Source organism: Clostridioides sp. ES-S-0190-01, assembly GCF_020658275.1.
Lineage (GTDB): Bacteria > Bacillota > Clostridia > Peptostreptococcales > Peptostreptococcaceae > Clostridioides.
The window spans coordinates 57,672-115,342 of sequence record NZ_JACVWA010000024.1 but is presented as its reverse complement, the minus strand read 5'-3'; the positions used below and the strand labels follow the sequence as shown (position 1 = coordinate 115,342).

Below are 57,671 nucleotides of genomic sequence, written 5' to 3'. Positions count from 1 at the left end.
TTGGTTTTAATGCTTTTGTCATTCCACCATAAGCGGACATAACGCTAGTTAAATACTTATCGGCAGTTTCTTGGTCTAAATCCATTTATTATTAACCAGTAGCTTTTTATCTACTGCTCTGGAGATTTCTCTCATTTTCATCAGTTGGTCAATTCCAACTCAGTTTAGCATATCTTTTTTACTTATAATTAAATCATAAAGTAAATGGGAACTCTTGGAGATATTATATTCTATTTCTAGTTTCAATCTCTATGCGTTGCGTGTGACTAATCTTTTAAAATTAGCCTTCCACTCGGGTTAGCATTTTAAAGCTTTCCTGTTTTTTTCCCATTAATAATCTTAATTCTTCTATGATTGTTGAATTAAGACGGCAATTTATTCACCAACATTTGCAAAAACTGCTGATTGTTTAGCTATCTTTAAACTGTCTGATACAGATTTTACACCAGTCTGTAGAGCTTTAGATGCTCCTTGAATTATATCTTCTGATGCTCTAGCTGTATCTTTCCCTATCGAGATTGCTTCATTTTTTACATTCTTTAATTGCTCACTTGTACCTTCAAAATTATCAGGTGCTACTTTCATCATATCTCTTAATGCACTATCTAATTCAATAATCGTTGTTTTAATGTTTCTTACACCATTTGTAATAGACATACCTATCATATTACCTAAAGTATAAGTTCTCATTGAATTATATAAATCACTAAAGAAACCATTTGTTGTTTTTACACTAGTTCCTAATCCTGTGAAATTAGATTTCATATTGCTTAATCTATTTTTTATTGCATCTAATTCCTTTACTTTTTGACCTAAAGGCATCCCATTTAATTGCATTAATTCTTTTTCAAGTTTATCAATTCCAGCAGTTGATTGACCTAATTCTAAACATTTTTGTCTAAGTCTATTCAAATCTGAAATTACTCTAGAAAGATTCATATTGAATTTAGCATCTAATTTAGTATTTTTAGTAGTGTTTTCTACTTCTTTAACTTTATTTTTTAATTGTTCTAGCTTTTGTATTTCTGATTGTATTTGGTTAGAAGTTAGATTTTTAAGATTCAAATTTTGAATTGCCTTTAACGAGTTTGATAAACCTTGTAGTTTAGATGTATCTGCATATCCAGATTTACCTAATGACTCTATTTTATTTGCTAATTTACCAGCTTCATTTTGAAGAGTTTTAAATTGAGAAGCCATTTTCGTATTCATATCTGGTATTTTCATATTAGCCAACTTAGACTGAACATTTGATAAATCTGATAAAGCTTTTGAATTTAAACCATCTAATTTAATATTAGATAATCTTTTCAACTCTCCTGATAATTTGTTAATTTCTCCTATTTGCTTATTATCTAAAATGTTTGTCTGAGTAAATTTCTTTAATTGTCTTTGAGTAGATTCTATTTTCTTCTTAAAGTTATCATATTGAGAAGTTAACTTATTTATATTTCCATTCGAGCTACCTTTTCCACCAAATAATCCATTTTGTGTTTCTCTACTAAGTTTATTAATTTGTTTTAATGTGTTCTCTAATTGTTTCAAATTATTTAGAGATGATGTGTTCATTTCTACATTTAATTTTATATTATTTTCTTTTGCAGATGTCTTCAATGATGCTAATTGTTGCCTAGCCTTTTTGTCATCAAGTTCAATACTGGTCTTAATTTTAAACTCTTCTGCCATTTAACCAACTCCTTTTTTAATGCATAAAAAAAGACAGTTAATATACTGTCTTAATATTTTTATTTAATTTTCTCCAATAATAATTTTTTCTTTTCATTAAATTCTTCTTCTGTTAATATTTCTTGCTCTTTCAAACTCTGTAATTCTTTTAATGCATTTGAAATTTTAGATATATCCTCATCATCATCTTTTTTTATATTATTATTGCTTTCTATTTTAGCATTTTTAAATTTAGTTGCTTCATTCTCTACAACTAGTTTAAATCTTTCCATTTCTTTTATTTTTTCTTGAATATCTGCATTATTTATATTTTTGTATTGTGGGATATAAAATATTTCATAACTATTAAGCTCAAATGTTAAAGTTAAATATATTTTTTCTACAAAAGTATATTTATCATAAGTTGGAACTACGGATATTATTCTCATCTTATTCTTCTCACTAACTTGCATATTGAATTTAATACTTATTAAATCTTCTATATTTTTTTTAGATGCTGTTTTAAATCCAACATGAATAATGGATATTTTTCCATTATTACTCAATATAACACTATCACTATTTGAGTTACCAAAAGCCTTACATTTAGCCATTGAAATATTTTTTTGTATCGCCTGTTCTACTTTTGTTTTTTCTCTATTTCTTTCCGCTATTCTTTTTAATCTTGCTTCTTTTTCTTTAGCATTATTTACAAAAGTTGATACAAAAAAATAAATAATCATATATCCCACACCCAACCCTATTAAAATAAAATGACCTAAATATTCTTCCATAATATCTCCCCCTATTCTGATACTTTAATTATATCAAGTCTAAAGGAAAATTTATACTACAAAAGGAAATAGAAGTAAAACTCCTATTTCCACAACATCATTTCAAATATTTAATAATACACCCATCAAATAATTTTAGTTTATTTTTCAGTTTTGTATTTGCTATATTATCCAATCTTATTATATTGTTATTTGATTCTATTCTTTTTTTATATGAACTTTCTGATATATTCAAACAAGCATACAAATCTTTTAAGGAGTTAAATTTCTTTTCTTTATTACTTCTATTAATTAAAATTACAGATTTACTTTTTTTATGTCCTTGTTTTTCTGCATTTTTTAACATTTCTTTTTTGGGATTGTAATCACATTTATTAATCTCTTTACCCCTCTTAAGATAATCAATCACTGTACTTCTATTAACACTTAAGATCTCACTAATTTTTTTAGTACTTCTAGTTCCATAATTCCATAATTCCCATGCTTTAACACACAAACTATTTTGACTTTCTTCCCATGCCTTATTCCAGCCTATCGTACTTAAATCGAATATATTCCCTAGTGACTTAGTAATATTTTCTTTTAACCAAGCTAACTCAGAATTTCTACAATCTATAACTATATAATTTTTTTCTTTTATACCATTTATTAGAGCCAATTCCTTTTTTAATTTATCATTAGCTTGTTCTTCTTTCAAAGTCCTACTCCTTTTTCCTTTCCTTCCATTTTCTTGAAAGTGTTGTCTTCCTTGAACCTCAATAATTATATTAGTGTCTGGTAAATAAAAATCATATATTTTAAATTTATATAAATATTTATCTTCACTTCGAACCTTCATACTCCAGTTAAATAATTTTTGAGTTTCAAAATTTATAGATTTTTGATTTAAAATATTTTGAACAAATTTCTCTGGTAACGAAATTCCATCCGAACAATATCTACATTTATATCCTCTATTGTAAATATTGCTTAGCTTTTTAGGTCTATCACTTATTTTTCCACATTTATCACACTTGAAATAAAAACTTTTACCAGAGCATTTACTAATTTGTTTTGTGTCTACTTTATTTCCAAATTTATCACTAAATATCATATTGGAAATTTTTTTATCATTATACCAAATAGAATCTTCGATTCTTATATTGCCCCTTTTTGACATAGCAGCTGTATTATCAGAACAATTTAAACAGAAAACTCTATTAGAGTGCTTTATATTGCTCCAATTTCTTTGAAATACATTATTACACTTTAAGCATATCCAGCTATGATCATGTGTTGAACCTAGGTAAGTATTGTCTTCAAGAAATAGCCATTTACTTACAAGGTTATTAACCTCATCTTTATCCATCCCCTTTTTTAATTTTACTTCTGAGATATTATTGTAATATTTTTTTATATTTAATCTGCATTTCTCACACTTTACTCTATTTCCAGATTTTATATTGCCCCAAGATCTTTTGAATATATTTCCGCATTCTAGGCACTTCCAATTATGCAAGTAATAATTATTTTTATAAAAATTGTCTTCTAATAATAACCAGTTATTAATTAATTTATTGATTTCTTTTTTTTTCATATTTTTTATCAACACAACTTCATGGATAGAATCATAGCATTCTTTTTTTAAAAATTTACAATTTTCACATTCAATATTTTTCCATCTTCTTATATCAGACCATATTGTCTCGAAGTTCTTGCCGCATTTTATACACTTCCAATTATGTCTATATTTATTTCCTAGATAAATATTATCATTTAACAATATCCATTTACCTATAAAGTTATTAACTATCTCTCTAGTCATACCTTTAACTATATAGACTTCTGATATATTTTCATATTCATCTTTAATACCATTTATGCATTTTAGACATCCTATTGATTCTCTAGCTTTAATTTTACTCCAAGTTCTTATAAATACCTCTCCACACTTACATTTCCAATTGTATTTATAATCTACTCCACCATATATTTCATCAACCAACTCTAAATCAACATCATGTTCCTTCAACAACCTATTAACTTCATCTCTCCACATACCCTTCTTCAACTTAACATCTTTAACCATAATCTCACCTTCTCCAAAAGGAAGGTAACCTAAATTACCTTCCTTTTATCCTAAATCACCTCTATGTAGTCTATCATGTAGATTTAAATGAAAATACCCTAAATTGATTTATAGATTTATAGGTTGAATAACTATTGTTTCTATATTTTTATTTTCATCACATCTAGTATATGTATTAACAAATGCCACTTTATTTTTTATAACTCTATTTTTATCATATATAAAGAAAAATATGTTCCTATAGTTATAGTGAAATCCATCTGAGCCTATTTCTTCTGTTAACTTCTTCTCAGTCATAGATTCTCTAGAACACTTAACTTCTATAACTAAGTCATACTGCTCTATGAATATATCATATCTAATAGATGCATTTCCTGTATCATCACTGACTTCTACCCTTGAGTCTGGAAAAATAGGTTTTATAATTGAATATAAAATCCTTTGAACATCATATTCGTTTCCTATTTTTATATCATTTAATTTATCTTTAGTTATATGTGCCTTCCCATGAGTATTAGCTTCATACATTTCATATATATGCATATAAAAATTACTCAGCACATTTCTTATAATCATTTTGGTGACATCTTCAGTAAATACACCCATATTACTTAAATTAGTTTTATTTGCAATGTTATTTATCAATGACCTTAAGTAAGCTATTAACCTAGACTTAGCAGATAAGATACTTTTTCTAGTAGCCATATTAGAAAAATCATTTTCTTGATACATCAATAATCTATCAATATCAGATTTTTCAGTTTGGCTAAAAGGAATATTTAAACTATCTATATTGTCTATATACTCTTTAATTAGTCTTATATCACTCATTGCTTCTAATTCACTAAGTAAGTTTGAAATTAATTCTACTTTTTGACTCAATTTAATTTACCCCATTCTAATTAATATGTTCCCCATCTCAGATAAAATAAAAATAATGGGTCTAAAATATGAACTACATTATCCTTCCATTCTAGTACTTTATAAATACCATCCTTTTCAGTTATAATATTTTGTATTTTATTAAGTGATTCTCTAATAGTTTTTTTATCTGGTTTTTTTATATCACATATAATTAAATCATCTATTCTTCTTTTAAGTTCATCTAATGTTAATCCAACTAAAGGAGGATTTTTCCTTATAGATTCTACTATTAATCCATATATATCTAGTTCTTTATCTATATTAGTTTTATACAACTTTCTCTTATTTCCTCTTGGATTAGGGCCTTCCTTTAGTATTTTTACAACATCATTATAATTTAGATTTATAGTTGTAAACTTATATGCTATTTCCAAAACATCTTCTGGCACTTCTTTAATATTTCCTGTATCTGAATCTATTAATGTGCATATGCTTAAACATATATACTGCATTAATTGAGGAGAAGTTAAACTTTCTATAGATATCTTTTTGGATATATCATTTTTAATATTTATACCCAGTTCTCGAAATCCTTTTATTGCAATTTGTTCTAGCTCTGATTCCTTCCAAGGTTCTATATTTATTGAGTTAATCCTACCTGTCAAATCTGCATTTTTTCTTATAGCATCATCTGCTCTATGAGGAAGTGATATTACTATTGCTTTAAACTCTTTTCTTATAGCATCTTTCAATTGCTGAGCTATATGTATTTGAACATCTTCTGAAGCATAATGAAAATCATCAAGCACTAATACTAGTCCATTATCTTTAAAATATTCGATTACTCTGTCTTTATTTAATACAAATTTTTCAGATTTATTAATTTCTTTTTTTGATTCCATATTTCCCTTTAGGTTTACCTCTCCAAATTCTCCGCTAACAGATAAACCCACTTTCACTCCTATAATGTTCCAAAAATCTTCGCTATCTTTAAAATCTACTCCCGACATTTCTATAAGATTTTCTAAAGCTATAACTTTTTCACATAAAACAGTCTTACCCATCTTAGATGGGCCAATTATAGAAGTCAAATAACCAGAAACCTTTAAGGCTTGTCTTAGTCTAAGTTCATAGTCTATACCTAAATCAGTTGATTTTCTTGATACATATGTATATTCTGGAAAAGCACCTGGCTTAAAAACTTGTTCTGCCAATAATCTATTCATTTTATCACTTCCATTCATTAAACATTTATTATAATATATAAAAACAATTTATTCTTTATTTTATATATTAACATATTTAAGTTGTCTTATACATATTTAAGTATATTTTAAGTATGTTAAAGTACTAATTTATAGATAAAAGTACTTTAACATATATAATACATACTATTTAACAATATATTTAACTAAATCTAGTTCTATTCTAAATTACCTTCCATATAATTACTTGAAAAATACAGCTACAAAAGAATACACTATACCCACAACTCCATCATCCAATAAATCAATTAATCTTTTCAATTCATCTCTCATATCATTCACCTAACAAACTTCTTCAAGTTCTATAATAGGTAATACTCCAATAGATTTTAATTTCTTATATATCATCAATCTTCCTTTTTGAGTCCACTTAGTATTCATTTTAATGTCAGGAGTTCCATCAGCCTTTACAATATCTATTGTTTCAGAATGAGTATATCCTTTACTTTGATAATCACTATATAATAACCATTGTCCACTCTGTTTGAACTGAATTCCTAGTTCATGTAATTTCTTATTCATAGCTTTACCACTCATGCCATAATCTTTAGCTATCTGAGTTATGGTTACCAATCCTTTATTTCTAAGTATCAAATCTGTATAGTCTGCTTTTGGTTTAAGTTCACCTATGATTTGTTGCTGTTTATTATTTGTTGCCTCTAAAACTTTTCTCTTTTCTCTCTCTTTTTTTAAGTCAGTTGCTAATTTAATGATTGTGTCTGGATTAGATAGTATTTCTTCTATCTTTGTGTCAGTTAGATATGCTCCATGTTTACGAATAGTTGGTATTACATCTGTAGCTAACCATTTTTGAAATTTTAATGCTGCTTCATTTTTAGCTTTCATTCCTAACATGTAGAAAAGTGACTCTGGTATGTAATCATCTTTCGTCCACAAGTGGTCGAAACCAAACTCCTTAGAAAACTCATTCATTCTTTTCCATCTTACTGATTTGTATTCTTTTTCACCTTTTCTCTCTACCTTGCACCATCCAAAACCTATTGCAGTATCTTCAGCATTAATACCTATACTTCCATCTTCGAAGTTTATTGTTCTAACACTTGTACCCAATTGTTCATTTGTAAATACTTCATTTCTTTTTTCATTACTCATACACACATCTCCCTTTTATTTGAATTTTTACTAAGAGACTGATATAATAAAATTATTGTTATTGATTATTATATCAATCTAATTAAAGGTTCTACTGCTCGCCAAAGTCTGTAGAGCCTTTTTATTAAAATCACAATTAAATCATATTTTTTTGTGAATTATTTATATTATAATCCTTTAATTTTTATAATTCAATATTTTTTTGTGATTTTTGTTCTATTTTATTTACTTTTTTGTGATTTTCATATAAAATATAAACAAGAGGTGATAAAATTGGCTATTGGTGAAGATATAAAAAAATTAAGGAAATCAAAAGGATTAACTCAACAAGAATTAGCAGAAAAAGCCAATATATCTAAAAATGCTATATACAATTATGAGAATAACAAAAGCATTCCAAATGCAAAGATATTAAAAAAAATTATGAATGCATTAGAAGTTGTTCCTGATGAAATTACAATAGATATAAAAGGTCTTGAAGAGTTTTTTAACAAGATAAATAATATAAATAGTGAATTAGAAGATTGTGAAAAAATCAGCTCATTCACTATTAACAAAAATAAAATGAGTCACTTTCTGCAAGAGGATAAGTATTCTGATGAATTTTTAAAGGCTGCGAATATTGAAAAATCAATCAAAATATATGGTATTTATAATAAACTATTTAATTTAAAAAGTGAGCAACTCAAAACCATAAATAAACTTGTAGATGTACTAATTGAAGAAAATAAAAAATAACATATTGGAACATATTTTATCAATGTAAAAATATGTTCTTTTTTATTATAATCAAACGTTTTTATACTCTTTGCCAACCTAAAATAATATTATACTAAAATCAAGATAACACATGATAACATTCGTATACTTTTTGTTATCTTAATTTTAGTATAATAGCACTATGTCAAAATGTCAACAAAATATATACATTTGTTGTCATTTATGTTACACTTATGAAAAAGGAGTTGATATTATGGGTATTGGAGAGAATATAAAAACATTTAGACTCGATAGAGGAATGACACAAGAGCAATTAGCTGAAAAAGCTGGAATATCTAGAGTTGCACTAGGTAATTATGAAAGAGGAGAAAGAACACCAAATTTAGATATTATTGAGAAATTGGCTGAAATATTCGATGTATCAGTTGATATAATTATAAATCTTCATAAACTTGATTTAGGAGAACTTTATGATTTAAAGATTAACTTTTCTAAAAATATACCATTAACAAAAACGCAATATAATGACATAACCGAAGAAATTAACTATCATACAACAAATATTTTAAATAACAAAAATAATCTATTCTATGATTTTAGTCAACGAGGTTTTTTGTATGTATTATTAGATAAATATGAGTATGCTATTAATGACTATACTAACGCACTTAAAAGAAATCCTGAAGATAAAGATATTTATTATTCAAGAGCAGTTTTATATCAATTGCTTGGATATAAAGAAAAATCTGATGCGGACTATGATAAGGTTGATGAGCTACTTAAGAAAGAAAATAACATGATATTGATAAATCCTAATAAAATAATTGATTCCTCTCTCCATGACAAAATAAGTCTACTAAATGATGATTGCCTAGACTTAATCTCCAATCTAGTAGATAAGCTAATACAAGATAAAAACAATCTAAGATAAGTATCTCAACAATCAGAGATGCTTATTTTTATTTATAATACACTATCATCATACTTGTCATACCTCTGTCATCATTGAATTATAACAAAAAAAGCCTACTTAAAGTAGACTTTCTATTTTATATCAAAAATATAACTTATCTGTTTTTTAAATATTTATAAATTTTAAACTTAAGGCTAGTTAGGAGCTACTGAATTTAATTCACATGATAAACCATTCCAGTAAATCATTAACTCGCAAGTAATAGCTCCTCAATCCTTCATCACACTCAAACATTAAAATAAGCACTTATGGTAGCTAAACACCAAATAAAATGTTCCTCTCAGGAACACTTGTTGAAATTCCAACACTTTCAGTATAAAAAACCAACCTCTTATATTCAATTCTAAGCAATCAAGGTATAAACACATGTAATCATTTTTACGAAGTCTTAAAAAGGCATATATGAGGTCAATTTCTTCCAATAAAAAAAGATACATTCTCACAGAAAGTATCTTTTAAAATTTCATTATTAATAATTCTAAACCGCCTATCTAGGCTGAAAATCATCTAAACTATCCATCTGGACATTTATATTATAACATGTCTATATTTTATCATCAAAAAACAAATGAAAATTACAAAATCTATTTAAAGAGTTGCAATCTTGTTTAATAAATTCCCAAGAAATCTTATAGTCTCCATCTACAGCAATTTCTTTTGACCTAATGAATTTTAAAAACTCTTCTGGATTATCTTCATATTTATCTGAGAATTTCTCTGCTAAATGCATTTTTTCTTTTCTATTCAAATCTTCTTGTTTATTATGACATACATGTTCTAAATTACTTGAGAAAAAATAAATTGAATAACCTATTGTAGAAATTTTATGTGTAGAAATCAATTTATTTAGCATACCTGCTTTCTCTTTATTACGATTAATGATATAATCTACATCTCTAGTCTCCATCCTATCAGAAAAATACTGTATATGTTCAATATCCTTATACACAATAGTATCATCATCAACAAATGCACCATCAGTATCAACTAAATGTATTATTTTTAATATATCACTTTTTTTAAAGCGACTATTTTCAAGATAATTGTTGACATAATTTCCAATGTATTTTACAATATTTTGAGTAGTTAAACCTTTTTTAGTCATAACATCACCATCAGTTAACTGAAAAGAAACTTCTCTATCTTCCACTATACTAGAAAGTACACCCTCTAATGCGACCTTGTCGGTAATACCTTCAACTAAAAATAATACAATTTTCTGCATCTTACTCATTTAGTAACCTCCCAGCTCTACGGAAGGTACGTCTTATTTCATGCGTTTTAGTTGGTTCATAGATTGATTCTTTTTGACCACCAAGATTAATGCTACGCAAGTATAAATCTCTAAGGTTGTTATTATTTTTTACATTTGTAAGACGAATATATCTATTTTCTGGGTTAGTAGTCGTAAATATCAATGATGACTTATTTATCATTTCTAATGGACGAAGATTATGTGATGTAAATATAAATTGACCTTTTCCAGTTTCTTGTATTACACCAAGTAACTCACCCAGTAAATATTCATAAACACCTGCATCTAATTCATCAACAGCTACGCACACAGATGGATTATTATACATTGCAATCAAGAGATTTAATATGGATATAATTTTTTTAATACCTTCGGACTCATATCTCAAGGGAATAACCTCTTCACCTCTTTTAGACAATAATTCAAAACGAATACCATCTTTACCATCTTTAGTTGTTTGTAAACCATACTCTTTTATAATAATAGATAAACCTGGTATTAATGCTCCTATTACAAAATTAATTTCTTGAATCATTATTTTAAAAATATCAAATTCTTTAGTTTTAAAAATAGTTGGTTCACTTAAAGATAATATCATATCTCCGACAGATAAATTTCTTCCATCTTCATACTTAAATGAAAAAGGCATAGCAAAGTCTAATGTAATAATACCATTATGACCATTTCTAATGACAAATAAATCTGTAATTGCAAATAATCTTAAGGAGGACAGAATTACGTTCATAATATCTTCTTCATCATCATTCCAAAGTTCTCGAAGTTCTTCAGAAAAAATAAATGATTTTTGTTCTTTTATTGAAACAATTTTTGCAACATTAATTTTAATTTCATTTTCTTTATTTCCTTTAGATAATTGTTCATATCTATATTTAGGTGTAAATATAGTACCTTTACTTTGTGAATCATATTTAATTAAAGCTGATTCTGGAAGCTTCTTACAACTTTCTAATTTAGAAAATTTAATTATTTCACTCTTAATCTCAACTTTTTCAGCATCTTTTTTAATAATAGAAAACTCATAGGATAATAAAAATTCATTTTCATGTTTTTTTAAATAAAATTTAAATTTTAAGGTAGCTGCTTCTTTATTTTTACCAATATAATTAACTGTATCTTTAGGAAGAGATTTACCCATCATCATATCTTTTAAAAAGGCTAATGAATCAATTATGGCTGTTTTACCAGAACCATTTTGACCATAAATTCCTAATATATCTGAAACCTCATCAGTATAATCACCAGAAATAAATCTTGGCATATCAATCTTACCATGATTTACATTCTTGAATCCATCTAACTGAATAGAAAGTATTCGAACATAAATATTATTCATAAGCATAACACCTCCTTTTCTTATATTTAGATATTATCATAAATAACATTAAACAACAAATATATTTTAAATATTTGAAACATTTTGTTTCGATTATATTATATTCTATCCAATTGTTACTAATCTATACAAATATAATTACAATCTGTATTAAATAGGGAAGACAGAAATATTCTAAGGTAAGTACCTCTGTCATATACCTGTCATAATTGAAATTACTAACTTATATTAAAATAATTTTAAATCGACCACTATATAGTTTATAATAAATATATAATACAAACTGGAGGTATCTCATGAAAAAGAAATCCTTATCTGATTTAGCATTAATAATTTCAGTAATATCAATGATATTAGTAATTTTAGAATTATTAAATATAATTAAAATACCATTAACAATTATAAGCTTATTATTTATTACTCTATTAAGTATCATGACATGGATAAATTATAAAAATAATAAAAAAATACAAATGTCTATTGGAATTTTAATACTTATCGTTTTTATTATTTTTATAATTCATAATTTACTTTTTAATAATATGTAATATAAATTTATATTTCTTCAATAAAAAAGACAACCTTAATTGATTGTCTTTAGTAATATATGTTTTGCTAATGTATTATTTTACACAAACATTACAAGGGTCTGTTTTACCTTGTGACTTAGCTTGTTTTAATGTCACTTTATTTATTGTTTTACTTCTTTTTAATGTAGAACAATTTTTTGTTAGATGATATGATTTTCCATTAGGAACTACATATACTATGCTCTTATCAGTTAATCCAGAGTTATTAGAACTAGGCTCATTGCTTGGTTTATTTGTATTATTTGAGTTAGTATCTTTTACAATACCTGTATTTGAATCACCAATATTATTAGTTATATTTAAACACTGTTTTATAACACTATCACCAATATTTCCAATAGCAGTTATTTTACTTGCATTTTTTAATATACTCTTATTACTTCCATTTCCAACTAACACAATAGGTGCTTTTTGTGCAATTGTAGAACCAACTAAAGAATAAACTAAATCAGTTCCACTTGCTATATAAAATTCTTTTGAACCATTGTAAAATTTATTTATTATTTGTTTATTTGTATCGTATCTATCCACTCCACCTATTCTTGTTGCCTTAGTTTCATTTATTAATTTATCGCTCATACTAGCTTTTCCACCAATTGCATAAGTTTCTACTCCATCTGTAGCAAAGTTCGTAGTATTTCCATCAGTTAACACTATAGCCGCCTTATCTCTAACGGCTACAGATGCAGCACTCATAGCATCTGGTTCACCTTTAAAAGCATTAGTTAATATTACTTTTTTAGCAGCATTTACACTTCCTATTTCTTTTGCAACTTTATGACTTGTATCTATTCTATCAGTTCCACTTATTCTATTTATACTTATTTTTTTATCACTTAACACTTTCTGAACTGATGCTTCTATTGACTTTTCTCCTCCAATTAAATATACATCTTTAACTTTTTCTAATCGCTTTAATGTTTCTGAAGGTATTGTATCTTTCTTAGTCAATAATATTGGTGCATTCTTAGCTCCTGCTAAGCCACTTGCAGATAATCCATCAGATAATCCATTTTCAGAATTAATAAGTATAGCAGTGTCGTAGCTTTGTTTATCTGCTATAAGACCTGCTGTTTCATATTTATTTACACCTTTTATTGAACTAATAGAACTAAGAGCATTTGATGTTGGACAACTAACAATCAATAATGGAATAGATATCCCTATTGCTAACAATTTTTTGCTTAATTTCATAATAAAATCCCCCTATAAATTTTTTATAATATTACTCAGATATTATAATTCTACATTAATAGTGATTTTCCTTTATAAAATTAGTTTCTATTTCAAAATTCTTTTATTTTTTTAAATCCATAAAATAAAAATAGACCATCTATAACAGTCTATTTTTAGTGGTATTTATTTAGGTTTACGTTTTTTTGTACTTGTTTTTGTATATGATATTCCAGTCCCAGGTATACTCAATGTAGCTGATTTTCTTCCTTTTGAATTAACAGATACTCTAGTACCTTTAATACCAGCACTTATCCCTACACTTTTCTTCCCTAGATTTAATTTTACTCCACCACCTAAGTTTATGCTTTTTCTAAAATTAAATCCCACAGATACAACCTCACTTATATATTTCAAATAAATATACTTAAAATTTTGCTTGTCATATACTTGTCATCATTGGTATATCTAGTATCTATATCTTTTTATGCTTTTTCTTTTTATATACTACTCCAGCAGCTACCACTACAGTTCCAGCTCCAACACCATATGTAATATTTCTACTTTTCTCTTCTTCTCTTTTTTCTAACCCTTCATCATATACACCTTTTAACTTAGTCTCAATAGACTTCATTTCACTTGGTACACTAAAATCTTCTTCATTGTAACCTTGATTATATACACTTTCTTTTACTTTAGGTAGTTTAACTTTACCATTATCATATCCTTCTTTAAGCCAATTAGAATATTTAACATTACCTATAGTTGATGTATCAAACTTTTCTCCTTTGATAGCACTCTCAAATCCTTTAGTGTTATAATCATTTTTTAATTGTTCTTGTATTTCATCATAAGCACTATTATAAGCATCTTTAAACTCAGAATCTATATTTTCTTCAAATGTCATTTTCTCTTTATCTTTATTACTATCCTCTATTCCTTTAGCTTTATATTCTTCTATCTTTTTAGTCTTATATTCATTGTATCCATTCGAATATCCAGTATCATAAGCACTTTTTAAAGCTTCTTTTTCATATGTATTATTAGATTTAACACCTGTAAGTCCTAAATTATATCCAGCCTCTTCAGCTGCCTTTTCTTCTTCTTCTAATTTAGCTTTTCCTTTTTCATATCCTTCTGAGTACTTTGATTCATATGTATCACTATAATCTCCACTATAACTTGCTGAACTATAACTTCCTTTATACCCATCCTCGTATCCTTGATTATATCCTTTTTCTCCAACAGATTTTTTTTGTTTTTCTTCATTATTAACTGAAGTGGTTGTTGTTCCAGAGCTACTTACTCCACTAGTATAAGGACAACCACCATTATTATGTAGATGAGCTGGATAACCACCACAATGATAGTGATAGCTTCCTAATCCAGATTTATTCTTATTGTCACGATGGCCTCCAGATGAATCAGTTCTTCCTGAATGTGCATATGAAAAGCTCCCTATACTAATCATAGCCAAACTCATTATTACAGCTATTAACTTTTTCTTAAACATAATATATTTCCCCCTAAAATATTCTATGATTTTATTATATCAGTCAATATATTATGTTTAAACCACTAAAATTCGACAAAGATAAAATCTTATCCTAATGGTACACCTAATTCATTCATTTTAGATTTAAAGCACTTTGGTATCTTAGTTATCACTTTAGCTTCACTTTCACTCATTATATTTGTCTTGGGTCTAAACTTAGGCTCTTCTTTAGTGCTACCATGATTCCAAACACTACCACCTTCAAATCCATACATAGGGAAGAAATGACCACCTCTAAGAGAACTCCATCCTCCATTATCTTTTATCTCAGATGTAACAGAATTTGCAGTAATCTCAGCTATTTCGGAAGCATCTAATAAATCTCCTGTTCTTTCATAAATAGTTGGAATAAAACTTCCATAAGCCTGTTTAACTACCTCTTCTTTCATAATTTCCTTCATTTCTTCTCCAACTTCTGGCATAGATGCAGCAATCTTAACTTTAGTATAAGCAACTACTTCGTCTAATGATTTAAATACCATCTAATTCACTACCTTATCTTTGATATTATTCATCTTTTCAATTTCCTCAGTCTCTTTAAGTACTCTATCTTGTAACATTTCATTTTTTAACTGACCTAACTTAACCTCAGTATTCATTAATAAAGATGCAGTTAATTCATTTTCTATTTGACCTATGTGATACATCACAGTTTCTAATTCACTAGATATATTACCATTTATTAAATTTTCTATTTCAATATTTAGTTCTATATTAGTCAACTCATCAACCAACATTTTAAGAATATCTTCTTGAGACAATGCTAAATCTGGATTTTCCATACCAGCCCATATTTTATTTAATATCTCTTCCTTAGTTTTCTTATCAGGATTTCTAACCTCTATGTACTCCTCTTTACCATTCTCATCTACAATAGGTATAATAGCTCTAACCTCATCTTGCATTAATTTATCTACTTGTATCTTATTCATATCTATCTCTCCCTTATTTTATTATTGGATATTTACACTTAATAGAAACTTTACAGTTTCCAGTAAATTTCAATATATTTACACCTCTTCTTAACCTAATCCACTTTCTATTAACAATATTAAATCTATTCTCTCCATTGTCATTTAAAACAGTATAGTACAAATTATCTATCATTATTTTCTCATTTAATTCTAATCCACTTATAACTAAACTATCTTCTTCATTATCACTGATAGTAGAATTTCTAATAGTTATATCTCCATCTTTCAAACACTCAATATCAATTACTGGGGCATATTCTTCATCTACATTAGATACATTATTTAGTTTAATTTCTCTTGTATCTTTAACAGTTATCACCTTTTGAAAGTTTTTATAAGCATAATTTGTGTATGGCTGAAACTCTATTTCTAACACGCCTTTTTTATCTTTTGTATACTTTTTTATTATTTTTCTTGCTTTAAGATAATAGATTTCTTCTATATTGTCAAAGGATATAAATGGTTTAAATTCTCTCTGCCAAAACCAATTACATATATTCTCTAAAGTATAATCATCCCACTCATAAGCCTCTCCATGTTCACTACACAAACAGAATTGTAATGTTATGGGTTCAATAGTAGTTTCATCCTCCGAGTAACAAGGATTCTTATTAAAAGTATTATCAGATTTAATTGCTTCTTCATATGGCAACCCATACTCGTTTAGTATTTCATCATCACCTAAAGTAACTAACTTAATGTTCATAGATTCGCTTGAAATATTATCGAATAAAAACTTATCATCTAAAAATACCAATTTATCACCTTCTTTCATACATGAAAAAGAGATAGTCAATTAACTATCTCAGTTCTTTTTCTAATATTTGTTCTATATTTTTAAAATCTTTTTGTGCTATTTCAATTACCTTTATATTATTTTTATTAGCATAGTCTATTTTTCGTTTATAATTCTCTTGCTGGTCTAAAAAATCTTTTTTTGTTTTATGAAATCCAGATATATATCTATCATGTTGTTCACCATTAAATTCTATCCAAATGGATTTATCAACTAATTGGAAATCTGGTCTTAATAATCCTCCATTTACACCTTTTAAATTTTCATTAAAAGATATATCGTGTAAATATTCTATCTTATTTTCTAATAACCATATTTTTATTTTATTTTCGCCTCTGCTTGAAGAACATTCTGAACAGTTTACACTTTCTCTCTTTGTTATATCGCATAACCTTTTTTCAAACTCTACTCCACATTCAGGACATATAAATTTAACTTTACGATTACTTTTACTCCTTATTTTGAAAGGGCTTATCTTATTTTTATTACTCCATGATTGAGATAAACTAAAATAATTATATCCAAATGAATCATACAAGTGTACATTACCAGGCATCCCTTTGCAATATTTACATCTTATTCCTCTGACAAAACTACTACAACTTATCTTATAATCACCATGATACTCTTTTTCTTGACACTTAATCCATATATTTTTTTGTGTGCCAATACTTAAATTATATGGATTAAGAACATTTTCATTGCTCCAATATTTATTTAGAAAATCTTTATCTATATTATCTATACAATATTGAGCAAATGAATCTTTTGGATGTATTTTCTTGGATGCACAGTATTGACATCTATTTCCTTTAACAAAATCAGTACAACTTATTAGATAACTTTCATGATAATCCTTTTTGATACATTTAATCCAAACCCTAGTATCTTCTCCTTCAGAATTTTTAGAGTTCCTGTTTTTCCATATATTATAAGGGCTAACTTTATTTTTCTCAAAATCCCAATACTTTTCTATTGGTTCGCACAATTCTTTTTCAATATAATATGCAAAACTGTTTTCATATGAACCACAACAATGTATACATTCATGACCTTCATTAATAAAATTACTATATCTTATTATATATATGCTCCCACAAAATTTATGTTTTATAAGTACTTTAGTTTGAGTATTTTTTACAATATCTCCATTTGGTAAAGTATCTCCTTTAAAATAACTGTTTATGTATTCATATTTTCCATTTCTTTCTATCTCTCTTTTATGTCTTTCTTTAATTTTTTCATACTTACATTTTTCACATCCTATATAGCTATAATATCTTATATGATTCCATTTCTTCTTATTAAGTATATTTCCACATTGGCATTTCCAATTATGATAATAATCATTACCTAAATAAATATCTTGCATCAATTTTAGATATCTTCCAATTAATTTGTTGACTTCTTGTTTTTTCATATGCTTTTTTAATCGTACATTTCTAATCTCTTTTGCATTATCTATTAATTTTATCATCTTAAACTCCTCTAGATAATTATAATATAATATTTATACAACATTAATTATTTTTTTATCTTTAAATATATTTTCTTAAATTTTAAAAATAAAAAAATAATCCCTACTCGATTAAAGAGTAGGGTCTATAATTATTTTTTCTTTGGTTCTTCAACTAATGTTGCTCCAAGTTTGGAAGCCATTACTGTAGGAGTAACATTTTCGCTACCAACAAATGCAAATGTAGAATATTCTCCATTCTCATCTTTTAACACATCTACAGTTAAATTAAAAGATGATGGATTTTCTGCCTCAAGATTAAGTTCTATACTTCTTTGTGCTTTAGCATTTGGAATAGTCATATATAATACCATATAATCTCCATCTGTCGTTTTAACTAAAACATCACCTTCTATTGTGTAATTAGGTGCGGTAGAACCATCCTTTATTTTTATAACTTTTGCTTTTGGTTTTTCTTCCAGATAAAATACTGTTACTCTATCTCCCTCTGTAAATTCAGTATCAGTTATTGTTATTTCAGTATTTGAACCAGATATTGAAGAAGTAAATTTTAACTCTTTTACTAAAGATATACCATCTTTTTCAACACTATATACAGATATACTATTTGCAACAGGTCTTAAATTTTCTAATGTTACTTTTTTTGCATCATCAGAAACTAACAGTTTTCTTTTACCTACTTTAGCAGTTTCTTCAACTACATCAGAAGCTAATAACATCGCTAATTGATTCATTTGTAAAACCTGTTGTTCCATTGTCAAAGTAATTGTTAATGCTCCATCAAAAGCTATACTATTAGCTCCCTTAGCTTTTGCATATACACTTTCTGAATCTATCTTGTAATTAAAAGTATTTAAATCCTCTGTATAAAATAAAGGTTTCCCACTTACTCTATTTTTTACTATTATATTACTTGCATCTTTTATCGCAAATCTCATTATTTAATCATCCTCTCATTTTTACATAAAAATAACACTGCTATTTAACAGTGCTAGTTTGTATTTTTATTTCTTTAGACCAATGCTTAATCTTATCTGCCTCAACTTGGTATTTAAATGACCTTGCAAATCCCAAACTTTCATCATAATTTTTAAATTGTATCTTGGTCTTGTAGACGTTAATCAATTGCCAATAAGTCATTTTTAGAATAACATCTATTGGTACATATCCATCTATGTTTTGAACTACATTTATATAATCACATAGATGATATGCTTCCTTTTCTCTTTTTTTTCTTTCCTTTTCTTTGAAGTGTTCAATTAACTTTCTTTCTCTCTCAGAACCAGTATTTTCGATCCATTTATCCTCATCATTTTCAAGATTTTTTTTATCAATACAAAACATCTCTAAAATTAAATCTGATACTAGTCCAAAATCTTCTCTACTTATAAAAGCATTTTTCTTTTTATCTTCTGATTTGATTAAAATACCAATTTTAATATTATTCATATACTCAATATTTTTAATATCAGTTTTATATAATATAGATAAAGATTTTTTTATTTTATCACTAAGTAATTCAACTTTCTCAGAAGAGTTTTTCCTTGATGTTAATATCATTAAATCTAAGATGGGTATAGTGTCATATTTACATTTTAGTTCAAATGATTCCTCGTTACATAGCTGAGAATAACTCTTCTCAAGTATTAGAAACGGGTTGACCAGCTCTAAATTAGCCATATCTGAATTAATAAGCTCTTCAATAGTAGGTTGATATATAGTTCCTAGTGTTTCACCTAGTTTAATTGGAAGTCCTGTAATATAGTAATTTTCTAACATTACATATCACCAAAACTTTCAGCAGATACAGTTATTACAAATCCATTATAATCAGTACTTAAATTATACATTTGATATACATTTTCTAACTTAATCTTACCTATACCAGCTATTTCCTCATTTTGAGTTATTATATCGACTATGCAACACATCAACGCAACTTCTCTTAGGCCATTTGCCGTATCTTGGCATTCATCATGACAGACAACACCAATTTCTATCTTTGTTTTTTTAACTGTCCTACTTCCCTCAGAACATGGTCTATACTCTGACATAATTATGAAAACTGATATATCTGCTTCTTTTAATACTTTTTCCACTCTTCTATTTAGAAATACCTTCTTGTTTCTAAGCTCTTTAACTGGGTTTTTTATATCAGGCATGGATAGAATATCTTCTTGGCATTCATCATTATAAATCATAAATTTAGCGAAGTCTTGATTTGACATTAGAGTTGTTCCAATATTTGAAATTAACTTGTTAGGGAAATCCATATAAACTAATAATATCTACCCCCTTAGCATTATCTTTTTAGTATCTATTATTTCATTTGTATCTTTATCTTTAGCTAATAGCAGTACTTCTAAGCCAGAATATTTAGCTAGTGTGTTAGATTGTAAGACGCACAATTTCTCATCTTGATTAATTATGTTACAATAGTTATACTGCTTCTCTAAGAGCCACTCAACACCTTGAGCATGGTCTATAGTGTATTCATTTTCTTCGCCTAGATTAATAAATTCTTCACCCATAATCTTACTAAATGGGATAATTACATTATCATTTTCAGATAACTCATTATAAGCAATATTATTTATTGTATCATCTTTTGAAATTAAAGCATCTTGTAAACATATAGCTTTAATAAGTCCATCTGAGCCTGTTTCTCTGCCATTATACTCAAAGTCATTTACCGATGTAACTCTAAATACAGTTTTACCAGTTAACATTATTCTAGTGTCAATATCTATAGTTTTAGTTATATGATTACTTCCAAAATAAAGTTGTCTTTTTGTATCTGCTACAGATGTATATTTATTATCTGCCATACCATCAGAATATAAAGTTAAGTTTTCTACTGAGAGAGGAATTTTATATGTTTGACCTTTATACTTATAATTAAAGAATTGATTACATCTTTTTATTATAAAATGCTTATATGTATCCATTTCTTTATGTTCTTTAAATATAGTCAGCCAGTAACAATTATCATAAAAAAGATAACAACCTACATCTACATTTAAATCCGATTCAACTAATAGATTTTTTTCATCTAGTGACCTTTTATCATTATTAGTTATATCATTAATTGCAACTATAGCTCTTTTAGTATCTTCTGTTATACAAACTTCATCTATATCAGTTATAGGTACTTCAATACAGGTTGGTGTTTCTTTTAAATATTTCTTAAAACTTAATCTCAGTTGTAATATTCTTTTTTCTTTAGGAGTTGAGCATCCTAGTCCAATTCTTTTTTTATAATTACTAATATAACTATTCAATTTTATCCCAACCTTTAAAACCTTTATATACATATCTTGTCTTGTATTTGGCAAGTTGCTCTCTAATTTGAACTTCTAACAAACAAAGCTTTGCTAACATATTAGCACCAGACTTAGTATTATAATCTGAGTCAGTTAACATCTGTTTTAAATTTTCTTCTCTAAGAATCTTAGGTTGAAGCCACCAAATCATCATTCCATAAGCTAATATAATTATTTCATCTAAATTAAGGTCTGAAATTATTTCTCCTAGATATTTACTCTTAAATAAGATTTCTTCTTCTGTTTCTGTTTCAAAGGTTATTATACAGTCTTCTTCTCTAAACTCTACAATATAATCTTTATTGATTTCATACTCTTTATCTGTATATTTTCCTATTAGTTTTATTTCTGCAAATTTATTATTATATTCAATAATAAATTCCAATTGGTCAATTGGAATTGTAATACAAGACTCTTCTTGTCCTATTATAGACAAATCTTTTCTACATTCATAAAAATCAAATGTAGCCTTTTGAAGATATGAATACATCATATCCTCAATTATTTCCTCTTCAAGTAATAGCATCTCTTCATCATTTATTAGAGAAAGAAATTGCTTATATATCTCTTTTACTGGCGTAGCCATATCATCACCACTCTTTTATAAAATAGATGATGTATAACACCACCCTAATCCTCAAATAAGCTTTGTAAGCCTAGTCTAGTAGCTATTAAACGTTCCTTATAATGAGAATCAAACTTACCCTTTTTATATAATTCGATTACTCTTGAGCCTAAACACTCTATTAAACCATAGTTAGCTTTTTCAACTATATTCATAAATCTATCATTATCTAATTTTAATAATATATAATTTATGTAATCTAAATCATACCCACCTAGACCTTCATAAACATCTTTTAAACTTAAATACTCTAATATATCCTCAACAGTATAATAATCACTATCAACATCCACTATAGTTATAAGATAGTTTTCAAAATAACCTCTATGTTTGTTTGATATTTCATATAAGTCAGATAGTATAATAAATGTCTTTTCTCCCACTTTATTCATTTCAAAGACTAATCTTTCATCTCTATCTCTATATAAAACTGTTCCAGTATCTAAGTTCATTATCTCTACTTCTATTTCATCTTTGAGTTTCCTCAGTTCATTTCTTAATTCTTTATATGTTTTTTTAGAAGTTTTTATTTGTTCAACTTCCTCTGAAACATCTTTTTTTGTCTTAGCAGCCATTAAAAAATCTCCCTTCTAAATAATATTATTGTATTTTATACATTCCAAATTTAGAAGCAACAACAACACCTAAATGCATTTTTCTTGACATGAACATCTCTATTTGTTGGTCATCTCTAGCTATTCCATCAGTATTTTCTATTATCATTGTGTCGCCTTCAAATCCTAATTTGATTATCTTCTCATCGTTTGGTATAACATATAAAATACTATTACTTAATGCCCATTTATCTCTTTCAGCATCATAATAGTTAGGTAATTCTATTACAGGTGTTCCACTAAAGTTTTTAACATAACCAAAATTTCTTTTGTCATCTTTATCTAAGTCAGCTCCAACACCTTCTATATTTCCTACTGCTTCTGGAGTTCCATATATAGCAACAGATTGTCCAGTAGCACCTTTTACTTTATTAACTATTTTCTTTAAGTCCTTATCTGAATAAGCAGCACTAGTTTTTAAATTAGTATGCACAGATGCGTAAGCCCCTTCCATAGTAGATGCTATTGCCTCTGCTATATGATGTTGGAATGTAGAAGATACTCTATCTACCATTTCAGACCAATCTATTCTTCCAGCTATAAATCTATCAAACTCTTCATATATAGCTATTGCTAATTTAAATGCAGATGTAGGAACTTTTTTACCTAATAGTCTTTGTCTTCTTGTACTATTTTTACCTTCAGCTATATTTGCAATTCTTAATAAATCAGTATTTTTAACTGTAAATTCTTTTTTATTGCCTAAATCAAAGTTTTCCACATCACAAAAATCTGAAAATGCTTCTTCAGTTAATCTATTTACTTTATCAGTTATTGTTTCAGATAATATTTGAAATATCTTATATTTATTTTCAAAGAACGTATATTGTCCCCATTTCCCTCCACATATATCTATTATTTCTTTTCTTAATGCATCTTCACATTGAGCATAATTTTTTACTTTTCCATTTAATATATCACTTGATAAATCTTTTAATGCTATTATATCTATAGCCATATTTTTTCCACCTTCCATTAATTATTTATTATGATTTTATTTTCTATATAAAAGATACATATACTGAATCTTGTCCATTAAAAGTATATAATTCTTCAACCTTTGCAACTACTATTCCAGTAGTTTTCTTTGTCAACTTATATGTATCTGCTTTAAGTTCTAATTCATCCCCAACAGCTACAACACCATCAAAATGTTTTTTAGCTAAAGTCATACATAATCCCTTATGAGGTAATCTGACTCTATCTATTTCATTTGCTTTTAATTCATAATCTCTTTCATCTAATCTTTCATCATATTGAAGTGCAACACTGTCTAAAATTCCAAATCTGCATCCCTCTGATAACTTTTCTATTTTATAACAATCGTTTCCTAGCTCTGAATCTACTAAGCCACCTAACGCTACTATTGCACCATTTTCTAGTACATCACTTCCATTTTTTGCTGTTACAACATCTGGGTACTTGTCTATATCACAATTTAATATCGCTTTATCTGCCATTTTTATATCTCCTTTTTTATTTTTTCATAAAAATAAACACTACTTATTTGAGTGTTTTTTCAATATTTGTTCATATGATTTTGTATTTTTATTTTCATCTTCTAATGTAGATGAATAATTTATCTTTGCTTCTTCCACTATAAGTCCCTTATCAAAATTAAATTTCTTTGTGTTTTCTTTTAACTTAGTATAATCAAGTAAACTTAACTCTTTCCTTAAATCCTCTAAAGATAACTCTTTGTTTATAGTGGATTCTTTAAAAGTCTTAACTTCATCTTCTGTTAAAGAATTAAACTCTGAGATAATACTAGAAACTTCTACTTTATATTCTTCCATTTCTTTATCGGCCTTGAATTTTCTTAAAACTCCCAACTCTTCAGTTAGATTTTTTATCTCAGTTTCTTTTTCACTAAACTTTTCAAGTACTAATTCTTTTAAAGTATCCTCTTTAGAAAAAGTTTCTATAACTTCTTCTTCTTTTTTCTCTCTCCATTCTTCTATATATGATTTTCTGTTTTCATAATCTAAAACAACATCATCTCCATCTATAGAATATGGTACACCATAATAATTACAATAATTTATATTATCTTCTAATATAGCTATTTTTTCTTCAGGCAGAATAGTTCTTAAATAATATTCTCTTGCTGTGTATCTACCTCCCCAATAAGGGTCTTCAACCTCAACCATCTTATTTTTTAATTGACTATTAATAGAAATATCTATATCTTCTATTGATAATAAATCATTTTTCTTTTTATCCAACACATTTTCCTCCTTCCCTTTAAATGAATACATTTCTTTACAAATATCATAAATTGCTTTTTTATATTTTGAAAAATTACTATATGTATTTATAGATGCTCCCTCAATTCCAGGTGCAACATCATCTCCTAAAATAGTAATTCCTAAAAAACTAAATCTTTTAATATTATAATATCCATCAGCTTTATCAACTTCTCCATCTTCAACTGCTATTTCCATACTTACACTTTTTGACTTTGACTCTGTCAATAATTGATATGCTGAGTTAGAATAATGTTTCCATATAAGCCCTGTACAGTTTAGATATGTCTTTCCATCTTCTTCTGTATAAGTTATTTCAGTATTATTTGGAATCACACCAAGCGGTCTTTCTAAAAATTTATACTCTATAGAGTAGCCATCCTCATCTTTTACAATTTTAGTTATCATATTATGCTCATCAAAATCTACTGCATTTTCTTCTTCATCATATTTTATGTATCCAAGTATTGGTATATCTGATAAAGTTGATTCTGCTTCATTTATAGTTGACAAATCAAACTTAGTTTTATTTAAATTTTTACCTTCATGTAAAATTTTTAGTTTTACATTTAATTTTCTATTATCTTCTTCATTAGAAAATGTCTCAAATTCACATGGAATACTAACTACTTTCAACGTCTCACCTCCTTAAATAAACATTACATCGCTAAAACTTATATCTTTAAAATCTTCCTTATTAAAATTAAGTATCTCATCAGGCTTATTTTCAAATAAATAAAATGATTCTTCACCACATTTATTTTCATTAATAAAAGTAAATCCTTTTTTCATTAATTCGTCTTTTTTATCACTCGTAAATGCAATAATAAATCTTTTATTATTTGTTTTCATCTTTTCTATCTGTTTTATTTCCATTTGTACCACCATCACCTTTGTCTTCATTAGTAGGTCTTCCAGCATCATTATTTGAAAATGTATATGAAGCTTGTTTAACTGGCAACAAATCATCTATTTCCATTAGTTGTTCTGCTTTATATAAATTAGCAATTTCAATTGGCTCTTTTCCAGTACTAGCTAAATATACTAGCCTGCTATCTCCTACACTATTTATATTTTCTCTAAGTTGTTGTGATATCTTAGATTGGTTAAAATGAGTTGTACCAACAAAGTAAAGTTGAAATGCTTTAGATGAATTCTTTTTATTTAATTCATAATTTATCCATGTCTCTATTTCATTTTGAATTCTCATTGGTATTAAACTATCTGCTATAACACCATCTGCAATAGATTCTGTATTTATTTTATCTGAATTAAAAAGTGCTGTGTTAATTCCAGCATTATCAAATATAAATTCTTTTGCTTCTTTAACATAATCATTAATCTTTGATTTTCCATCACTTAGATTAATCCCCTCCATATCTAGTGGAGTTACTGCTACAGATGTCCCTGCTGGTAAATTGGATTTTATATCATGGTAGTATGCACTTAATAAATCAAATGCAACTAATGGTTCATCATTTTTACCATAAGGTACTTTTCCATGTATTAGCTTAATACTTTCAATAATTGCATTAGAACCCTTTAAATCTTTCATATCTTCAAGCTCTAAAATATCATCAAATAAAAAGCTAAAAAATGGTATTCCTTTTGTGGAATCAATATCTATGTTGAATGCTACAGCATTATCACTTAATTCATAATACTTATTTTCTATTAAGTCTTCTTTTTTTAATCTTCCATCATTTAATTTTTTATATGCGTCTTGAACTTCTACTGGAAATGCTGATAAAGTCTTTCTATTTATTTTTCGTAAATCAATACCATACCTTAATACCCCATTTACTTTGGATGTTATTGTGCAATAAGAAGCTGGTATTTGTTGCATCATTATACATTTTGAATCTTCAATTTTATATAAGTATATTTCCCCTTGCTCTAATACTTTTTCAGTTATCCAAGGACAAATATGTTTAAGTTGATATTTTTTTAGAAATGTAGCTGACTTAAAAAAAGAGTTGATATAATCATCTTTATCTTTGAATTTAGAAATATTTGCTGGTATTATATAATGGTCAAATGTATTCATGGTTGAAATCATATTTAGAATTCTTTTATATGTACCAGATGTTTCTTTAAGTAAAAGACTTACCTTTTGTAGTAATTCTACGTTTTTGTAAGGGTCTATCATAGCTTTTCTTACTTGGTCTCTACTTATATTTCTTATCTTGTACATTTCATTTGACAGATTTATAGTATTTTCTATCATTGCATAATTTCTTTGCCTTAGTTGCTCATTTAAGTATTTTATTTGGTCTAAAGTATAATCTTTTTTATCTCCTTTGAGTTCTATTATGGTTTCCACCTCCTGACCAGAATGAAATTATTTGTCCATTTTCTTTACTATTTCTCTTTTTTAATTCTATATCCAGTAAATTTGCTAGATAATTCCCATATGCTAAAGAAGAATATCTGTCTTTTCGTGCTTTCCCTTTTTCTTTAACTTTAAGCCACTTTTGACCATCATTTTTAACAGTTTCTAAGTTAATTAATTCGTTTACAAGTAGTGTAGTTTGTTTATATGGTAATATCATTCTTGCTTGGTCTGTATAATTTTTCTTTGCATACCCAGATGTACTACTTAACATATCATTTGCTTCTACATCATTTATAGGTAATTTTATTCTATTTTTTAGAAATACATCCAGTAAACCAATTATACAATCATGATTTATTTGTCCATATGCCTTAATCTCAAATATAACTGGATAATTTTCTTTTGTAGTAAAATTATTATGTAAATGATTTGTATTAGTGTGAGAAAATGCATTATATTCTTTATTTCTAGCATCATCATAATTAACTCTAAGTAAATCAGATAAAACACTTTGCCCTACTCCTTGAGTGTCTATAACTAAGAAATCTGCTTCAAAATCAAAGAACAATTGCTTTAATCTTATTGCTTGTTTATCTGGCTTCATACCATTATGAGATTCTATATGAACAACCATTCTTTCATAATAATCTTTCTCGGGCAATAATCTCCAGCATGTATATACTGAGTTATCATTATTGTCTCCTTCTGCGATAGCAATGTCAGCAGAAATTATCCTTAGTTCACCTTTTCTTTTTTGTAGATTACACTTTATTTTTCCGTTTTTAGCAGATAACACTTCCAAATCTGTTGGAGGATAAAATGGATTTTTTAATGTCCTACATGGATTTACATAAGATGATTTAAATATTGCATCTTCATTTTCTCCAAAGAAAAGTGATTCCATCTCCATAATCCAAGAAACAGCATCCATTTCTCTTTTCATTTCATCTGCTCTTTCCTTCTGAACCTCCCATGACTAAAGTCACAGAGTTCCTGCTTCATAGAATTTCGCATACTAAAATATGTCTTACCAATTCTCCACAGGCTATCCCCGTAGTTCCTACGGTTCTTACATACGTTATCTATTTTAAACTGTTATTAGTCTTAATCCTTCTTTTAGTATATTTATACTTGCATTTATATCTCTATCGTGAGTTACATTACAACAAGGACAAATCCATTCTCTTATATTTAAATTCTTCATTTCCTCTTTTTTGTACCCACATTTATTGCATATTTGTGAACTTGCAAAGAATTTACCTACCTTTACAATTTGTCTACCATACCAATTAGCCTTGTATTCTAATTGACGAACAAATTCTGACCATGACACATCAGAAATAGAAAGAGATAGTTTACTATTTCTAGTCATATTCTTTACTTGTAAATCCTCTATGCAAATAATATCATTCTCTCTTATTAATTTAGTAGATAGTTTTTGTAGAAAATCCTTCCTTTGATTAGCTATATGTTCTTGAAGTCTTGCGACTTTTAATCTTGCCTTATTTCTATTTAAACTACCAATTGTTTTTCTCGATAATTCTCTTTGTAATTTAGCAAGTTTGTTTAATGACTTCTGAAGATATTTAGGATTTTCTATAAATTGTCCACAACTTGAGATACAAAATTCTTTAATTCCTAAATCTAAACCTATCTGACTATTAGTATTTTCAAATGCTTTAATATCTATATCAGTACAGCATAATGATACATAATATTTACCACTTGGTTCTTTGGATATAGTAGCATTAAGTATTCTCCCTTGAGGTACTTGTTTATCCCTTACTTTAACCATACCAAGTTTAGGTAATTTTATATATTGACCAAGGTGCATAATATTTCCATTTGTAAAGTTAGTTCTATATGAAAACCTATTAGTTTTCTTTGATTTAAATTTAGGAAATCCTGTATTTTCTTTAAAGAATTTTTTATATGCGTTTTCTAAATCTTTTAAGGTGTTTTGTAGTGAAAATTTGTCAGGTTCTTTAAGCCACTCTAACTCTCTTTTTAAATTGGTCAAATCAGAACTGCACTGTTTATAAGTAAAAGTTTCTTTATCATTTTCATAAACTTCTATTTTTTTAGCAAGATATTTATTATATACAAATCTACAACATCCAAAAGTTTTGTTAATTAACTCTTGCTGTTTTTTATTTGGATACATTCTAAACTTATATGCTTTTTCCACTACTATCACCTCACTTTACTTGTTTTTTATGATTATGTTAATACTCGATATCCATATTTTACACACCATACTATATGGTATTTATACATATCTGAGCTACTTCAAATTTTACTCACCCATCCTAATATTAACAAGGTAAATTTTTTTAAACAAGTATTTTGAAGGTTTTTATATTTATTTTTAAATAACATATGTAAGAACCGTAAGTCCTAACTTTTATCATTTTTGAGGTTGTCGTTCGCATAAGTTCGCTACTACCTATGCAGTTCTCTTATGAACTTCTTACACTTTCATGTAAGCACAGACTATATCTTATCCTTCGGCGTTATCCGTTAAGGTCTACCCACTTCCACTACCAATAGCTTGTAGTGTACTTCCCTCAAGAGGAATAGTCGTTGAAGTTTCTCCTATTCGGAGCTTACCTGCTGATTGCCCATTTTAAAGTACTTAGGGTTTAACCTTATACTATCTAACCAATTTTTTCTACTTTCGTAACTTTCACACTTAGGTTTATTTCATCCTTGTGTTTTAGTTTGGTTAGCTTTAGGGATTTCCAGCAATTCAGGTAGTATTGGATAGGTTATATCCTATCTCTACATATAAGTTTCCCTATATGCTGACTATTTTAGCTACTAACTCACGACTAAAGTCACAAGTGTGCGTAGCTATTTTTTAATCAAGTATCCCATGATGAAGAGAAAGTTTATAATTACAATTAAGTACAAATTTATCTCTACCATCTATCATATCTTTCACATACAATTTAAATTTATCATATGCTTCATGCATCCTAAACCATGCACTACTTAAGTACAATTCTTTATTAGGTTCTGGAGGATAATCTTCATATTTTCCATCTTTTTTAAACTTCAAATTTCTACTTACATTTAGAAATGGTTTAAGAATTCTATCTTGTATCTCTTTTTTTACCAATCTAAACTCATCTACAATAAGAATATTGAAACGGAAACCTCTTGATTGCTCATTTGAGACTATAGCTTCTATAGTACTTCCATTGTGAAATGTTACTTTAGAAAATTTATTATTATATTCTATCTTTTTAATCTCTCTAGCTAACATAGGAGATTGTTTTACTAATTCTTTTTCTATCTTTTCTCTTATAATAAGTTCTGCCTGCGATTTAGTAAATGCAGCTATACCAATTTTAGAATTTGGGTATAAAACAGCCCTACAACATGCATATACGGCAGCAATCCAACTCTTTGCAAATCCTCTAGCACATATAAGCATTGCATAGTTAACTTTGTCAAACATATATATTAAAATGCTTTGAACTAAATACAAATTGAGTCCAAAATAATCTATACAAAATCTATGAGGATTTTCTCTATAGAACTTAGTCCATTCAATTATACCTTCTTCAAAAGCTTTAGTTTTATCTGAATTAATCTCATGATTATCTAACTTTCTAGTTTTAGTTGTCATTTGGATTGTCCTCACTGGCTAAGTCAAATACTTTTCTCATTTGCCCTATAAACCACTTATTAATATATGTTTTTATTTTATCTACATCTTTAAATTGCTCTGAAGGCTCTCCTATAGGTCTATAATTCTCTATCTTATCAATCCATGTACCCCATGTAATAGTTTCATTTTCCGCTAAACTTGCTTCTTGAATAGGCTTTATATTTGCATCATTCATAAGTTTTGATATTAAGGTATTCATTTTCTCAAATCCTGTAGCATCACCATTTCTTAGTGCCTCATCACTTCTTAATAAACATTTAGATATTTGTTCTAATAGCATCTTTTCAGCAGGTCTTTTACATTGATATGCAGTAGAAAACTCATTAAACTTATTTTCTAAGAACATATAATCTTCTTCTCTTAGCCCAGCTCCCCATCTTTCAACCATATCATTGTTTATTTTTACTTCATTTGCTTCAAAAGCACAATTAATCTTATCTTCTATAGAATTATCAATTGATGTCTTTCCTCGATATCTTGAATTTCGATTAATAATCTTCATATATTCATCAATAAAATCTTCAATTTTTTTATTTCTCAATTCACTTGCTAACTTATCATCAAAATAAATATCAAAATTAAGACATGTATGTTTTAATGCTTTTATATTGCTATTATATTTATTTTCTAGTCTATCAAAGATGTTTTTAAAACATTCTTTGCACACAGGTAATCTTCCACTATCTAAATATATATAACTATAACTTTTCCAGAAATATCTTTCTTCATATTTTTCTTGTTTACAGCAAGAACATTTTTTCTTATTTACTGCCATATATTATTATCACCACCATAAAAAAAACCACTAGAGAATTAACTCCCTAGTGGTTAATAGGGAGATTCAGTTCAATTAAGAGCTGAGATAAGTCTACAACTATAAACTTAACTCAGCTCTTAATAAATAGTTTATAGTTTACTTAAATTTATATTATAAGTACACAATCTTCCATTTTCATTAAATATCATAAATTTTTGCATTGCATATGAACTTAATCTTAGATTTTTAGCGTATGTATCTGTTCCGCAGAAACTTCCATTTACACATATTTCACTTTCTCCAAAACTATCTTCTTTACAATTATGTAGATGAGCCATGAAGATATAATCAGGAATGACTTTTATTAGAGATGTAAGCTTAGGAATTGCAGTTGATATTTTATCTTTATCTCCATGGACTCCTAGACATGTATTTCCACATATTTTGGCTATTATTATATCATTGTCTTGTACATTGTTTTGAAATATAACATTATTTATATTATTAATTCTTAATTTTATGTATTCATCTATTAATAGTGTAAAATTATCTTTATCTAAATTTTCATCTTTCTTTGGAAGAACTCTATCATGATTTCCTCCTACTGAATAAACTACAACTTCATCAATTCTCTGAGATAGCTCATATATAAAGTCACTGAGTATTTCAGATACTTCTATAATTTGTTCAACTATATTCTCTCTATTTTCTAATCTTATAGAATTATGTATATGACCAGAAATTAAGTCTCCAAGTAGCATTATATGCAATCTCTTAATTTTATGAAGTTCACAATATTCTACAATCCTACTTTTCAAATAATTTATTCGTACTTTAAATATTTTAGTATTATATCTATTAAATGAATTAATTACTTCCAATCCATAATGAATATCAGAAATAAGAATAATAGCTTCTTGATTTAAAGGCTCATATCTTTTGTAATTATAAGTTTCTAAAAGTGGCTTATAATGTGATTTCTCATTTATTTTTTTATTAAATAAATTAATTATACTATCTAGCCTTGAATATTCCCTTATTTTTCTATTAACTAAAGCTCTTTCATCAGATATTTGTACTCTAATCTTTTTTAATTCTAATATCTTTTCTTCTATATCATTTAACTTTTCTTCATTAAAATATTTTGGAATGTTTGAATTAATATAATCATGCGCCTCTTTTAAACCATATGAGATTTTTCTACAATGATCTGGTGAACATTCTAAACCCAATAGTTCAACTATTTCACCCCAATCTAAATCTACTTCTTTATTAACTTTTGCTAGTCTAATTCTGAATCTATAATCTTCTAATGTCTCTTTTTCTTTTCTCTTTAATATATCTTCCATATTTAATATCTCCCTATTTTATTAAATAAATATCATTATCAATATATTAGTAAAAAAATAAATAGTCTAAGATACTAATCTTAGACTATTGTTTCACTTAATCTAATTGTTATATTTAAATCTGTATCACCAGCATATTTATCTAAAATATCACTAAGTAATACTTCATGATCTCCGTCTTTTAAATGTTCTACAATCTTTATTGTTCCATCTTCTTCTTTTACTATTTCACATTTTTCTAAAACAGTTCCTTTATTATTTTTCATAAATATCTTCCTTAAATTTATTTTTTATATGTTTTTATTATAAAGTCTACTGGGAATTATTTATTTCCCAGGGTTTAAATCAATTATAAAAATTATTTAAATTAAGGAGCTAGATAAGCCTCTAACTCCTATTATATTAAGTATATAGTACTATACATTATTTTACTGCATCTTTTAAGGATTTAACTGCTTTTAATTTAGGTATTATCTTATCTTCTGATTTCCAAAGCTTTTTAGTTCCATTTTCAAGGGTTATTTCACCCTCTCTACCTTTTTGTACCTTAGTTAAATATTTTACTCCCATAAGAGTCAACTCATCACCGCTTTTTAATACTTCATTTCTTTTTTCTTCTATCACATCAAGTATTTCTCTTGCTTTTATCTGTGATATCTCTAGCCCTTCTGCTATTATTTTTATAAATTCTTTAGTCTTCATATTTCCAATCTCCCTTTTTCATGTAATTTTCATTTGATAATAAGAGGTCTTATTTTTATCCCCTTACACTATTAATATGTTTTAAACAAGCATTTTCTTAACCACTTTTCCCCACCAACTAGTTGCAATTCTTACAGTTTGACCTATATCCTTTTTTCCCATTCTTATCGAATTTAGATAATAATTTGATTTCCCCACATCTACTACACTTCTTGTACTTTCCTTTGCAAACAGACATATAATAGTAATTTTCTTCATACTCTTTTTCATAAGTACTAATTATTTTATTTACTATTTTATCAATTTGTTTGCTTACTGCTGGAGAAGTTATATTCATAATATCAGAAATATACTCCAAAGATTTATCTCTCCTATACATGCTTAATATATCTATTTGTATTTTAGTAAATTCAATCTTGGAAATAATGTTATTTAAATCCATAACAATACATGATAAATCATCCTGTAAATCATTTCCTTTCTGAACTCTTAAAAGTTCTTTGACATGGGTTTTATCAAACATATTTAAATAATTCCAATCAGGGTTACCAGAGTCTTTTAATGGTGCCTTCCAAACAATAGGTCTTTCTATTGAATTTTTAGCATCAATCATGTCATTTTTTAATAATTTCAAATTCTTTCTAACTACCCTTTTTATCTTCAAGTCTTCCTTATTTAATTCTCTATCTCCTAGTTCCTTATATTTGCTTTTATACCATTCATAAGTATCTGAATACATTTTTAACATAGGATATTTTTTAATATCTTTAGATTTTATTTTAATATCTTTTATTTTTTTATAGTTTTTGGGTATCTGGAAAATTGCAAATGAATTATCTTCTTTGAGTTCATCTTTATTTGAAGCTTTTGAATATGTATTTTCACCATTGAATGTAGCTATTTTATTTAGAAGAGCCTCTTCTTGACATGCTCTTTTGAAAAGTTCTTTTGAATTGTACATTTTTATTTTAGTTTCTTTACTTTTATCATCTACTGCTAATATGTAACTAGCTAATATTTCTAAGCTTTTAGCTATATTTGATGTTGAATATGTGCTATCATTTTTATTTAATATTAATTTAACTTTAGAAGTATCATTATTGTTATAATCCCATGTTCCTTCACTACTACTAAATGGATTAACTGCACCTACATATTCAGTTGGACTTATATCTTTTAATTTACACCACTTAATAAATCTCTTATACTCCATTGCTACTTCTTCACCATTTTTGTCTACATAATATATACCATCTTTATTTAAAGGGCTATCTGAAGTTTGTTCAAATATTTCTTCCCAAAATTCATTATTAAACTGTTTTTTCTCTTGATACTTTACTTTTGTAATAACCTCTTCGTTTCTTTTTGAAACAGAATTATAGTATTTATCTGTATAATTTCTACTTACTTCTTCAAACCAAGTATGTTTAATTTCTAATATTTCTTCTACATACGTAATTCTATCTTCACAATCACCTATACTATAATCCAAATTCTTTATGTAATCTTGAACATATCTACCATTTATATTTTCATAAAAATTGTTATTATTGTACATTAAAAAGATTATATCTCCCTTCCTTGTAATCTGTCATTATAATTTGTATCATCATAATCCCATAACTCATCTTTGAAATCTTCTTTGTGTTTTCTATTAATTATTTCATATGAAGATCTTTGGCTTAATTCATAGTATCTATCTATTTCACCTTCATATTCTTCATCAAAAATCTGATATGTATTTCTATGTATACTTGTTTTTTCTAACTCGCATAAATCTTCTAAGTATATTACCTTTAATTCTTCTTTTTTCATATTTCACCTTTATCTTGCTAACAATATTAAATGCTATTATCTATAAGTAACATTTTTATGCCAGTTTTTTGTATTTTAGTCACATTTCTATGCCACCTATAAATTTTATTTTTCAGCTGTTTTTACTGAACTTTTTCAATTTTTTAAGGTTTATTACCTCTTATATCTTAGAAACTTATTTAGAAAAAGCATAAATTAATTGTTCTTTTAGCAATGTTTAAATTATTACCTCTCCAAACAACATAAGGATTTATAATAAAGTAATCCATACTTTTATAAGTTCCTTCTACTATTACATATTTAAAAACATAAAACCTATTTTCATCTAACTTTATATAAAATTTTAGCAATTCTTTTTTAAATCTATTCATGTCTTGTTTTATTGTACTAACATTTAATAATTCACAAATTGTGTGTAAACTCATTTTTTCTAATTTTGATATATCTAATTCATTTGGATTTAAACATAATATATTACTTTCGAAATGTATATATGGTATGAGTTGATATATATAGCTTAATTGTTTATGTTGTCTTGGAGTGCTGTGTTCATAGAGGAACCTACTTGTGTTTATATATATTCTTGTATAGTCTTTATCTTTAAATTTAGAAATGCCTTTTGTAAAATACTCTGTGCTTATATAAAATTTTCCATTACTTTCATATAATAAATTGTTTTTCTTTACATCTGTTAGAAACTCTCTAAATGCTCTGTCTTTAAGATTTAATATTTCTCTCATATTCTTTCTATCTATAGGGACTATTTCTTTATATTTAGAATATTTCACTAATAAGTTTTCTTCTCCTGTATTGTAATTTAAATATGTTGTAAGATATATTAATCTACTGATATTTGCTCTACTTATACTTATTTCATTAAATAACAATTCATTTTTCACATAAGCACAGAATACAAAGCCCCCTAGCTTAAAATTGTGAGATGGTAATTTTTTTTTATTATTCATAATAGCTTTTTGCTCTGGTGTAAAACATACTTTTCTTTTGTTAATCTCGACTATTTCGCCTCTTTTCATTCCTCGATGTTCCACTATTTCTCCAGTTCTATTGTCTGTTACAATTACACTTTTTACAAATTCATTACCTTTATTTATAAGTATCACACCCTTCCTCTTTATTTATTAATCTAATACAATGTTTATATAAAACTATGTTAAAATTATTATAAATTAAAGCTTCATGAATAATAATATCTTTAGTTTATAGTATATTTTCATTATAACATATAAACTCTCCGTTCTCAAGTATCTTGTTAAATATCTACTCCTTAAATTAAAGAGCAGATATTTGTCATTAATCTGGCATATTATTAAATATATTTTTAATAATTGGATTTTCTTTTTTTATAATTTTCTCTTCTGTAATTGAAATTTCTTTATTATCTTTAAATGTACTATTGCCTAAACATTGTTTTAATAATTTATTTTCTTCTAATAAATTTTTCCATTCTAATATAATTCTTTCTAAAGCTGTGTTTCTACTACTTATTTTTCTATCATTCTGATATCTTTCTATTTCATCAAATATATCTTCTTCCAAATAAAAGCTAGATGATTTCTTCATATTTATATCACTCCTAGAATTGTTCGATACCTACTTCAAATAAGCCTTTAGAAGTTGCCATTTGAGCATCTTCAGATACTTTAAATCTATTATCAAATTTCATATGCAATGCAGTACCACCAGATACATATACATCCATTTCATCAATGTTCTTCCATTTAGAGGCAATTCTTTGAGCAGTGCTTTCAGAAGCCATTATATAAGCAACCTTTTTAAGTTCATCATAATCATTAGAACTATCTATTTCATTAAGTTCTCTTATTATGCCTCTATCCTTTAGTTGCTTCTGAACCATTGTTAATGCATCTTGATTTCCAGCTTCTAATGTATCAGATAGTTTATCGTTAAATACAAAACCTTTTTCAAAGAAAGACATTTCAGTACTTCTAAAACCTATAGAAACCATACCAACAGCTTTATCTTCATTTACTTTTCCTTCTAATGTATGAAATAGTGCAGCATCTCCTTCTCTAAAAATTGATATATCAGATATTTTTATTTCTTTGTGTCCACCTTTTATTTTATCTTTTACTTTAAATGTTTTACCTTTATATGTATCTATTACTTCTTTTAATGTAGTTTTTCTAAATGATTTATATGGAACACCCATCATTATTTTTACTTCATCGGCTACAGCTATTTCATTAAGAGCGGCTGCAACTAATATTCTCATTGTAAAAGATGTTTTTGAATCATCAGAATTTCTAATAGGAGTTATACTTTCTTTTTCTGCTAGAGATCCTACAAAGTAACTAACACTTTCAAAATCTATATATATAGGGTCTGTATATTTTTCAAAATCTATATTTCTGCCATCGCCAAATACAGATTTAAATAAACATTCTTTAACCATACCATTATACTTACTAAATCCTTTTACATAACCTCTTCCTATATCTAACCCTATAACTTGGTAATTTTCTTCCATTTTAATTCCTCCTAAGTAAATATTTGCTAATTATATTATATCATATAATTAATTAACATTTGAATTAATTATAAACAAAAATTCAACTATAAATTGACATTTTTTGTTTTTAAGTTTAAATTAGAACTTATTTTAATTCATTTTTAGTTTAAATATACACTATTACATTTACATAAACTTTTATTAGTTTATATTTAACTTGTTTTTAGTTTAAATATAGTTTATTTTTTTCATAGTATTTAAGTCTATTTTTCATGATTATTTACAATGTAATAGTAAACTTTTAATACTATTTTGAAATTCATTTTCTTACAGACAATACTTTGATATAGTAGAGTAAATTATCCTGTATATCTAAAGTTATTACTTATAATATTATTTTTATTTATTCTAGTAGTTTTTATAATAATCAATACATACATTTCTATTTTATATTTTCTATATTAAAACTTAATTTTAGAATAAGAAGTTTCAATAAAAAGATTTTATGTGTTTTAATTTTGCATGCAATCTATGGAGTCATTTCTTCTGTAAAGTCGTCTGTAATTTATATAAATATTTAAATGTGGAAATGAAAGAACTAGTCGAAAATTTTCACTGACAACACAAAGCCTTTCCTAAAAATACCCCTATGCTATTTTTACTTTACTTTATTAATTAAAATCATATAAATATTATTTTTTTAAATAAAATATTACTTTTCACTAAACTTTTAAGCAACACTATTATATATAGCATAAAACAAACTATTCTATGTCTATTTTTATAAAACCTAGTATTTTCAATAATTCCAATAATATTTTTTATAATTTTGTCAGCAATACGTCAGTTAACAATATAATTATGCCATATTCTAATACTGTTACATTGTATAATCGAATATTTTATTTTTTATAATTATTTTTTTCATTCACTTTATAAATTTTTTAATTATGGATAGGTAAGCCTTTTTAATAACCATGATAAACAATATTTTTTAATGAATAGAATTTTTATAATATTACAATGATTGAAATTATAAATATAATAAGAAGAAATAAAAAATTAACTTTATTTTCCATTTTTCTATTGACTTATAGCATCATGCTATATATAATATAATTATAGGAGGTGATGAGATGTCACAAAAACTTGAAAAGTTCGTCAAGGCACTTGACGAACTTAACAAAATAATAGATAAGCTTAATCTAACACTTAATTCAATCATTAAGCTTATTGCTAAAATAGTTGCATTAATAACTTTATTAAACAAACTATTTTAACACTTTACTAGAAGGTAGTTCCTACCTACCTTCTAGTAACTAAATTATATCATTTTTGTGACTAATTATACAATGAAAAATAAAATATTAAAGCTTTTTCTAAATATTACAAAGTTATTAATAAAAATTATATTTTTAATATTAATTATATATATATTCATTAAAATAAATAAATAATAAAGGAGTTTTTAAAATGGATAATAAAAGAAAATTAAATATATCATTTGCAAAAGGTGGGGCAGGTTCAACATATACAAGGATAAGTCTACCTATTACGTGGGTTCGTGATATGGGATTAACTCAAGACGACAAGACTGTTGTAGTTGAATACGACGAGTATAATCAAACTATAACAATTAAAAAATATGATGAGTTTGCAGACAATGAACTTTAATTACTAAGGTAGTGGATTGTATAATCTACTACCTTTTTTAGTTGTTTTAACAGTTAGAACAACTCTCCTATAATATTTTTTACAATTCAACTTGCAATATTGTAGTTGTTGATGGTATAATAAACTTGTACCAAAATTTAACAGAAAGGAGGTACAATAATGTGGGTAAGCATAATAGACGTATCAACAAAGTTTTATTGTTAAAGAATGTTCTTATCATAACCTTTAACATAGTGAGTGTAATAAGCTCTCTAATAACTATCTATTGTTTTATTAATAAGTAAAACAATAAGCCTATACAGGAGGGTGCAACCTCTTGTATGGGTGATACGTCTACTATATATTATAACACATTTAAACAGGTTATGAAAAGAGATACGAGAACATGTATATTGTACGGTATTGGTTGTTTAATAGTTATTATTGCATTAATAATAAACATTAAACACTTGTTTTAGGAGGTGAATACTAAATGAAACTGGATTTATTAAAACAATATAGACTTGAAAGGGGACTAACACAACAACAATTATCTACTTATATTGATATGTCTTATAGAAGTTATTCAAGTAAGGAGAATGGACAAAGACCTTTTTACATTGGAGATTTAGAAAAGATATTTGACGTATTGAATTTAAGTGATGAGGAAATATTAAGTTTGTTAGATAGAAAAAATGTATAGTATAACACTCAATAGACTAGGTTGTAACATATCTAGTCTATTTTAATGTGTAAATATATTTCAGAAATATTTTACCGAGATTTTAGTCACGACTTTATTGACATATAATTCTTGACAAATTTGTCATTATTATGTATAATGTAATTAAGATAAGAATTAATCTTATCTATACAATTTAATATTAGGGAGGTGTGCCTAATGAAAGTAACCAAAGACAAAATAAAAGAGCTTATCGAGTTGTGTCACCAACTTGAAAAGCTCATAGTACAAGTGATTAAATCACTTGAAACAATATTTATTGCCTTAGTTTCTTTGTTTGGCTGGATTACTATACTAAACTACATACTAAAATAAACTTAGTAAAGTAATCTTACAATATATCCATAGTAATATTTTTATGGATATATTGTAACACACCTAATATCAAAAGTAAATGAGGTGATTATATGAATCAACACATTGAAACTACATTACAAATATTAAAGATACTCGGTTTATTATTCTTCTTATATTTTGCACTTAAAGCAATGTATATTGTTTATCTTTAATATCTTTATTGAGTTACTTATACATTAAGTAACTCCTTTTTGTTATAATACTAATGAGGTGATAACATGAAATTAGAAAAATTAATTGATATAAGAAAAGAAAAAAAATATTCTCAAGAGGATATCGCTAGAATGCTAGACATATCTTTAAGAAATTACCATAGAAAAGAAAAAGGAGAAAATCAATTTACAGTAAGCGAACTTGAGAAAATATGTAACTACTTAGATATAAACCCAAATGAACTACTTGATATATAGTAGTTCTTTTTTTATATAAGTTATCCACAGGAATCCATGTTATAATATTAAAACATAACTAAAATATACAGAAAAGAGGGTTAAGTATGGATACTGGTATAATCAATTTATTAGAAGAATTAAAAACTGATATTAAAGAAATTAAAACCTCACAAAATAAAATAAGTACAGATATTCTTAAATTAAAAAGTAATCAAGATAAAATAGTAAATCAAATTGACTTATTGAAAATTGTTCAAAGTACTAGTAATTCAGATGATAATATTAGTATGAAATCAGTTGAAACGGCTATATTAAAAATGGAGAGTAATACAAATAAATTCAATAATAAGTTATCTATTTTAGAAAGTATAATTATAAATAATTGGAAGGAACTTCTTGAACTTAAAGGATTTGAATAATAAGTAATCTTTTACTTGCACATTTTTACCTTAAGCAGTATAATATAATTAAGGTAGTAATTAACACTACCTTATACAATTTAATATTGGGGGTGTCTTAAATGATAACCAAAGACAAAATAAAAGAGCTAATCGAGTTGGTCGCACAACTTGAAAAGCTCATAGTTCAGATGATTAAATCGGCTGAACAAATAGTTTTTGCTTTAATCTCATTTATAGGCTTGTTATACATATTAATGAACATGATTAATAACTAATAACAAGATACAATATACTTATAAGTAGTATATTATGGGTATATTGTAACACACCCAATATTAAAATTACAAGAGGTGATTTAATGAAGCTTAATAAGTTAAAGGAGTTGAGAGAACAAAAAGGTTATACCCAACAAACATTAAGTACTAAAATGGGTATGAGTATAAGGGCATATGCTTATAAGGAAAATGGGCATAGAGATTTTTCAGTTGAAGAACTAGAACAAATATTATATTACTTAGATATAGAAGCAAATGAATTATTAGAACCACATAGAAAAATAGACTAGTTTATAGCTAGTCTATTTTATTACAATAACATATTGTACAAGCCATTTAAATCCATTCTAAGCATGTTTCAATACATTCACTCTATGGTTTTCCCATACCTTTAGTTTTTAGAATCGAATATAAAAAATAAGCTAAAATATATAATTCTAATTTATAGTAATTTGTTTATTCTTACAATATTGTCAAATTTGACAAAATACTATTCTTAAAATATTATATAACATATAGAATGAAAAAGGAGTGAATAAAAATTGAAACTTGATAAATTAAAAGAACTTAGAGAACAAAAAGGGTATACACAATTAGAGTTTTCTCTTTTAATAGATATAAATTATAAAACATATAATAGAAAAGAACAAGGTAAAACCGATTTTACTGTAACTGAATTGGAGAAAATATACAAAATTTTAGATGTAAACCCATTGGAATTACTTGATTAATCGATTAATTCCATTATTTTTCAAAAATAAATCTCAAAAATGACTTGTCAAAAATGAGATGATATTATATAATTAAATCATAGCAAAGGAGAACAAGAAAACACTGAACCACCTCTCATAGAAGTAACAGGCTAAGTCTTCTTAAAACTCTAGCTATAAATAATATTAAATAAGTAAATTAATAAAGGTTTCCAATTAAAGCATATAAAAATTTGAAGTATCAATTAAATTACTTCTATAATGGCACTCAATACACTTTAATATGACATAGCAGTTGTAAAGTACTGCGTTATAAAAAGTACTAAAGATTAAGCATTAAAATTATAGTTTGTACTGCTTAACACCTATATGGTCATAAACTATCTAATATTTACTAAGATAATTTAAGGTCTTTATCTTAGATTATTTTAGTAAGTGTTAGAATACAACACTTAAAATTATGTTATAATAATAGATAGGAGTGTGGTCGTGATGGATGAAAAGATATTAGAATTATTACAAGAAATGCAAGGTAGCATTACAGAAATGAAAAAAGATATAGATACTAGATTTAGTAGTATTGAAAACAGACTTGATACAATGCAAGATGATATTACAGAAATTAAATCAGATGTAAAAATTAATAGAAATACATTAGATGCAGTCATTAAACATACATCTAAATTAGTAGAAGATACAACAGATATAAAAAAGGATTTAAATAAAGTTGAAATAGTTACATCAAGTAATTGGACAGACATAGCGAAACTTAAGTCTGTAAGATAGGAGTGCGAACGTTATGGATGAAAAAATATTAGAATTATTACAGGAAATGCAAAGTAGATTTGACAGTATTGACAATCAACTTATTGACCTAAAAGAAGGACAAGAAGAAATTAAGAATAAACTAGACTTAACTTATAACCAAGTTGCTAGAAACATGGAAGGTATAACAGAAGCTAGTGAAAAAATAGACTCTCTAAAAAGTGACATAAACTTTGTAGAAATAGCCACATCTAAAAATTGGAATGAAATAGCTAAACTTAAGGCAATTAAATAGTAGTACATAAAAAGACATCTTAAAATTAAGGTGTCTTTTCTATTATGAAATATTATTTGTCAACTGGAGGTACGTAAATGAATCGTTGTGATAAGTTATCAATATTAAATCAATTAGAATACATAGAAAAAGACATTAATGCAAGAAATGAAATTATTGAGAAATTTAAAGACTTATTGGTTAAATATCCAAAGAGCAGAGATATAAGAAGATATATAAAACAACAAACTCAATTTTTAAATGGTATTATATATGTATATGATAATTTAGATATTCTAAAGAATATGGTAAATAATGAGATAAGGTGAGAACATTACTAGATATAATATCTAATGAATGTAAAAAGGAACTCTATATCTCGTAAGTATAGAATTCCTAAAAAATTAATTCATTGTGTGATTGAATGATTGAGAAAAGAATAATAGTATTTTTTTCTCAATTAAATATCATTACTAACAAATAAAGTTCAAAAGATAGTGTAAAAGATAATACTTTTTGTTAATATTATTAATATAAAATAAAGTAAAAAATGGAGATGAATATATTGATTGAAAATAAGTTTATAGAAAAATTAAAATATACTAAAAACATACCAAATGCTTTATATAAAGACTTAAGGCATAATTTTTTATTTCATTCAAATAAAATAGAAGGAAGTACGTTCACAAGTGAAAGTTTGCAAGATTTAATTGAGTACAACATTGTAAAAGGTGACCATACTTTAGATGATGTTATAACAACAGTAAATTCAAGTTATGTATTTGAAACTGTAATAGATACTTTAGGAGAATGTTTGACAGAAAAGTATATAAAAGATTTACATGGTCAACTTATGTATAACTCAAGTATCCATAATATGGGACTATCTGGTGTATATAAAAAAATACCAAATAGAATAATAGGAACTAATAGTGTATTAGCCCAACCATTTGAAGTAGAACCAAAGATGTTAGAACTTATTGAATGGTATAATAATTTAAAAGATATTACAGTAAAAGATTTAGTAGAATTTCATTATAGATTTGAAATCATTCATCCTTTTCAAGATGGTAATGGAAGAATAGGAAGATTTATATTACTTAAACAAATACTTGAGAATAATTTGAAATTAATTATAGTATCAAGTGATACTGTAGATGATTATAGACACGCTTTAAAAAGTTGTTCTAATGAATATTATAGACCTTTAGAACAATATTTTGAAAGTTTAGATGACTACAAAGAAAAAAATAAAGATTTGTGGAACTTTTAACCCATAATTAAACAAATGAATGGAAGTGAAAACTATGCTTTACAGAACGGAAGATTTAAATACTTTTGCAGGTATTGGAAGTTCTAAGGGTGTTTATTATAAATGGAAAAATTCAAATTATTATTATAAAATAGGGACTTTATTTTTTGGAGAATTTAGTTCATTAGAACCTATTACTGAATGTATATGTAGTGACATAGGAAGTTTATTAAATGTAAATAATATACAGTATGATTTAGTAAAAATTCATACAAAGGGAAATTCAGATTTTGAAGAACAAGATATACTGGTATGTAGAAGTTTAAATTTTTTAAATGACAATGAAGAACAATTTATAACTATGAGAAAACATTATAATAGAAAAGTGGATTATGATACAATTATAGATGATTTCCCAAACTTTAAAGAGTTTTTAAATCAAATGTTAATATTTGATTTCATTGTCAACAATATTGATAGACATTATAATAATTTTGGATATATAAAAAATATTAAAACGAATGAAATTAGATTTGCACCAATATTTGATAATGGATTGAGTTTATATTCTATGTTAGATATCGAGACATTAAAAACATTAAAAACTAAACCTTTTAATAAAAAAAAGTATGATAAAGCTAAACCATTTATGAATAAACATTATTCACAAATAAAATTGATAAAAGAACTTCCACAAATAAATTTAGATTTTAATGACTCAGATATAGAAAAAATATTATTAAAATATAAAGATGTTATTTCAAAAACTAGAATAGAAGTGATATTTGATTTAGTTAAGGAGAGATTACATTATGTTAGACAAATATACGCTAATGTTTAAAGATATTCCTATAGGTGATTTTATTTATGATGAAGGCAAAGATAAATTTAGTTTTAAATTGTATGATACAGTAGATAATATAAATTATTTGCCACCACTGTTATATGATTACACAGATTTGAGACTAGATTATCAGCCTAATGATAAAAATATAAGAGATTTTATAGGGGATAGAGTTATGCCAGAAGAGAGACACGGATTGAATAGTATCTTGGAAGGTCTTGGATTAGATTTCTATGACCCTTGGGAGATATGTAAAAAATGTCATGGTTGTTCACATGAAGACTATTGGTGGCTTAAAAAAGAAGGTGATAATTTTAATTGGAGAGAATATCATCAAATTAGTTAATAGTGATTAAAATAACCATTTTAAAAGGAGAAAAAATGTTTAAAACATTATTTTTTGCATTAGAAATTTGTGTAATTATAGGATTATCTATTTCAATATTTAAAGATTCACTAAAGTTTTTGAATATGTTTGATAATAAGAAAGAAAGTTTTATTGGTTGGCTTATTTTAGTTATATTTAGTTTAATTATCTCTTGTTTGATAGAAATAATATTGTAAAAAAATGATATAGTTTAAAAATATATGTAGATAAAAGATAGAATTAAAAGATTAACATAGTATGACAATCATAATCTCATATAGTATACTTAAGTTGAGGTGATTACATGACTTGGAATGATTTGAAAAATAATGATATAACATATATAGTCAAATATATTAATAATAAGTTAAATAATAGTAAGAGCTTGACTAAAGTTGCCATAGAGCTTGGTGTGTCTGAAAGTAGTATAAGAAAATATCTTACTAAAAGAGGTTATAAGCGTATAAATGATGAGTATATATTTATTGGTGACAATGGTATGACAAAGGTAGTAAATAATAAACCACAGAGTAATAATGATAATATATTTAATATGACAATAGAAGATGACAACAGTCACAACATAGTAATTGACAATCAATTTAAAAATAATATAATTTCTTTAGCAAAAGACTATGACAAGATACAAGATGTTTTGAATTGGTTTGATAAAAAAGATGATACAAATGTTATAGAAGTTATACAAGATGGAATTAAAATTGATTTACCATCTAAAGACGCTATAAGGACTACTGTTAGATTAAATAAAGACGCTTGGAATTTATTTGATGAGTTTTGTGAAAAATATAGAGAGTTTAATAAGTCTGATTTAATGAGTATGGCATTATTAGAATACATAAAAAAGTATGATAAATAAAAATGACAATAAAATTGTAGTTTTAATATAAATAACCTCAAAAGAATGAGGTTATTTTTTAATTTTTCATTCAAAGCAGAGAAGGTATTATGTTATACTGTATATATACTTAAAAAAAAGGACTGTTTGAATATATGAATTATAATTTAAAAAATGAAAATGTATTATCAGAATTACTCCAAGATGAAGCTGAAAAAACAAGAATTGGCGTTCTAAAGGTTTATAGAGTATTAATACTTTGGTTTGCTAAAGAAGGAAAGCTTATTGAGAAAAAAAATGATTATGTTGTTGAAATGTTAGATAGTGATAAAGACAAAATTGTAAAAGATATGAGTGAAAATAAAACATATAATGCTATAATGGCTATAATTTTTAAAGTTAATAAAATATTTAAAACTTTAAATTATGACATTCACTTTTCGAAACCTAAAAATTTAGTTGCTGAGTTTGACCTATCAAAATATCTTACACATAATGAAGTTATTTCTGTATGTAGTAAATTGACTAATGCACAAGATAAATTTATTATCTATGCAGCTTTTTGTGGGCTTATTGGTAAAGATGCTGAAGACATAAGGGGTATAAAAATAAAAGACATAGATTTAGAAAAAAGGTTAATAAAATTAAAGGATACAGAGTTTAAATTGGACAAACTCTTATCTGATTTTACAAAAGAAACATTAGAGCAGAAAGAATACAAACAATATCTAGAGCAAGATAGTAATGCGGCTGAATTTTATCTATTTAATTCTAATTCGGAATATCTGATTAAAACTAAGCCAGATGCCCGATATGGAAATGGATTAAAAGAGATAGGATATTCAACAATTCGTAAAAGATTACTTATTATAAATGATTATTTAGATAATAAAGTACAATTAAATTTCACTAATTTAAAAATTTCTGGTATTATGCATCAAATGCAAGTAAATGAAAAAAAATATACTCAATCTGGTTGTTGGACTAATAAAAGTTTGAAAGAATTTAAAGAAGATAACAGTTTAAATTTTAAGATACAAGAAGTGTTATCTATTTATAAGCAAAAATATGCTAAAAAGGAGTAAGCTATGAGTAAAGATGTGAAAGAGAATAACATAAATCTAAATAAAATAGATTTAATCATACATGCTATTTATGATACAGAGACATTTAAATTATTAACAAAAAAGTTTTTTGAAATCTTTAGGATACGAAATGATTTACCTACTGAAAAAGTAAAGCCTATTTTTGAAGATTTTGTATATTCTACAATTGCTGATAAGATTGATGAATTGGACACTCCTACCAAGGCTAAACGATTAAGAAAAAAACATAGTAAAAATGCATGGGACTTAAAAAAGAGATGGATGAGAATGACATTAGAATCTATGAATAAAACAGCAAATAAATTATTAAAAAAAGAATATGGAATTGTTAAGGGTGAATTTATAAAAACTGGTAGGATTATTACTGCCGCTGTAGATAGTCCTGAAGAATTACTTGAAATAAGACAAGATTTTCTTGAACAATGGTCTTCAAATTTATCTTATAAAATATCTGACTATATTTATCTTGAAGAACTAAGTGATAGTAAAATTAATTCAGCCTTTTCACATGATTTGATTCTATGTGTCACTAAAATCTTACAAGATGAATATGAATTTGATATTAACAAGATAATTATTAAAAGTCCATCACAATTAGCTCCTGGCATATTTATACCTCACACTAGAGGCAGAAAAATAAATCATTTAAATGTAGCAAGAAAAGATGAAAATTTATATCAATCACATCCATATGATGCTATAAACGACTCTGGTACACAGATAGATATGTTTTATGAATTTAATTTAGACCCTAATTCAAGTGATATTAAAAACATTGATGGATTAAAATTAGAACTTACTAATCAAACAACAGAAAAAAAAGCTATTAGTAAATTATTCTTGGATAAACAAGACTTAGATATAATTAGATTTGCTTATTCATATAGTTATTTAAATTCATATACCTTTTTCTTGTCAGATTTATTAAAGTATCTAGGATTAACAGATGCTAAAGCAAATTATCAGAAGGTAAGAGATAAATTAATGAAGTTACCATTTTATACTTTTTATACTGAAACATATGAGAAAGATGGTAGCTTAAAATCTCAAACAAGTTTCAACCTATTTTCAAGAATCCATATAGAAGAAATAAATGGAAGAAATGCTGTTCAAGTTACAAAAGCATTTGTTGAAGAAATTGAAAGAGTCTCAACTGAATTAATGTATAAAAATGAATTAAAAAAATTAAAACTACCACAGTCTATCAACTTAGCTTACTTACTTGAAGGTAGAAGAAGTTTTGAAATTAGTCAGGGAGTAAACATAGTAGATAAAAAATATACATTTGATATAGAACAACTAAAATGGTATGTACATTTAAATAATAAAAATAAACTAAAAGATAATATGAAATATATTGAAGATGGACTTAAAGAAATTATGGAAAATCAATTTATAATAAAAAAATATGATGTAGGATATGGATATTTTGATATTTGGTTCTATGAAGACGTTGAAAAAAGAAAATGTTTAATAAATAATACAGTTTTATCTTTACCATCTTATATAGTAGATTAAAAAATAATGGTCTGTACTCCGTAGTAATTAATCTTATGTATTTCTTATTAATCAAATTTAAAAATTTAAAAACATGAATAATGGTCTGTACTCCGTAGTAATTGTTTTTTGGTATTTTTCAAAAAACATGAATAATGGTCTGTACTCCGTAGTAATTCAAAAAACCACTAAAAAAGCTGTTTTTTGGTATGAGAATAATGTCGAAAAATTTTTTTTATTCTAAAATTCAGCTTTTACATCCCTTGAAATTGCTGCTCTCTAATATGAATAATGGTCTCAGCTCCGTAGTAATTTAGAAGTATTGAAATTACTATTCTCCAATATGAATAATGGTCTGCGCTCCGTAGTAATTCAAATAGACAAAAACTTTTAATTTGGTTAAGATAAGTTTATATAAATGTAAAATTTTTAGATTATTTTTATAATAATATATTTTTAATAATAATCCATAAAAAAATAATGGTCTCTACTCCGTAGTAATTAATCTTATATAAGGAGAGAATTATGAGTATTAAATATAAAGATAAAGAATTTGTGCTTGTAGAAAAAAAGAATGTAAATGAATTAGACAACTCTAATATAAAATATATTGACCTGAAGGACAAGCAGTACTATGTAGTTACACAAGGTAGAAGAAGTAAGAGATTTAATAATGAAGATGTGAGTGAAATAAAAAAAGACTTAAATAATGGTATGAGTTTAAGAAAATGTGCTGAGAAATGGAATTGTAGTACAAGAACCATACAAGATATAAAACAAAATAAGTACTAACGAGGTAACATTTACATTTTACCTCACTAATATTATAATATTCTTATACTATAAAGGAGTTGATTTCTATGAAATGGTCAGAGGTTAGAAACTTATATCCTAATTCATTTGTAAAATTAGAAATTTTGGAATCGCATATACAAAATGAAAAGGAGTATGTAGATGAAGTAGCTCTTATAAAAGTTATTCCTAACAATAAAGAGGCTTTAAAAGAATTCAACAGATGTAAAGATAAAGAAATTGTATATAACACCAAGAATAAAGAATTTGTAATAGATATCATAAAACATATTGGTATAAGAAGAGGTTTGTAGTATGAAAAATTTCAAATATAAAAATGGACTATTATATACAGATATAGAAATCTTAATTGAAAATAAAAGTATCCTTGTAAAAGATATGATCATTGATACTGGAGCATCTCATACTATAATATCATCTTCTTATTTAGAGGAATCAGATATTGGATTTAATGATGATGATACAATTGTAAAGGCTTCTGGTTATGGTGGGACTGTTCAATATTCAGTAAGGAAATTAGTTAATAAGGTTGCTTGTGGTGATATAACTCTTGAAAATATAAAATTAGATTTTGGAGAGATTGACCCAGAAGAAAAAGTAAATGGTTTATTAGGATTAGACTTTTTAATAAATGCTAATTTAATTATTGATTTGGTAGATAATTTATTAATACAAAAATAAAACATATTTATATAAGGGGTTATCACAATATGAGTATTAAATACAAAGATAAAGTAGTCTTTATTGTAGATAGTTCGAAAAAAGAGAAGCTAGATAAAGCTGGAATTGAATATGAGACTTTAGAAAATGAAAATTATTATGTAGTCCAGCAAGGTAGGAGAAACAAAAGATTTAATGATCAGCAGGTAAAAAAAATAAAAAATGATTTAGATAATGGATTGAGTATAAGAAAAGCAGAGCAAAAGTATAACTGCGGCAGAAATACTATCATGAAAATCAAAAAAAATGAGTACTAATGTTACACATTCTTACAACATGTAACCATATGTGTTATAATAATTTTATAGAAATATTACTAAGAAAGGAGGATTATAATATGCAAGAATTAAAACCAGTTGCTAGAATATCAAAATCAAAATTAAAAGATATCTTAGATGTTTTTAAAACTTCTATAAGAAAAGTAGAAAAAATAGACTATTCTGCTTGTAATTCTTGTGCAATAAAAAATAATCCTTCTTTTGATAGTAATAAATTAAATGACTTCTGCTCAAATTGTCCTAAATTAAACACTATATCAGAGTTTTCTTATGTTACAGAAAAAGAAACAGAAATCGGTACAATAGAGATTGTAACTAATGTAAATAAACATATTACTTTAAGTAAGAGCGCTATAAAGCAATATCTAGCATATCATTTTATAGTATCTAATAAAAACTATGTTAGAAAATCAATATCATTTCAAAACATAGCTGATATATGCAATATCTCTGTTGTTACAGCAAGACATAATCATAATGTATTATTACAAGTTGGATTAGTTTATTCTACAGAAATAAAAAGAGGTAAATTTGATATAGTCATAGATGAAGAGTACAAAAATCATCTTAAAAAAGAAGATGGTGGAAAAGGTTACTTAACTATGTCATTAGATACTTTAAATCACCTATTAAGTTTTGAAAATGTAAATGAGTTAAAACTTGAAATTAAAAAGTTAGTTTGGGCTGATGCTAAAGGAAGTAAATTAGGTAAGAGAATACGATTTAAAAAAGATAATCTTATCTCTATACTTCCAGAGTACATAAAGAAATCAAACAAGCGTATAGATACCTTTCTAAGAAGCACTAAAACTTTATTCGATATAAGTAATGATACAATAGATACAAAGCGTTATGAGACGAAAGAAAGCATCTCAGAGAAATATACAGAATCTGTAAGAATAAAAATATTAAAATTCTTTGATGATACAGGATGCTCCTTGAGTTCTAATTATAGTAAAGTATTATCTCAGATAAATTTAGATAGATATAATTTATTTGAAGAAGATTTAAGAAATAAATTAGAAATAGAAAAAGATATTATTATAAATGACTTAGTTGGATTAGCAGTACAATATGGAGTTAATAGAGTACTAGCAGCATTAGATTATATGTTTAATAAATATACAGTTGACGAAGAAGATACAAACTATAATGAGATACGTAATCCAGGAGCATTTATAAGAACATTGATTGTTCAGAGCATAAATAAGAATGGAAGTTTAGCAATAGCAATTTAATATATGGAGTAGTTCAAAAAAATTGATTTTGACTACTCCTATTAGTGTTTGTATTCAAATAATAAAATACTTAAATAGAGCTATAAAGAGTGTAAAATCTCTATTAGCTCTATTTTTTTATGCTTATTTTAATTAAATTATATACACAATAGAAAATTTTTTATACATATTAATAACTTAATTTTCCAATAAGAATATATAATTATTCAATTTCTTAAGAAACTTATTCTAAAAAAACAACAATACATCAACAACATATTATTATTAAAATTTATATTTTATTGTACTAATTGCAATTACTATAATTAGTAGCTTATTATTATTTTCTAATTATTGATTTAAATTTCTGTTTTAATTGTTATTATTAATTTCTGTTTTAATCAATGAACAGTATCTATTTAACTAATTATAAAAATATAATAACAACTTTACTCTTCTAAATTTTCTTGCTCATTTATCAATTTATTTTTTAAGGATATAACAATAACTTAAAAGTTATATTTGAATGACAATTTATAAGTAAAGAATTAACAAAATTATATTAATATAAAAATTAGCTCTACAGACATAAAATGATAAAAAAAGTATTTATAATACAACAAATTACAATAATTACCAAAACTCAGATATCAAAAATATATAATATTTATTAAATATATATTTTGAGGAGTGATTATTATGGTAATAATTATTTGTGAAAATGATGATATGCAAAGAGATATCATTCATGACTTTATTAAGATTTTTTTAAAGAAAATAAAAATAAAACAATATGAAGTTTTATTATTTAAAAATGTAGAAGAGCTTTTAGAAAAAGATCCTAAAAAAGTAGATTTAGTTTTAATGGATCTAAACTTAGAAGATAAAAATGAATTTGAAATATTAAAAGAAATTAGAAAAAGAAATAAAAATGTTAAGATTATATTTACTACTGAATCTAATGAAGATGTTGTTAAAGAATATGAAATAAATGCATTTAGATACCTAATAAAACCAATATACTACAAAAATTTTGAAAAAATAATGATTGATTTTGCTATTGATTGGAGAAAAAGAGAGGCTGTTATTTATATAAAAAAAAAGAAAAAAATCATAACAATAGAAGAAAGAGATATTTTATTTGCAGAGATTGTTAAAAGAAAATTAAAGGTTATAACAAAAACAGATGAATATATAATAAATGAAAAACTTGATATATTTGAAGAAAAGCTAAAAGAAGGGATTTTTTTTAGATGTCACAAAAGCTATCTTGTAAATTTGTTGCAAGTTAATAATTTGAACTATAATTTTGTATATTTAACAGAAAATAATATAAAAATTAAGGTAGCTCCTAGAAAAGCAAAAGAATTAAAATCTTATTTATCAAATATATTGAGAGATATAATTTGGTAAATAATTTGTTTAAAAGTATCGAATGTATGTTCTTGATGATTTATAGAGAAAGAGTTATAATATTATTATGTAGGAAAATAGGAAAAAAATTAATATTTTTGTATTTTTTGTTATCATTTGCGATTTTAGTATTGAACTTTTCTAAAAAAAATCTTATTATTTAATCAAGCAATCTACTTTAATAGAGTAGGTATTTATTAAAAAAATACATATATGAAATATTCATTTCAGATGCAGATAACTTCAATTTTACTAAATGCTGAGGGATTTTAGTTTCTTTAAGAACAAATGTTCCTGAAATGGGAATAGAGTGAGGAGATGATTGGGTAAAAAGTATTAACTTTATAATTATTTTATTTATTATATGGGGGGATTTAATGAAAAAGCAAGTTACAGAAGAAATACTTAAGATGCTCAAAAAAATGGATTTATCTTCTTTACTCATAATTAAAAGTTTTATATCTAAAATAAAATAGCCCTTCTAGGGCTATTTACTTAGTTTATTTATTATTTTTTGTACAACTTCTCTTTCATCATCTGTAAGTTCTGCAAATGTTAAAAAGACTTTTTTCAAGAATTCATCATTACTTGAAAATGTCTTACCCATCATTGCTGCTAATTCAATATCATCTATATTTTTAAATATTTTTCCATTTCCATTTCGTAACCAATCTTCATTTACATTAAAAACCTCACATATTTGGTAAATATGTCTTTCAGTGATATTTCTCTCTCCATTTTCAAGTTTTGATATTGACGCAGATGTTAATTTTAATTTATCACCAAATTCTTTTTGTGATAATCCTAATTCTTTTCTTAATTTTTTTAGATTATATATCATTGTGTTCAATATATCACCTCCATTAATTAAATTATACAATTCGATGTTGACAAAGTCAATATATTCAGTATATTAGGTAAACAAAGTATAAAACATATTGACATTGTATAGTATAAGATATACAATGTAATTATAACAAAGTAAATATAAAAATATACAAAGTCAAGAAAGAGGCGAGTTATGGTTGATGAAAAACATAAAGAATTAATAAAAATGTTGTCTTTATTTAAAAAATTGAAAAATATAAATCAAAGTTTGGTTTATAAATTATCTTTGGAAATTATATCAAATAGAAAAGATATAGAATGTCATAAGTATAATAAGATTAAGTGCCAGAATAAAAAGATTCATTAGTAAATGAAATGAATATATCAAAAATAGGAGAATCATATGATCAGAGAAATATTAAATAAAAAAGGAAGTCTTTTGAACTTATCAAGTGAATATCTCACAGAGCAAGATTATATTAAATTTCAAAAATGGTATATAAAAAAATACAAAAAAGAAAATGCTTATACAGCCTCTATAGATGAGTATTTAAATTATAAATATGATAAAGAGTTATTAAAATATGTATTAGATTTAAAATTTCAAGAAGCAGTAGAAGCCTTGTAAATATTAAAATTTAGTAAATTTAAAGGAATGATGAAAAATGGATAATAAAGAAATAGAATTAACACAAGATGATATAAAAAATACTATAGTTGCTTTAAATACTATAAAATATGTTTGTATCAAGTCTAAGCACTGCAAAAACTGCCCAATTGGACATATGGTAAAAATTGATGAATATAATTGTTTACTATCAGAATTAATTGATAATGGAATATTGCCTGTAGATTGGAAAATAAAAAAAGTATCAAGATTATTAGATACAACATTTAGCTAACAATTTCTTTTGAGGAGTATAAATATGAAGAAGAAAATGATAAGAATAAAAAAATGTGAATGTGGTGGAGATATATTTAAATTAAGTACGAAAATAGGATTTATTTATCAATGTAAAAAATGTGGAGAAATGTATAAATAAAAATTTCAAGTAATAAAAAAGTAAATAAAATAGATGATATGACGAATAATATACCCAGTAGATTTAAGGAGGAAAAAATGCAAGAAGCATTATTTGTAAAAAACATCTTCAAAAAACTAAAAAGTACATCAAGCAGAAAAGAAAAAATAAATATATTAGAAAAAAATAAAAATAATGGTATGTTTGTAACCTGTTTACAATTTCTTTTAGATACAGGTATTTTAACTGGGTTATCTAAAAAGAAACTATCTAAAAAAATAGGGAATATTGAGTGTAAAAAAATATATAGCATATATGATATGATTGATTATCTATCTGAAAATAATTCTGGAAGAGATGTTGATATAAAAACAATACAATTATTTTTAGAAAAAAATAAAGAACTTGAAGAATTTATAATTGGTATAGCTACAAAAACAATTAAATTAGGGATTTCTTGTAAAACTGTAAATAAAATTATGCCAGGTTTAATAAAGGAACATTAAAAATGTTAATTAAAAAATAAAGTAGATTTTGCAATGGAAGGGAGAGTGTATATATGAGTATGATAATAGTAGCTAGTGTAGATGAAGAGGAAATGATTTTTAGAACAGAGATTAAAAAACTAGAAGAAGGAAATGAAGTAGTTGCATTTGTGAATGGAACAATGAAAATAGCTATATTTAAGAGGTTTATAGATAAATGTGAAGACTATATAAAAGACATAGCTTTTCAAAAAATTGATTTAAATAGATATAAAGAAATTGTAAAAAAAGAAAATGACAGAGTAAAAAATGAGTTTAAAGATATGTGTATAAAACAATCTGAACTTATGATCAGTAAAGAAATAGATGATTATTTAAGGATATGTAGATTTAATTATAATAAAAATAAATTTATAAAATATGTAGATGACACAGAAATATCAATATATAAAAGTGAAAATAAACATTTACTTCATATTTTTTCATATAAAAACTCAATATCAACTAAGATTGATATAACTAATAAAGGTCTGATTACAATAATAAAAATAATTAATAAATACATATTGAAGGAAAGTGATATAAATTTTTAGATGGTTCATATAAATTAATTTTTAAGTAAGGGGGATTAAATAATAAAAAAAGTGATTTATTTAGCATTATGTATTATTTTAGCGATTATATTGTTTACAACAGGAAAAGAATCAAGTACATATCAAATTTCAACTCAAAGAATCTTACCAGTATAATATAATTTTTATATAGTCAAATATTTACCACTTATGGAAACAGAATATTATTGATAACATGTATGTAAAAAGGGTATTATTTAAAG

At 25.7% G+C, this 57,671-nt stretch carries 72 protein-coding genes (1 of these 72 only partly in view); 32 read left to right on the top strand and 40 right to left on the bottom strand.

The genetic code is table 11. The annotated features are described in order from the left end of the window. From IC214_RS09880 to IC214_RS09850, 7 genes are all read right to left on the bottom strand, one after another. Positions 1-85 carry the 5' portion of a hypothetical protein gene (locus tag IC214_RS09880; RefSeq protein ID WP_021387274.1) on the bottom strand. It extends 89 nt beyond the left edge of the window, so the window shows 85 of its 174 coding nt (coding positions 1-85); the start codon lies at positions 83-85; its stop codon lies beyond the left edge, outside the window. Between the two features lie 290 nt (positions 86-375). Next, complete coding sequence (locus IC214_RS09875) at positions 376-1,686, bottom strand: phage tail tape measure protein (RefSeq protein WP_227866584.1); 1,311 nt, start codon at positions 1,684-1,686, stop codon at positions 376-378. Between the two features lie 59 nt (positions 1,687-1,745). Beyond that, positions 1,746-2,459, bottom strand: a complete 714-nt coding sequence (locus IC214_RS09870) for a hypothetical protein (protein WP_227866583.1) — start codon at positions 2,457-2,459, stop codon at positions 1,746-1,748. A 97-nt stretch (positions 2,460-2,556) separates the two neighbouring features. After that, the gene (locus tag IC214_RS09865; RefSeq protein WP_227866582.1) at positions 2,557-4,527 is read right to left on the bottom strand and encodes a hypothetical protein; all 1,971 of its coding nucleotides are present in this window, start codon (positions 4,525-4,527) and stop codon (positions 2,557-2,559) included. 108 nt (positions 4,528-4,635) lie between these two features. Beyond that, a complete protein-coding gene (locus tag IC214_RS09860; protein ID WP_227831949.1) occupies positions 4,636-5,409 on the bottom strand; it encodes a hypothetical protein in 774 nt (257 codons plus the stop codon). Between the two features lie 20 nt (positions 5,410-5,429). After that, positions 5,430-6,617 carry an ATP-binding protein gene (locus IC214_RS09855; protein WP_227866581.1) on the bottom strand — a complete coding sequence of 396 codons (1,188 nt, stop codon included), beginning with the start codon at positions 6,615-6,617 and terminating at the stop codon, positions 5,430-5,432. 321 nt (positions 6,618-6,938) lie between these two features. Beyond that, positions 6,939-7,769, bottom strand: a complete 831-nt coding sequence (locus IC214_RS09850; protein WP_227866580.1) for a phage antirepressor KilAC domain-containing protein — start codon at positions 7,767-7,769, stop codon at positions 6,939-6,941. 273 nt (positions 7,770-8,042) lie between these two features. Here IC214_RS09850 and IC214_RS09845 point away from each other — a divergent pair, with 273 nt between their 5' ends. Beyond that, the gene (locus tag IC214_RS09845) at positions 8,043-8,507 is read left to right on the top strand and encodes a helix-turn-helix domain-containing protein (RefSeq protein WP_227866579.1); all 465 of its coding nucleotides are present in this window, start codon (positions 8,043-8,045) and stop codon (positions 8,505-8,507) included. A 235-nt stretch (positions 8,508-8,742) separates the two neighbouring features. Further along, positions 8,743-9,420: a helix-turn-helix domain-containing protein gene (locus tag IC214_RS09840; protein ID WP_227866578.1), complete on the top strand. Its 678-nt coding sequence runs from the start codon at positions 8,743-8,745 to the stop codon at positions 9,418-9,420. Between the two features lie 586 nt (positions 9,421-10,006). Here IC214_RS09840 and IC214_RS09835 read toward each other — a convergent pair. From IC214_RS09835 to IC214_RS09680, 32 genes are all read right to left on the bottom strand, one after another. Next, a complete protein-coding gene (locus IC214_RS09835) occupies positions 10,007-10,696 on the bottom strand; it encodes a hypothetical protein (RefSeq protein ID WP_227863418.1) in 690 nt (229 codons plus the stop codon). Next, positions 10,689-12,071 carry an AAA family ATPase gene (locus IC214_RS09830; protein ID WP_227866577.1) on the bottom strand — a complete coding sequence of 461 codons (1,383 nt, stop codon included), beginning with the start codon at positions 12,069-12,071 and terminating at the stop codon, positions 10,689-10,691. The genes IC214_RS09835 and IC214_RS09830 overlap by 8 nt, the downstream gene beginning before the upstream one ends. A gap of 623 nt (positions 12,072-12,694) precedes the next feature. After that, positions 12,695-13,855, bottom strand: coding sequence for a cell wall-binding repeat-containing protein (locus IC214_RS09825; RefSeq protein WP_227866576.1), 1,161 nt, complete (start codon positions 13,853-13,855; stop codon positions 12,695-12,697). Positions 13,856-14,020: 165 nt separating this feature from the next. After that, positions 14,021-14,224: a DUF4236 domain-containing protein gene (locus IC214_RS09820; RefSeq protein ID WP_227866575.1), complete on the bottom strand. Its 204-nt coding sequence runs from the start codon at positions 14,222-14,224 to the stop codon at positions 14,021-14,023. Between the two features lie 85 nt (positions 14,225-14,309). Further along, positions 14,310-15,347 carry a YHYH domain-containing protein gene (locus IC214_RS09815; RefSeq protein ID WP_227825373.1) on the bottom strand — a complete coding sequence of 346 codons (1,038 nt, stop codon included), beginning with the start codon at positions 15,345-15,347 and terminating at the stop codon, positions 14,310-14,312. Positions 15,348-15,436: 89 nt separating this feature from the next. Beyond that, the gene (locus IC214_RS09810; protein ID WP_227825372.1) at positions 15,437-15,871 is read right to left on the bottom strand and encodes a hypothetical protein; all 435 of its coding nucleotides are present in this window, start codon (positions 15,869-15,871) and stop codon (positions 15,437-15,439) included. Beyond that, positions 15,872-16,321, bottom strand: coding sequence for a hypothetical protein (locus IC214_RS09805; RefSeq protein WP_021383057.1), 450 nt, complete (start codon positions 16,319-16,321; stop codon positions 15,872-15,874). A gap of 13 nt (positions 16,322-16,334) precedes the next feature. Beyond that, on the bottom strand, positions 16,335-17,138 hold the full coding sequence (locus tag IC214_RS09800; protein ID WP_227866574.1) for a phage tail domain-containing protein: 804 nt from the start codon (positions 17,136-17,138) through the stop codon (positions 16,335-16,337). Between the two features lie 25 nt (positions 17,139-17,163). Continuing rightward, the gene (locus IC214_RS09795) at positions 17,164-18,636 is read right to left on the bottom strand and encodes a zinc-ribbon domain-containing protein (RefSeq protein WP_227866573.1); all 1,473 of its coding nucleotides are present in this window, start codon (positions 18,634-18,636) and stop codon (positions 17,164-17,166) included. A gap of 131 nt (positions 18,637-18,767) precedes the next feature. Beyond that, positions 18,768-19,574, bottom strand: a complete 807-nt coding sequence (locus tag IC214_RS09790; RefSeq protein WP_227866572.1) for a hypothetical protein — start codon at positions 19,572-19,574, stop codon at positions 18,768-18,770. A 40-nt stretch (positions 19,575-19,614) separates the two neighbouring features. Next, positions 19,615-20,415, bottom strand: a complete 801-nt coding sequence (locus tag IC214_RS09785) for a hypothetical protein (protein ID WP_227866571.1) — start codon at positions 20,413-20,415, stop codon at positions 19,615-19,617. Next, positions 20,415-20,909, bottom strand: coding sequence for a hypothetical protein (locus tag IC214_RS09780; RefSeq protein WP_227866570.1), 495 nt, complete (start codon positions 20,907-20,909; stop codon positions 20,415-20,417). The genes IC214_RS09785 and IC214_RS09780 overlap by 1 nt, the downstream gene beginning before the upstream one ends. A gap of 15 nt (positions 20,910-20,924) precedes the next feature. Further along, positions 20,925-21,917 carry a hypothetical protein gene (locus tag IC214_RS09775; RefSeq protein WP_227825367.1) on the bottom strand — a complete coding sequence of 331 codons (993 nt, stop codon included), beginning with the start codon at positions 21,915-21,917 and terminating at the stop codon, positions 20,925-20,927. Continuing rightward, positions 21,910-22,545, bottom strand: coding sequence for a hypothetical protein (locus IC214_RS09770; RefSeq protein WP_227825366.1), 636 nt, complete (start codon positions 22,543-22,545; stop codon positions 21,910-21,912). Before IC214_RS09770 ends, IC214_RS09775 begins: the two co-directional genes overlap by 8 nt. 44 nt (positions 22,546-22,589) lie before the next feature. After that, positions 22,590-23,159: a hypothetical protein gene (locus tag IC214_RS09765; protein WP_227825365.1), complete on the bottom strand. Its 570-nt coding sequence runs from the start codon at positions 23,157-23,159 to the stop codon at positions 22,590-22,592. A 25-nt stretch (positions 23,160-23,184) separates the two neighbouring features. Next, positions 23,185-24,156 (bottom strand): hypothetical protein, encoded by a 972-nt coding sequence (locus tag IC214_RS09760; protein ID WP_227825364.1) that lies wholly within the window; start codon positions 24,154-24,156, stop codon positions 23,185-23,187. A gap of 43 nt (positions 24,157-24,199) precedes the next feature. Further along, on the bottom strand, positions 24,200-24,658 hold the full coding sequence (locus IC214_RS09755) for a hypothetical protein (protein ID WP_227825363.1): 459 nt from the start codon (positions 24,656-24,658) through the stop codon (positions 24,200-24,202). 39 nt (positions 24,659-24,697) lie between these two features. Then, complete coding sequence (locus tag IC214_RS09750; RefSeq protein WP_227866569.1) at positions 24,698-26,080, bottom strand: hypothetical protein; 1,383 nt, start codon at positions 26,078-26,080, stop codon at positions 24,698-24,700. Between the two features lie 12 nt (positions 26,081-26,092). Further along, positions 26,093-26,320: a hypothetical protein gene (locus tag IC214_RS09745; protein ID WP_021383029.1), complete on the bottom strand. Its 228-nt coding sequence runs from the start codon at positions 26,318-26,320 to the stop codon at positions 26,093-26,095. Next, on the bottom strand, positions 26,283-27,767 hold the full coding sequence (locus tag IC214_RS09740; protein WP_227866568.1) for a hypothetical protein: 1,485 nt from the start codon (positions 27,765-27,767) through the stop codon (positions 26,283-26,285). The genes IC214_RS09745 and IC214_RS09740 overlap by 38 nt, the downstream gene beginning before the upstream one ends. Further along, a complete protein-coding gene (locus tag IC214_RS09735; RefSeq protein WP_227866567.1) occupies positions 27,736-28,722 on the bottom strand; it encodes a hypothetical protein in 987 nt (328 codons plus the stop codon). The genes IC214_RS09740 and IC214_RS09735 overlap by 32 nt, the downstream gene beginning before the upstream one ends. 144 nt (positions 28,723-28,866) lie before the next feature. After that, the gene (gene tnpB / locus IC214_RS09730) at positions 28,867-29,976 is read right to left on the bottom strand and encodes an IS200/IS605 family element RNA-guided endonuclease TnpB (protein ID WP_227825358.1); all 1,110 of its coding nucleotides are present in this window, start codon (positions 29,974-29,976) and stop codon (positions 28,867-28,869) included. Positions 29,977-30,639: 663 nt separating this feature from the next. Next, a complete protein-coding gene (locus IC214_RS09725; protein ID WP_021383135.1) occupies positions 30,640-31,413 on the bottom strand; it encodes a terminase large subunit domain-containing protein in 774 nt (257 codons plus the stop codon). After that, positions 31,403-32,230, bottom strand: a complete 828-nt coding sequence (locus tag IC214_RS09720) for a hypothetical protein (RefSeq protein ID WP_021383133.1) — start codon at positions 32,228-32,230, stop codon at positions 31,403-31,405. The genes IC214_RS09725 and IC214_RS09720 overlap by 11 nt, the downstream gene beginning before the upstream one ends. 131 nt (positions 32,231-32,361) lie before the next feature. Then, positions 32,362-33,561, bottom strand: a complete 1,200-nt coding sequence (locus IC214_RS09715; protein ID WP_021383116.1) for a calcineurin-like phosphoesterase superfamily domain protein — start codon at positions 33,559-33,561, stop codon at positions 32,362-32,364. Between the two features lie 80 nt (positions 33,562-33,641). Beyond that, a complete protein-coding gene (locus IC214_RS09710; RefSeq protein WP_021383067.1) occupies positions 33,642-33,827 on the bottom strand; it encodes a hypothetical protein in 186 nt (61 codons plus the stop codon). A gap of 157 nt (positions 33,828-33,984) precedes the next feature. Further along, positions 33,985-34,263 (bottom strand): HU family DNA-binding protein, encoded by a 279-nt coding sequence (locus tag IC214_RS09705; RefSeq protein ID WP_227825357.1) that lies wholly within the window; start codon positions 34,261-34,263, stop codon positions 33,985-33,987. A gap of 118 nt (positions 34,264-34,381) precedes the next feature. After that, positions 34,382-35,821 carry a hypothetical protein gene (locus IC214_RS09700; RefSeq protein WP_227866566.1) on the bottom strand — a complete coding sequence of 480 codons (1,440 nt, stop codon included), beginning with the start codon at positions 35,819-35,821 and terminating at the stop codon, positions 34,382-34,384. Positions 35,822-35,829: 8 nt separating this feature from the next. Further along, complete coding sequence (locus IC214_RS09695; protein ID WP_227866565.1) at positions 35,830-36,078, bottom strand: hypothetical protein; 249 nt, start codon at positions 36,076-36,078, stop codon at positions 35,830-35,832. A 179-nt stretch (positions 36,079-36,257) separates the two neighbouring features. Further along, on the bottom strand, positions 36,258-37,199 hold the full coding sequence (locus IC214_RS09690; RefSeq protein ID WP_227866564.1) for a hypothetical protein: 942 nt from the start codon (positions 37,197-37,199) through the stop codon (positions 36,258-36,260). Positions 37,200-37,389: 190 nt separating this feature from the next. Then, positions 37,390-37,659, bottom strand: a complete 270-nt coding sequence (locus IC214_RS09685; RefSeq protein WP_021383071.1) for a hypothetical protein — start codon at positions 37,657-37,659, stop codon at positions 37,390-37,392. A 13-nt stretch (positions 37,660-37,672) separates the two neighbouring features. Beyond that, positions 37,673-38,587, bottom strand: coding sequence for a ParM/StbA family protein (locus IC214_RS09680; protein WP_021383103.1), 915 nt, complete (start codon positions 38,585-38,587; stop codon positions 37,673-37,675). Between the two features lie 1,118 nt (positions 38,588-39,705). Between IC214_RS09680 and IC214_RS09675 the strand changes: the two genes are divergently transcribed. The 25 genes from IC214_RS09675 to IC214_RS09555 all read left to right on the top strand — a co-directional run bounded on the left by IC214_RS09675 (position 39,706) and on the right by IC214_RS09555 (position 54,501). Beyond that, positions 39,706-39,849: a hypothetical protein gene (locus IC214_RS09675; RefSeq protein WP_165478437.1), complete on the top strand. Its 144-nt coding sequence runs from the start codon at positions 39,706-39,708 to the stop codon at positions 39,847-39,849. Positions 39,850-40,042: 193 nt separating this feature from the next. Beyond that, positions 40,043-40,243, top strand: a complete 201-nt coding sequence (locus tag IC214_RS09670; protein WP_227866563.1) for an AbrB/MazE/SpoVT family DNA-binding domain-containing protein — start codon at positions 40,043-40,045, stop codon at positions 40,241-40,243. Between the two features lie 472 nt (positions 40,244-40,715). Next, positions 40,716-40,925 carry a helix-turn-helix transcriptional regulator gene (locus tag IC214_RS09665; protein WP_022620716.1) on the top strand — a complete coding sequence of 70 codons (210 nt, stop codon included), beginning with the start codon at positions 40,716-40,718 and terminating at the stop codon, positions 40,923-40,925. Positions 40,926-41,123: 198 nt separating this feature from the next. Further along, complete coding sequence (locus tag IC214_RS09660) at positions 41,124-41,279, top strand: hypothetical protein (RefSeq protein WP_219673427.1); 156 nt, start codon at positions 41,124-41,126, stop codon at positions 41,277-41,279. A 260-nt stretch (positions 41,280-41,539) separates the two neighbouring features. Then, the gene (locus tag IC214_RS09655) at positions 41,540-41,731 is read left to right on the top strand and encodes a helix-turn-helix domain-containing protein (protein WP_219673426.1); all 192 of its coding nucleotides are present in this window, start codon (positions 41,540-41,542) and stop codon (positions 41,729-41,731) included. Between the two features lie 86 nt (positions 41,732-41,817). Then, positions 41,818-42,132, top strand: coding sequence for a hypothetical protein (locus tag IC214_RS09650; protein WP_227866562.1), 315 nt, complete (start codon positions 41,818-41,820; stop codon positions 42,130-42,132). A gap of 101 nt (positions 42,133-42,233) precedes the next feature. Next, a complete protein-coding gene (locus tag IC214_RS09645) occupies positions 42,234-42,389 on the top strand; it encodes a hypothetical protein (protein ID WP_159067239.1) in 156 nt (51 codons plus the stop codon). Positions 42,390-42,472: 83 nt separating this feature from the next. Beyond that, positions 42,473-42,679, top strand: coding sequence for a helix-turn-helix domain-containing protein (locus tag IC214_RS09640; RefSeq protein WP_227866561.1), 207 nt, complete (start codon positions 42,473-42,475; stop codon positions 42,677-42,679). A 252-nt stretch (positions 42,680-42,931) separates the two neighbouring features. Then, positions 42,932-43,120: a helix-turn-helix domain-containing protein gene (locus IC214_RS09635; protein ID WP_227821682.1), complete on the top strand. Its 189-nt coding sequence runs from the start codon at positions 42,932-42,934 to the stop codon at positions 43,118-43,120. A 471-nt stretch (positions 43,121-43,591) separates the two neighbouring features. Then, positions 43,592-43,885, top strand: a complete 294-nt coding sequence (locus IC214_RS09630; RefSeq protein ID WP_227825347.1) for a hypothetical protein — start codon at positions 43,592-43,594, stop codon at positions 43,883-43,885. A gap of 13 nt (positions 43,886-43,898) precedes the next feature. Next, positions 43,899-44,159 carry a hypothetical protein gene (locus IC214_RS09625; RefSeq protein ID WP_219673422.1) on the top strand — a complete coding sequence of 87 codons (261 nt, stop codon included), beginning with the start codon at positions 43,899-43,901 and terminating at the stop codon, positions 44,157-44,159. A 77-nt stretch (positions 44,160-44,236) separates the two neighbouring features. Further along, positions 44,237-44,467 carry a hypothetical protein gene (locus IC214_RS09620; RefSeq protein ID WP_227825345.1) on the top strand — a complete coding sequence of 77 codons (231 nt, stop codon included), beginning with the start codon at positions 44,237-44,239 and terminating at the stop codon, positions 44,465-44,467. A 236-nt stretch (positions 44,468-44,703) separates the two neighbouring features. Continuing rightward, on the top strand, positions 44,704-45,411 hold the full coding sequence (locus tag IC214_RS09615; protein ID WP_255613153.1) for a Fic family protein: 708 nt from the start codon (positions 44,704-44,706) through the stop codon (positions 45,409-45,411). Between the two features lie 34 nt (positions 45,412-45,445). Beyond that, positions 45,446-46,231, top strand: coding sequence for a hypothetical protein (locus IC214_RS09610; RefSeq protein ID WP_227831935.1), 786 nt, complete (start codon positions 45,446-45,448; stop codon positions 46,229-46,231). Continuing rightward, a complete protein-coding gene (locus IC214_RS09605) occupies positions 46,203-46,580 on the top strand; it encodes a hypothetical protein (protein WP_227825343.1) in 378 nt (125 codons plus the stop codon). Before IC214_RS09610 ends, IC214_RS09605 begins: the two co-directional genes overlap by 29 nt. 35 nt (positions 46,581-46,615) lie before the next feature. Then, positions 46,616-46,798 carry a hypothetical protein gene (locus IC214_RS09600; RefSeq protein WP_167641044.1) on the top strand — a complete coding sequence of 61 codons (183 nt, stop codon included), beginning with the start codon at positions 46,616-46,618 and terminating at the stop codon, positions 46,796-46,798. A gap of 107 nt (positions 46,799-46,905) precedes the next feature. Then, on the top strand, positions 46,906-47,478 hold the full coding sequence (locus IC214_RS09595) for an integrase (RefSeq protein WP_227866560.1): 573 nt from the start codon (positions 46,906-46,908) through the stop codon (positions 47,476-47,478). Positions 47,479-47,612: 134 nt separating this feature from the next. After that, a complete protein-coding gene (locus tag IC214_RS09590; RefSeq protein WP_227866559.1) occupies positions 47,613-48,542 on the top strand; it encodes a hypothetical protein in 930 nt (309 codons plus the stop codon). A 3-nt stretch (positions 48,543-48,545) separates the two neighbouring features. Then, complete coding sequence (locus tag IC214_RS09585; protein WP_227866558.1) at positions 48,546-50,081, top strand: hypothetical protein; 1,536 nt, start codon at positions 48,546-48,548, stop codon at positions 50,079-50,081. A 504-nt stretch (positions 50,082-50,585) separates the two neighbouring features. Further along, positions 50,586-50,852 carry a helix-turn-helix domain containing protein gene (locus IC214_RS09580; protein WP_227825339.1) on the top strand — a complete coding sequence of 89 codons (267 nt, stop codon included), beginning with the start codon at positions 50,586-50,588 and terminating at the stop codon, positions 50,850-50,852. 68 nt (positions 50,853-50,920) lie between these two features. Then, complete coding sequence (locus IC214_RS09575; protein WP_021383056.1) at positions 50,921-51,166, top strand: hypothetical protein; 246 nt, start codon at positions 50,921-50,923, stop codon at positions 51,164-51,166. Position 51,167: 1 nt separating this feature from the next. Next, on the top strand, positions 51,168-51,554 hold the full coding sequence (locus tag IC214_RS09570) for a retropepsin-like aspartic protease (RefSeq protein ID WP_021383052.1): 387 nt from the start codon (positions 51,168-51,170) through the stop codon (positions 51,552-51,554). Between the two features lie 29 nt (positions 51,555-51,583). Then, positions 51,584-51,850, top strand: a complete 267-nt coding sequence (locus IC214_RS09565; protein ID WP_227825338.1) for a helix-turn-helix domain containing protein — start codon at positions 51,584-51,586, stop codon at positions 51,848-51,850. Positions 51,851-51,930: 80 nt separating this feature from the next. Further along, positions 51,931-53,109 (top strand): hypothetical protein, encoded by a 1,179-nt coding sequence (locus IC214_RS09560; protein WP_227866557.1) that lies wholly within the window; start codon positions 51,931-51,933, stop codon positions 53,107-53,109. A gap of 678 nt (positions 53,110-53,787) precedes the next feature. Next, complete coding sequence (locus IC214_RS09555; RefSeq protein WP_227866556.1) at positions 53,788-54,501, top strand: LytR/AlgR family response regulator transcription factor; 714 nt, start codon at positions 53,788-53,790, stop codon at positions 54,499-54,501. A 487-nt stretch (positions 54,502-54,988) separates the two neighbouring features. On the opposite strand, the gene IC214_RS09550 is transcribed toward IC214_RS09555, so the two are convergent. Further along, on the bottom strand, positions 54,989-55,342 hold the full coding sequence (locus IC214_RS09550) for a helix-turn-helix domain-containing protein (protein ID WP_044212557.1): 354 nt from the start codon (positions 55,340-55,342) through the stop codon (positions 54,989-54,991). Between the two features lie 180 nt (positions 55,343-55,522). Here IC214_RS09550 and IC214_RS09545 point away from each other — a divergent pair, with 180 nt between their 5' ends. The 5 genes from IC214_RS09545 (at position 55,523) to IC214_RS09525 (ending at position 57,429) form a co-directional block, all read left to right on the top strand. After that, positions 55,523-55,696: a hypothetical protein gene (locus IC214_RS09545; RefSeq protein ID WP_227825336.1), complete on the top strand. Its 174-nt coding sequence runs from the start codon at positions 55,523-55,525 to the stop codon at positions 55,694-55,696. A 36-nt stretch (positions 55,697-55,732) separates the two neighbouring features. Continuing rightward, positions 55,733-55,957, top strand: a complete 225-nt coding sequence (locus IC214_RS09540; protein ID WP_021383150.1) for a hypothetical protein — start codon at positions 55,733-55,735, stop codon at positions 55,955-55,957. A 37-nt stretch (positions 55,958-55,994) separates the two neighbouring features. Continuing rightward, a complete protein-coding gene (locus IC214_RS09535) occupies positions 55,995-56,231 on the top strand; it encodes a hypothetical protein (protein WP_223153065.1) in 237 nt (78 codons plus the stop codon). A gap of 218 nt (positions 56,232-56,449) precedes the next feature. Further along, complete coding sequence (locus IC214_RS09530; protein ID WP_227825335.1) at positions 56,450-56,857, top strand: DNA ligase; 408 nt, start codon at positions 56,450-56,452, stop codon at positions 56,855-56,857. Between the two features lie 53 nt (positions 56,858-56,910). Beyond that, the gene (locus IC214_RS09525) at positions 56,911-57,429 is read left to right on the top strand and encodes a hypothetical protein (protein WP_227825334.1); all 519 of its coding nucleotides are present in this window, start codon (positions 56,911-56,913) and stop codon (positions 57,427-57,429) included. Positions 57,430-57,671: the final 242 nt, after the last annotated feature.

Excerpts from the sequence above, each read along its gene's own strand:
- IC214_RS09875 (WP_227866584.1), bottom strand. The coding sequence starts at position 1,686 with ATGGCAGAAGAGTTTAAAATTAAGACCAGTATTGAACTTGATGACAAA.
- IC214_RS09870 (WP_227866583.1), bottom strand. The coding sequence starts at position 2,459 with ATGGAAGAATATTTAGGTCATTTTATTTTAATAGGGTTGGGTGTGGGA.
- IC214_RS09865 (WP_227866582.1), bottom strand. The coding sequence starts at position 4,527 with ATGGTTAAAGATGTTAAGTTGAAGAAGGGTATGTGGAGAGATGAAGTT.
- IC214_RS09855 (WP_227866581.1), bottom strand. The coding sequence starts at position 6,617 with ATGAATAGATTATTGGCAGAACAAGTTTTTAAGCCAGGTGCTTTTCCA.
- IC214_RS09850 (WP_227866580.1), bottom strand. The coding sequence starts at position 7,769 with ATGAGTAATGAAAAAAGAAATGAAGTATTTACAAATGAACAATTGGGT.
- IC214_RS09840 (WP_227866578.1), top strand. The coding sequence starts at position 8,743 with ATGGGTATTGGAGAGAATATAAAAACATTTAGACTCGATAGAGGAATG.
- IC214_RS09835 (WP_227863418.1), bottom strand. The coding sequence starts at position 10,696 with ATGAGTAAGATGCAGAAAATTGTATTATTTTTAGTTGAAGGTATTACC.
- IC214_RS09830 (WP_227866577.1), bottom strand. The coding sequence starts at position 12,071 with ATGAATAATATTTATGTTCGAATACTTTCTATTCAGTTAGATGGATTC.
- IC214_RS09825 (WP_227866576.1), bottom strand. The coding sequence starts at position 13,855 with ATGAAATTAAGCAAAAAATTGTTAGCAATAGGGATATCTATTCCATTA.
- IC214_RS09815 (WP_227825373.1), bottom strand. The coding sequence starts at position 15,347 with ATGTTTAAGAAAAAGTTAATAGCTGTAATAATGAGTTTGGCTATGATT.
- IC214_RS09810 (WP_227825372.1), bottom strand. The coding sequence starts at position 15,871 with ATGGTATTTAAATCATTAGACGAAGTAGTTGCTTATACTAAAGTTAAG.
- IC214_RS09805 (WP_021383057.1), bottom strand. The coding sequence starts at position 16,321 with ATGAATAAGATACAAGTAGATAAATTAATGCAAGATGAGGTTAGAGCT.
- IC214_RS09800 (WP_227866574.1), bottom strand. The coding sequence starts at position 17,138 with ATGAAAGAAGGTGATAAATTGGTATTTTTAGATGATAAGTTTTTATTC.
- IC214_RS09795 (WP_227866573.1), bottom strand. The coding sequence starts at position 18,636 with ATGATAAAATTAATAGATAATGCAAAAGAGATTAGAAATGTACGATTA.
- IC214_RS09790 (WP_227866572.1), bottom strand. The coding sequence starts at position 19,574 with ATGAGATTTGCGATAAAAGATGCAAGTAATATAATAGTAAAAAATAGA.
- IC214_RS09785 (WP_227866571.1), bottom strand. The coding sequence starts at position 20,415 with ATGTTAGAAAATTACTATATTACAGGACTTCCAATTAAACTAGGTGAA.
- IC214_RS09780 (WP_227866570.1), bottom strand. The coding sequence starts at position 20,909 with ATGGATTTCCCTAACAAGTTAATTTCAAATATTGGAACAACTCTAATG.
- IC214_RS09770 (WP_227825366.1), bottom strand. The coding sequence starts at position 22,545 with ATGGCTACGCCAGTAAAAGAGATATATAAGCAATTTCTTTCTCTAATA.
- IC214_RS09765 (WP_227825365.1), bottom strand. The coding sequence starts at position 23,159 with ATGGCTGCTAAGACAAAAAAAGATGTTTCAGAGGAAGTTGAACAAATA.
- IC214_RS09760 (WP_227825364.1), bottom strand. The coding sequence starts at position 24,156 with ATGGCTATAGATATAATAGCATTAAAAGATTTATCAAGTGATATATTA.
- IC214_RS09755 (WP_227825363.1), bottom strand. The coding sequence starts at position 24,658 with ATGGCAGATAAAGCGATATTAAATTGTGATATAGACAAGTACCCAGAT.
- IC214_RS09745 (WP_021383029.1), bottom strand. The coding sequence starts at position 26,320 with ATGGAAATAAAACAGATAGAAAAGATGAAAACAAATAATAAAAGATTT.
- IC214_RS09735 (WP_227866567.1), bottom strand. The coding sequence starts at position 28,722 with ATGAAAAGAGAAATGGATGCTGTTTCTTGGATTATGGAGATGGAATCA.
- IC214_RS09725 (WP_021383135.1), bottom strand. The coding sequence starts at position 31,413 with ATGACAACTAAAACTAGAAAGTTAGATAATCATGAGATTAATTCAGAT.
- IC214_RS09720 (WP_021383133.1), bottom strand. The coding sequence starts at position 32,230 with ATGGCAGTAAATAAGAAAAAATGTTCTTGCTGTAAACAAGAAAAATAT.
- IC214_RS09715 (WP_021383116.1), bottom strand. The coding sequence starts at position 33,561 with ATGGAAGATATATTAAAGAGAAAAGAAAAAGAGACATTAGAAGATTAT.
- IC214_RS09710 (WP_021383067.1), bottom strand. The coding sequence starts at position 33,827 with ATGAAAAATAATAAAGGAACTGTTTTAGAAAAATGTGAAATAGTAAAA.
- IC214_RS09705 (WP_227825357.1), bottom strand. The coding sequence starts at position 34,263 with ATGAAGACTAAAGAATTTATAAAAATAATAGCAGAAGGGCTAGAGATA.
- IC214_RS09700 (WP_227866566.1), bottom strand. The coding sequence starts at position 35,821 with ATGTACAATAATAACAATTTTTATGAAAATATAAATGGTAGATATGTT.
- IC214_RS09695 (WP_227866565.1), bottom strand. The coding sequence starts at position 36,078 with ATGAAAAAAGAAGAATTAAAGGTAATATACTTAGAAGATTTATGCGAG.
- IC214_RS09685 (WP_021383071.1), bottom strand. The coding sequence starts at position 37,659 with ATGAAGAAATCATCTAGCTTTTATTTGGAAGAAGATATATTTGATGAA.
- IC214_RS09680 (WP_021383103.1), bottom strand. The coding sequence starts at position 38,587 with ATGGAAGAAAATTACCAAGTTATAGGGTTAGATATAGGAAGAGGTTAT.
- IC214_RS09675 (WP_165478437.1), top strand. The coding sequence starts at position 39,706 with ATGTCACAAAAACTTGAAAAGTTCGTCAAGGCACTTGACGAACTTAAC.
- IC214_RS09670 (WP_227866563.1), top strand. The coding sequence starts at position 40,043 with ATGGATAATAAAAGAAAATTAAATATATCATTTGCAAAAGGTGGGGCA.
- IC214_RS09665 (WP_022620716.1), top strand. The coding sequence starts at position 40,716 with ATGAAACTGGATTTATTAAAACAATATAGACTTGAAAGGGGACTAACA.
- IC214_RS09660 (WP_219673427.1), top strand. The coding sequence starts at position 41,124 with ATGAAAGTAACCAAAGACAAAATAAAAGAGCTTATCGAGTTGTGTCAC.
- IC214_RS09655 (WP_219673426.1), top strand. The coding sequence starts at position 41,540 with ATGAAATTAGAAAAATTAATTGATATAAGAAAAGAAAAAAAATATTCT.
- IC214_RS09650 (WP_227866562.1), top strand. The coding sequence starts at position 41,818 with ATGGATACTGGTATAATCAATTTATTAGAAGAATTAAAAACTGATATT.
- IC214_RS09645 (WP_159067239.1), top strand. The coding sequence starts at position 42,234 with ATGATAACCAAAGACAAAATAAAAGAGCTAATCGAGTTGGTCGCACAA.
- IC214_RS09640 (WP_227866561.1), top strand. The coding sequence starts at position 42,473 with ATGAAGCTTAATAAGTTAAAGGAGTTGAGAGAACAAAAAGGTTATACC.
- IC214_RS09630 (WP_227825347.1), top strand. The coding sequence starts at position 43,592 with ATGGATGAAAAGATATTAGAATTATTACAAGAAATGCAAGGTAGCATT.
- IC214_RS09625 (WP_219673422.1), top strand. The coding sequence starts at position 43,899 with ATGGATGAAAAAATATTAGAATTATTACAGGAAATGCAAAGTAGATTT.
- IC214_RS09620 (WP_227825345.1), top strand. The coding sequence starts at position 44,237 with ATGAATCGTTGTGATAAGTTATCAATATTAAATCAATTAGAATACATA.
- IC214_RS09610 (WP_227831935.1), top strand. The coding sequence starts at position 45,446 with ATGCTTTACAGAACGGAAGATTTAAATACTTTTGCAGGTATTGGAAGT.
- IC214_RS09605 (WP_227825343.1), top strand. The coding sequence starts at position 46,203 with ATGTTAGACAAATATACGCTAATGTTTAAAGATATTCCTATAGGTGAT.
- IC214_RS09600 (WP_167641044.1), top strand. The coding sequence starts at position 46,616 with ATGTTTAAAACATTATTTTTTGCATTAGAAATTTGTGTAATTATAGGA.
- IC214_RS09595 (WP_227866560.1), top strand. The coding sequence starts at position 46,906 with ATGACTTGGAATGATTTGAAAAATAATGATATAACATATATAGTCAAA.
- IC214_RS09590 (WP_227866559.1), top strand. The coding sequence starts at position 47,613 with ATGAATTATAATTTAAAAAATGAAAATGTATTATCAGAATTACTCCAA.
- IC214_RS09585 (WP_227866558.1), top strand. The coding sequence starts at position 48,546 with ATGAGTAAAGATGTGAAAGAGAATAACATAAATCTAAATAAAATAGAT.
- IC214_RS09580 (WP_227825339.1), top strand. The coding sequence starts at position 50,586 with ATGAGTATTAAATATAAAGATAAAGAATTTGTGCTTGTAGAAAAAAAG.
- IC214_RS09575 (WP_021383056.1), top strand. The coding sequence starts at position 50,921 with ATGAAATGGTCAGAGGTTAGAAACTTATATCCTAATTCATTTGTAAAA.
- IC214_RS09570 (WP_021383052.1), top strand. The coding sequence starts at position 51,168 with ATGAAAAATTTCAAATATAAAAATGGACTATTATATACAGATATAGAA.
- IC214_RS09565 (WP_227825338.1), top strand. The coding sequence starts at position 51,584 with ATGAGTATTAAATACAAAGATAAAGTAGTCTTTATTGTAGATAGTTCG.
- IC214_RS09560 (WP_227866557.1), top strand. The coding sequence starts at position 51,931 with ATGCAAGAATTAAAACCAGTTGCTAGAATATCAAAATCAAAATTAAAA.
- IC214_RS09555 (WP_227866556.1), top strand. The coding sequence starts at position 53,788 with ATGGTAATAATTATTTGTGAAAATGATGATATGCAAAGAGATATCATT.
- IC214_RS09550 (WP_044212557.1), bottom strand. The coding sequence starts at position 55,342 with ATGATATATAATCTAAAAAAATTAAGAAAAGAATTAGGATTATCACAA.
- IC214_RS09545 (WP_227825336.1), top strand. The coding sequence starts at position 55,523 with ATGGTTGATGAAAAACATAAAGAATTAATAAAAATGTTGTCTTTATTT.
- IC214_RS09540 (WP_021383150.1), top strand. The coding sequence starts at position 55,733 with ATGATCAGAGAAATATTAAATAAAAAAGGAAGTCTTTTGAACTTATCA.
- IC214_RS09535 (WP_223153065.1), top strand. The coding sequence starts at position 55,995 with ATGGATAATAAAGAAATAGAATTAACACAAGATGATATAAAAAATACT.
- IC214_RS09530 (WP_227825335.1), top strand. The coding sequence starts at position 56,450 with ATGCAAGAAGCATTATTTGTAAAAAACATCTTCAAAAAACTAAAAAGT.
- IC214_RS09525 (WP_227825334.1), top strand. The coding sequence starts at position 56,911 with ATGAGTATGATAATAGTAGCTAGTGTAGATGAAGAGGAAATGATTTTT.